The organism is Acidovorax sp. GW101-11A03 (genome assembly GCF_059424825.1).
In genome coordinates, this window is record NZ_JBWKZU010000044.1 from 1 (window position 1) to 46,002 (window position 46,002).

At 65.8% G+C, this 46,002-nt stretch carries 39 protein-coding genes and 1 pseudogene; 10 read left to right on the forward strand and 30 right to left on the reverse strand.

What is annotated here, in order from left to right; all coding sequences use genetic code 11:
* Positions 1-389 (reverse strand): tRNA-specific adenosine deaminase (locus AC07Z7_RS17510; protein WP_494767060.1); only part of this gene is annotated, 389 nt, incomplete at its 3' end.
* A 341-nt stretch (positions 390-730) separates the two neighbouring features.
* Between AC07Z7_RS17510 and AC07Z7_RS17515 the strand changes: the two genes are divergently transcribed.
* Positions 731-1,726, forward strand: a complete 996-nt coding sequence (locus AC07Z7_RS17515; protein ID WP_494767061.1) for an isopenicillin N synthase family dioxygenase — start codon at positions 731-733, stop codon at positions 1,724-1,726.
* Between the two features lie 42 nt (positions 1,727-1,768).
* Here AC07Z7_RS17515 and otnI read toward each other — a convergent pair whose 3' ends face one another.
* The 12 genes from otnI to AC07Z7_RS17575 all read right to left on the reverse strand — a co-directional run bounded on the left by otnI (position 1,769) and on the right by AC07Z7_RS17575 (position 13,730).
* The gene (otnI, locus tag AC07Z7_RS17520; RefSeq protein ID WP_494767062.1) at positions 1,769-2,566 is read right to left on the reverse strand and encodes a 2-oxo-tetronate isomerase; all 798 of its coding nucleotides are present in this window, start codon (positions 2,564-2,566) and stop codon (positions 1,769-1,771) included.
* Positions 2,567-2,590: 24 nt separating this feature from the next.
* Entirely contained in the window at positions 2,591-3,658 is a 1,068-nt protein-coding gene (locus AC07Z7_RS17525; protein ID WP_494767063.1) for an alpha/beta fold hydrolase, read from the reverse strand.
* A gap of 57 nt (positions 3,659-3,715) precedes the next feature.
* The gene (locus AC07Z7_RS17530; protein ID WP_494767086.1) at positions 3,716-4,405 is read right to left on the reverse strand and encodes a class II aldolase/adducin family protein; all 690 of its coding nucleotides are present in this window, start codon (positions 4,403-4,405) and stop codon (positions 3,716-3,718) included.
* Positions 4,406-4,422: 17 nt separating this feature from the next.
* On the reverse strand, positions 4,423-5,694 hold the full coding sequence (gene otnK / locus AC07Z7_RS17535) for a 3-oxo-tetronate kinase (protein ID WP_494767064.1): 1,272 nt from the start codon (positions 5,692-5,694) through the stop codon (positions 4,423-4,425).
* Positions 5,691-6,605 carry an L-threonate dehydrogenase gene (gene ltnD / locus AC07Z7_RS17540; RefSeq protein ID WP_494767065.1) on the reverse strand — a complete coding sequence of 305 codons (915 nt, stop codon included), beginning with the start codon at positions 6,603-6,605 and terminating at the stop codon, positions 5,691-5,693. The genes otnK and ltnD overlap by 4 nt, the downstream gene beginning before the upstream one ends.
* Before the next feature lie 36 nt (positions 6,606-6,641).
* Positions 6,642-8,009, reverse strand: coding sequence for a GntP family transporter (locus AC07Z7_RS17545; protein WP_494767066.1), 1,368 nt, complete (start codon positions 8,007-8,009; stop codon positions 6,642-6,644).
* Positions 8,010-8,342: 333 nt separating this feature from the next.
* Positions 8,343-9,122 (reverse strand): FadR/GntR family transcriptional regulator, encoded by a 780-nt coding sequence (locus AC07Z7_RS17550; protein WP_494767067.1) that lies wholly within the window; start codon positions 9,120-9,122, stop codon positions 8,343-8,345.
* Between the two features lie 117 nt (positions 9,123-9,239).
* A complete protein-coding gene (locus tag AC07Z7_RS17555) occupies positions 9,240-10,283 on the reverse strand; it encodes a patatin-like phospholipase family protein (protein WP_494767068.1) in 1,044 nt (347 codons plus the stop codon).
* Between the two features lie 130 nt (positions 10,284-10,413).
* Entirely contained in the window at positions 10,414-10,902 is a 489-nt protein-coding gene (locus tag AC07Z7_RS17560) for a nucleoside deaminase (protein WP_494767069.1), read from the reverse strand.
* On the reverse strand, positions 10,895-11,662 hold the full coding sequence (locus tag AC07Z7_RS17565; protein WP_094286831.1) for an ABC transporter permease: 768 nt from the start codon (positions 11,660-11,662) through the stop codon (positions 10,895-10,897). The genes AC07Z7_RS17560 and AC07Z7_RS17565 overlap by 8 nt, the downstream gene beginning before the upstream one ends.
* Before the next feature lie 24 nt (positions 11,663-11,686).
* Complete coding sequence (locus AC07Z7_RS17570; RefSeq protein WP_121943596.1) at positions 11,687-12,511, reverse strand: ABC transporter ATP-binding protein; 825 nt, start codon at positions 12,509-12,511, stop codon at positions 11,687-11,689.
* Positions 12,512-12,698: 187 nt separating this feature from the next.
* Complete coding sequence (locus tag AC07Z7_RS17575; RefSeq protein WP_094286835.1) at positions 12,699-13,730, reverse strand: ABC transporter substrate-binding protein; 1,032 nt, start codon at positions 13,728-13,730, stop codon at positions 12,699-12,701.
* Between the two features lie 456 nt (positions 13,731-14,186).
* On the opposite strand from AC07Z7_RS17575, the gene AC07Z7_RS17580 reads away from it, so the two are divergent.
* Complete coding sequence (locus AC07Z7_RS17580) at positions 14,187-15,005, forward strand: HDOD domain-containing protein (RefSeq protein WP_094286837.1); 819 nt, start codon at positions 14,187-14,189, stop codon at positions 15,003-15,005.
* 68 nt (positions 15,006-15,073) lie between these two features.
* Here the strand turns inward: AC07Z7_RS17580 and AC07Z7_RS17585 are convergent, their stop codons facing one another.
* From AC07Z7_RS17585 to AC07Z7_RS17600, 4 genes are all read right to left on the reverse strand, one after another.
* Positions 15,074-17,380 (reverse strand): NADP-dependent malic enzyme, encoded by a 2,307-nt coding sequence (locus AC07Z7_RS17585; RefSeq protein ID WP_252661906.1) that lies wholly within the window; start codon positions 17,378-17,380, stop codon positions 15,074-15,076.
* A 190-nt stretch (positions 17,381-17,570) separates the two neighbouring features.
* Positions 17,571-19,058 (reverse strand): nucleobase:cation symporter-2 family protein, encoded by a 1,488-nt coding sequence (locus AC07Z7_RS17590; protein ID WP_494767070.1) that lies wholly within the window; start codon positions 19,056-19,058, stop codon positions 17,571-17,573.
* 206 nt (positions 19,059-19,264) lie between these two features.
* Positions 19,265-19,951: a GntR family transcriptional regulator gene (locus AC07Z7_RS17595; protein WP_494767071.1), complete on the reverse strand. Its 687-nt coding sequence runs from the start codon at positions 19,949-19,951 to the stop codon at positions 19,265-19,267.
* Positions 19,948-21,279, reverse strand: coding sequence for a C4-dicarboxylate transporter DctA (locus AC07Z7_RS17600; RefSeq protein ID WP_494767072.1), 1,332 nt, complete (start codon positions 21,277-21,279; stop codon positions 19,948-19,950). Before AC07Z7_RS17600 ends, AC07Z7_RS17595 begins: the two co-directional genes overlap by 4 nt.
* Before the next feature lie 216 nt (positions 21,280-21,495).
* On the opposite strand from AC07Z7_RS17600, the gene AC07Z7_RS17605 reads away from it, so the two are divergent.
* Positions 21,496-22,836 carry a glycerate kinase type-2 family protein gene (locus AC07Z7_RS17605; RefSeq protein WP_494767073.1) on the forward strand — a complete coding sequence of 447 codons (1,341 nt, stop codon included), beginning with the start codon at positions 21,496-21,498 and terminating at the stop codon, positions 22,834-22,836.
* Positions 22,837-22,941: 105 nt separating this feature from the next.
* Here AC07Z7_RS17605 and AC07Z7_RS17610 read toward each other — a convergent pair whose 3' ends face one another.
* Positions 22,942-23,859, reverse strand: a complete 918-nt coding sequence (locus AC07Z7_RS17610) for a LysR family transcriptional regulator (protein WP_094286849.1) — start codon at positions 23,857-23,859, stop codon at positions 22,942-22,944.
* 166 nt (positions 23,860-24,025) lie between these two features.
* Here AC07Z7_RS17610 and gcl point away from each other — a divergent pair, with 166 nt between their 5' ends.
* Genes gcl through glxR form a run of 3 tightly spaced genes read left to right on the forward strand, consistent with a single transcriptional unit; the run spans position 24,026 to position 27,602 of the window.
* The gene (gene gcl, locus AC07Z7_RS17615; RefSeq protein WP_494767074.1) at positions 24,026-25,816 is read left to right on the forward strand and encodes a glyoxylate carboligase; all 1,791 of its coding nucleotides are present in this window, start codon (positions 24,026-24,028) and stop codon (positions 25,814-25,816) included.
* A gap of 41 nt (positions 25,817-25,857) precedes the next feature.
* Positions 25,858-26,637: a hydroxypyruvate isomerase gene (hyi, locus tag AC07Z7_RS17620; RefSeq protein ID WP_494767075.1), complete on the forward strand. Its 780-nt coding sequence runs from the start codon at positions 25,858-25,860 to the stop codon at positions 26,635-26,637.
* A 50-nt stretch (positions 26,638-26,687) separates the two neighbouring features.
* The gene (glxR, locus tag AC07Z7_RS17625; RefSeq protein WP_494767076.1) at positions 26,688-27,602 is read left to right on the forward strand and encodes a 2-hydroxy-3-oxopropionate reductase; all 915 of its coding nucleotides are present in this window, start codon (positions 26,688-26,690) and stop codon (positions 27,600-27,602) included.
* A gap of 109 nt (positions 27,603-27,711) precedes the next feature.
* Here glxR and ggt read toward each other — a convergent pair whose 3' ends face one another.
* Both ggt and AC07Z7_RS17635 read right to left on the reverse strand, forming a co-directional pair.
* A complete protein-coding gene (ggt, locus tag AC07Z7_RS17630; RefSeq protein WP_094286869.1) occupies positions 27,712-29,490 on the reverse strand; it encodes a gamma-glutamyltransferase in 1,779 nt (592 codons plus the stop codon).
* A gap of 194 nt (positions 29,491-29,684) precedes the next feature.
* Positions 29,685-30,392 (reverse strand): annotated as a pseudogene (locus AC07Z7_RS17635) (GNAT family N-acetyltransferase); the annotation flags it as partial.
* Positions 30,393-30,532: 140 nt separating this feature from the next.
* Between AC07Z7_RS17635 and pdxR the strand changes: the two are divergent.
* Positions 30,533-32,029, forward strand: coding sequence for a MocR-like pyridoxine biosynthesis transcription factor PdxR (pdxR, locus tag AC07Z7_RS17640; protein WP_494767077.1), 1,497 nt, complete (start codon positions 30,533-30,535; stop codon positions 32,027-32,029).
* Between the two features lie 13 nt (positions 32,030-32,042).
* On the opposite strand, the gene AC07Z7_RS17645 is transcribed toward pdxR, so the two are convergent.
* From AC07Z7_RS17645 to AC07Z7_RS17660, 4 genes are read right to left on the reverse strand one after another with little or no spacing between them, the layout of a single operon-like run.
* Positions 32,043-33,278, reverse strand: a complete 1,236-nt coding sequence (locus tag AC07Z7_RS17645) for a M20 family metallopeptidase (RefSeq protein ID WP_494767078.1) — start codon at positions 33,276-33,278, stop codon at positions 32,043-32,045.
* Positions 33,275-35,053, reverse strand: a complete 1,779-nt coding sequence (gene uraD, locus AC07Z7_RS17650; RefSeq protein WP_494767079.1) for a 2-oxo-4-hydroxy-4-carboxy-5-ureidoimidazoline decarboxylase — start codon at positions 35,051-35,053, stop codon at positions 33,275-33,277. Before uraD ends, AC07Z7_RS17645 begins: the two co-directional genes overlap by 4 nt.
* Positions 35,054-35,055: 2 nt before the next feature.
* On the reverse strand, positions 35,056-36,015 hold the full coding sequence (gene puuE / locus AC07Z7_RS17655; protein WP_252662167.1) for an allantoinase PuuE: 960 nt from the start codon (positions 36,013-36,015) through the stop codon (positions 35,056-35,058).
* A 24-nt stretch (positions 36,016-36,039) separates the two neighbouring features.
* Positions 36,040-36,708, reverse strand: coding sequence for a GntR family transcriptional regulator (locus AC07Z7_RS17660; RefSeq protein WP_063462488.1), 669 nt, complete (start codon positions 36,706-36,708; stop codon positions 36,040-36,042).
* Positions 36,709-36,816: 108 nt separating this feature from the next.
* Here AC07Z7_RS17660 and uraH point away from each other — a divergent pair, with 108 nt between their 5' ends.
* Complete coding sequence (uraH, locus tag AC07Z7_RS17665) at positions 36,817-37,167, forward strand: hydroxyisourate hydrolase (protein ID WP_252662169.1); 351 nt, start codon at positions 36,817-36,819, stop codon at positions 37,165-37,167.
* Between the two features lie 45 nt (positions 37,168-37,212).
* On the opposite strand, the gene AC07Z7_RS17670 is transcribed toward uraH, so the two are convergent.
* Positions 37,213-37,755: a hypothetical protein gene (locus AC07Z7_RS17670; protein WP_440113345.1), complete on the reverse strand. Its 543-nt coding sequence runs from the start codon at positions 37,753-37,755 to the stop codon at positions 37,213-37,215.
* A 61-nt stretch (positions 37,756-37,816) separates the two neighbouring features.
* Here AC07Z7_RS17670 and xdhC point away from each other — a divergent pair, with 61 nt between their 5' ends.
* Complete coding sequence (gene xdhC / locus AC07Z7_RS17675) at positions 37,817-38,635, forward strand: xanthine dehydrogenase accessory protein XdhC (protein WP_494767080.1); 819 nt, start codon at positions 37,817-37,819, stop codon at positions 38,633-38,635.
* Positions 38,636-38,901: 266 nt separating this feature from the next.
* Positions 38,902-40,173 (forward strand): urate hydroxylase PuuD, encoded by a 1,272-nt coding sequence (locus AC07Z7_RS17680; RefSeq protein WP_494767081.1) that lies wholly within the window; start codon positions 38,902-38,904, stop codon positions 40,171-40,173.
* Between the two features lie 662 nt (positions 40,174-40,835).
* Here AC07Z7_RS17680 and AC07Z7_RS17685 read toward each other — a convergent pair.
* The 5 genes from AC07Z7_RS17685 to AC07Z7_RS17705 form a co-directional block, all read right to left on the reverse strand.
* Positions 40,836-41,252: a RidA family protein gene (locus AC07Z7_RS17685; protein ID WP_494767082.1), complete on the reverse strand. Its 417-nt coding sequence runs from the start codon at positions 41,250-41,252 to the stop codon at positions 40,836-40,838.
* 104 nt (positions 41,253-41,356) lie between these two features.
* Positions 41,357-41,911, reverse strand: a complete 555-nt coding sequence (locus tag AC07Z7_RS17690; protein WP_263096509.1) for an AacA4 family aminoglycoside N(6')-acetyltransferase — start codon at positions 41,909-41,911, stop codon at positions 41,357-41,359.
* Between the two features lie 31 nt (positions 41,912-41,942).
* The gene (locus AC07Z7_RS17695; RefSeq protein ID WP_494767083.1) at positions 41,943-42,635 is read right to left on the reverse strand and encodes an ASCH domain-containing protein; all 693 of its coding nucleotides are present in this window, start codon (positions 42,633-42,635) and stop codon (positions 41,943-41,945) included.
* Positions 42,636-43,088: 453 nt separating this feature from the next.
* Positions 43,089-44,966 carry an EAL domain-containing protein gene (locus tag AC07Z7_RS17700; RefSeq protein WP_494767084.1) on the reverse strand — a complete coding sequence of 626 codons (1,878 nt, stop codon included), beginning with the start codon at positions 44,964-44,966 and terminating at the stop codon, positions 43,089-43,091.
* Between the two features lie 153 nt (positions 44,967-45,119).
* The coding region (locus AC07Z7_RS17705; RefSeq protein ID WP_494767085.1) for a porin at positions 45,120-46,002 on the reverse strand (883 nt) is incomplete at its 5' end.

Sequence of the window (46,002 nt, forward strand, 5' to 3'; positions counted from 1 at the left end):
GATGAATACAGCGTGGCCTTGGCCAAGGCATCGCGACCCACGCGCGGGCTCAGTTGGCGCACGGCATTGGTCTCGGCGTGGCCGGTGCAGTCGCCGGTCTCGGTGGTGTTGCAGTAGGCCTCGGCGAGCAGGCGCCCTTCGGCACTGATGACCACCGCACCAAACGGACGGTTGCCGCGTGCGCGGGCGGTGCACGACCAGGCAATGGCCTGGCGCAGGTAGGTGCCGTCGGTGTCGTTGATGGGGGTGGGGTCGTCAAAGCTGGCCGGGGGTGCAGACATGAGCGCGTGCATGGTGTAGGTGTCTCCGTCGATGGTGGGTGGTTGGCTGTCGTTGTGCAACGCCGGACTGTCTGCACGCCCGCCGTTGTGGTGCAGGGCGCTATGCATTTGGCATGCCAATCACAATCAGTGACATGTGTGCATGGCTTTGGACGCGCTGTGCACAAGCGCTCTGACTTTGCGCGGGCACACGCGCAAGGCGCTGTGGGCATTCTTCTTGCATCGCTATTGGCAAGAGTAGAAGCGTTCACTGCATCGCCCCATGCAACCCTGTACGAGGCGATGCCAGTCGGAAATTGCTCTTGAAGCCCGCTGTGCGCACAGCGGTGTGCGTTGGCACACCGTGGCTTCAAGGGTTGAACGGCCGGCCGCAGCAGGCGGTGCCAAACGCTCATGAAGCACTCAGCGGGAGGGCCTTTCTTCCTTCCACTTGTCTTCAGGAGAACTGCATGACCACCACTGCCACCTACGACCTCGCCGAGCTGCAAAAAGAAACGCGTATGGGCGCGATGGGCTCGGAAACCGCAAGCCGCGAGATCCGCCGCATCGACCTCAGCCACTTTGCGCAGCGCAAGACCGAGATTGCCGACCAGCTGTGGGACGCCGCCGTCGATGTCGGCTTTTTCCAGATCGTGAACCACGGCATTGACCTGGCCGAGGTGCACAACGCCTTCGCGATGACCGAGCGCTTCTTTGCGCTGCCCGACGCCGTGAAGGCGCAGTACCCGCTCAAGAAGGCGCTCAACGTGGGCTGGGAGAGTCGCGCGCAGGTGCGCCCCTCCACCGGCACACCGGACCAGAAGGAGTCGTACCAGATCACCCGCCCGCACATGGCGGGTCTGTGGCCCACCGACGAGGAGCTGGCGGGCTTTCAGGCCACCATGCTCGCCTTCGAAGGCCAGTGCTGGCAGGTGGCCATGCAGGTGCTGTCGTGCTTTGCGTGGAAGCTCGGGTTTGACGAGGCCTTCTTTGCCCGTGCGCACGACCCTGCGCAGGCCAGCTACCAAAGCACCTTGCGCCTGCTGCACTACTTTGCGACCCCGCCCGAGCAACAAGCCAGCCTGGGCCTGTGGCGCGCGGGGGCACATACCGACTTTGATTGCCTGACCCTGCTCTTTCAGCGCCAGGGCCAGGGCGGTTTGCAGGTGTGCCCAGGCAAGGAGATGGACACCCAGGCCTGGACCTCGGTGGAGCCCGACGAGCAGGCCATCACCTGCAACATCGGGGACATGCTGATGCGCTGGAGCGACGACCAGCTGCCCAGCAATTTCCACCGTGTGAAGAACCCTTTGCCGGGCGAGTACATGGGGCCGCGCTACAGCATCGCCTTCTTCGCCCAGGCCAACCGCGACGCCATCATCGAAGGGCCGGGCAAGAAGTACCCCGCGATTGCGGCAGGTGACTACCTGAACCAGCGGGTGGCGGCGAACTTCAAGGCGTATTGACGGTGTAGCGACGGCACGCTGGTTGCCAGGTCGCTGTGTGGCCTACAGCCAGGGCTTGAGCCAACCCAGCCCGTCGCTGGTGGCGTGCGCTGCCCCCCCGCGCGCGGGGCGGTATTCGCAGCCAATCCAGCCGTCGTAGCCTAGGCTGTCCAGTAGCTTGAACAAGTAGGTGTAGTTCAGCTCGCCCACATCAGGCTCGTGGCGCTCGGGCACACCGGCAATCTGGAAGTGGCCGACGTTGCCCGTGGGCAGGTATTGGCGCACCTTCATGGCCAGGTCGCCTTCCACGATCTGGCAGTGGTACAGGTCCATCTGCACCTTCACGTTGCTGGCACCGATCTCGGCAATCAGCGCATGGGCCTCGTCCTGGCGGCTCAGGAAGAAGCCGGGCATGTCGCGGCCGTTGATGGGCTCCAGCAGGATCTGGATGCCGTGCGGCGCAGCCTGTTCGGCGGCATAACGCACGTTAGCGATGTAGGTGGCGCGCACGGTGGCCGCGTCCGCACCCTGGGGCACCAGCCCGGCCATCACGTGGATGCGGGGGCATTGCAGGGCCTGGGCGTATTCGATGGCTTTGGCAATGCCTTCACGGAACTCGGCCTCGCGCCCGGGCAGGCAGGCCAGCCCGCGCTCGCCCGCGTCCCAGTTGCCGGGCGGGGCGTTGAACAGCACCTGCTGCAGGCCGTTGGCTTGCAGGCGTTGGGCCAACTCTTGGGCTGGGTAGGCGTAGGGAAAGAGGTATTCCACGGCCTTGAAGCCATCACGCGCAGCGGCGGCAAAACGGTCGAGAAAGTCCACGTCGTTGTAGAGCATGGACAGGTTGGCAGCGAAGCGGGGCATGAAAGATTCCTGAGAAAAAAGCGGTCAGCGGCGCGGTGCGCTGGTGAGCACCTGCGCCAGCCGGTCTTGGTAAAAGCGCGCCAGGCCTACCGTGCTGTGGCCGAGGGTGTCGGCGCTGGCAGGGATCACGTAGGCTTGGGCGTGCGGGATGCGGGCGATGGCTTTGTCCAGCACGCCCAGCTCGGGTGGGTTGCGCTCATCGTCTGCCGAGTTGATGGCCAGCACGCGCGCGGTGATGCGTTCCAGCCCGGGCTCGGGGTCGTAGTCGCGCGATGCTTCCCACTGGTAGATGTGGTCGTTGGCATCGCCACGGAAAGGGGCCTTGAGGCGTTGCTCCACCAGCGCATCGGCCGCAGCGCGGTTGGGGGCCAGCTTTTGCAAGCCTTGATTGCCCCCGTTCGTGCCGGTGCCAAAGAACACCGATGCAAACTGCAGGCTGCGGGGCTGGCGGGTGTAGTTGCCGCCTTGCCATTCGGGGTCGTTGCGGATGGCTTCGACCAGCAGGCGGCGCATCATCCAGTTGCGGCCCGACATGGTGGTGGGCAGCGAGGCCATGGGTACGGCAATGTCCATGAAGTTGGGGTAGCGCTGGGCCCATACCCAGGTGTGCATGCCGCCCATGGAGTTGCCAATGATGGCGCGCACATGGCGCAGGCCCAGGTGCTCGGTCAGAAGGCGGTATTGGGCCTGCACCATGTCGTCATAGTTGTAGGCTGGAAAGGCGGCGCGCAGGCCGTCTGAGGGTTTGCTGGAGCGGCCGGTGCCGATGGCGTCTGGCAGGATGATGAAGTGCTTGCGTGCATCCAGCAGTTGGCCGGGGCCAAACAGCGTGCCTGCAAAACCGGGGGTGAGCATGCTTTCTGCCGAGCCATTGGTGCCATGCAGCACCAGCACGGGCTCTCCAGTGGGCTCGCCCACGGTGGAGTAGGCCAGCTTGAGTTCGGGCAAGGTCTGGCCGGTGTGGAAGCGGAAGTCTTTGACAACCCATTCCCCATGCTTGGGGGCGGGGTAGTCCGCAGCCGATGCGCCGCCTGTGGCCAGCACGCCCAGCAGCACGGGGGCAAAGGCTTTGCGCCAGAAAGAAAGGGTCATGGTTTGTCTCCTTGTGTGTGTTCTTTCGTCCCCCGCGCCATGGGCGCAGCCCGCCCGTTACCAGTGGGCACCAAAGCTCTGGCGCAGCTCTTCAATCTGGGGCTCGGTCAGCGGCGTGGGGCGGGGCTGGCACAGCAGCCACAGGCGTGCGGTTTCTTCCAGCTCTTCCAGTACGGCCATGGCGGCGGCAGGTGTGTCGTGCCACACGTTGGGCCCCAGGCGCGCCAGCATCACCGCGCGCACAGGGCTGCCCTGTGTGGCATAGAGGGTGATGGTCTGCGCCACCAGCGTTGCCGCTGCGGCATCACCGGGGCGGTGGTAGGGGATGTGCGGCACGCGGCCCACCTTCATGACGAAGTAGGGCGTGATGGGCGGCAGCAATTGCGCATCCGGTGCCAGTTGCCCATCTGCAGCGGTGTCGGCCTGCAGCGAGCAGGCCACCAGATGCGTGCTGTGCGTATGGATCACGCAGCGCGCGGGGGCTGCTGTCGATGCCGACGCTTCGTAAATCTGCCGGTGCAGCGTTATGGTCTTGCTGGCCCGGTCGCCCGCCACCTGCTGGCCCAGGGCGTCCAGGTGCGCCAGCCGCTCGGGCTGCAGGGTGCCCAGGCAGGCATCGGTGGGGGTGATGAGGTAGCCGTCGGCCAGGCGCACACTGATGTTGCCGGCGGTGGCGTGCACATAGCCCCGCTCAAACAGGCTGCGGCCCACGCGGCAGATCTCGTCGCGGGCCTGGCTCTCGTCCATGAAGGCGGGGGTAGAGGTCATCCCTGCAATTGTGCAAAAGCCTTGGTGAAGAAGTCGGTGCTGCCAAAATTGCCCGACTTCAGCGTGATGTGCAGCCCGTCCTTGGCGTCGGGGGCCACCGCATGGCACCACGGCACGCCGGGGTCGATCTGCGCGCCAATGCGCATTTGCGTGATGCCCAGGGTCTGCACGCAGGCGCCGGATGTTTCACCGCCCGCCGTGATGAGCTGGCGCACACCGCGTTGCACCAGGCCACGGGCAATGGCTGCAATGGTGTCTTCCACCATGGCCCCAGCTTTCTCGGAACCCAGCTTGCCCTGAATGGCGCGTACGGCTGAGGGTTCGGCGGTGGAGTACACCAGCACCGGGCCTTGGCCGAGGTGGCCTTCGGCCCAGGCCAGCGCTTCGGCGGCTACGTCCACGCCTGCCGCAATGCGCAGTGGGTCGATGGCCAGGGCGGGCTTGCCTGCCTTGATGAAATCCATCACCTGCTGGTTGGTGGCTACCGAGCAACTGCCCGACACGATGGCCTGCAGCCCTTGCGCCGCAGGCAGGCGGGCGGCCTCGTTGCTGGGGGCCACGCCAAAGTTGCCCGGCAGGCCAATGGCCACGCCTGAGCCTGCAGTGACCAGTGGCATGCCCTTGAGGGCCGGGCCCAGGCGCAGCAGGTCGGCGTTCGACACTGCATCGACCACAGCCATGCGCACGCCATCGGCCTTGAGCTGGTCGATGCGCGCACGGATAGCGGCCTCGCCCTGCGCGACCACGCTGTGGTCAATCAGGCCCACGCGGCTTTCGGTCTGCGCCTGCAGCACGCGCACCAGATTGGGGTCGGTCATGGGTGTGAGCGGGTGGTTCTGCATGCCGCTCTCGCTGAGCAGCACATCGCCCACAAACAGGTAGCCCTTGAACACGGTGCGCTTGTTGTCGGGGAAGGCGGGCGTGGCGATGGTGAAGTCGGTGCCCAGGGCCTGCATCAGCGCATCGGTCACGGGGCCGATGTTGCCATCGGCCGTGCTGTCAAAGGTGGAGCAGTACTTGAAGTAGATCTGCTCGGCGCCTTGCGCTTTCAGCCATTGCAGCGCCTCAAGCGACTGGGCAATCGCTTCGTCTTTTGGAATGGTGCGCGACTTGAGCGCGACCACAATGGCGTCTGCCTCGGCGTCGAGCGGTGCGGTGGGCACGCCCATGGCCTGCACCACGCGCATGCCTGCGCGCACCAGGTTGTTGGCCAGGTCGGTCGCGCCGGTGAAGTCGTCGGCAATGCAGCCCAGCAGTGCGCGTGTCATGCCTTTTTCTCCTTGCCTTCGGGCAGGGTGATACCCGGGAAGATCTTGATCACGGCGCTGTCGTCTTCCTTGGCAAAGCCAGCGGTGGACGCTTGCATGAACATCTGGTGCGCGGTGGCAGCCAGCGGCAGAGGGAATTTGCTGGCGCGTGCGGTGTCCAGCACCAGGCCCAGGTCCTTCACGAAGATGTCCACTGCCGACAGCGGCGTGTAGTCGCCCGCTAGCACATGGGCCATGCGGTTTTCAAACATCCAGCTGTTGCCCGCGCTGTTCGTGATCACTTCATACAAGGCGCTGGCTTCCACGCCCTCGCGCAGGCCCAGTGCCATGGCTTCGGCGGCCACGGCAATATGCACACCCGCCAGCAGCTGGTTGATGATCTTGACCTTGCTGCCCGCGCCCGCCTTGTCGCCCAGGCGGTACACCTTTCCGGCCATGCCGTCGAGCACGGCGCCCGCAGCGGCATAGGCCTCGGGCTTGGCCGAGGTCATCATGGTCATCTGGCCTGAAGCAGCTTTGGCTGCGCCGCCGGAGATGGGCGCGTCCACATAGTGCAGGCCCAGGGCGTTGAGGCGCGCTTCCTGCGCCACCGACCAGTTGGGGTCCACGGTGGAGCACATCACAAAGGTGCTGCCGGGGCGCATGGTGCTGGCTGCACCGCCCTTGCCGTCGTCGCCAAACAGCACGCTCTCGGTCTGCGCGGCGTTGACCACCACCGACACCACTACATCACTCACCGCCGCCAATGCAGCGGTGGTGGCGTGGGCCGTGCCGCCGCCGGCCACAAAGGCATCGGCCACGCCGGGGCGCACGTCGCACACGTGGATGGTGAAACCGTTGTTGCGCAGGGTCTTGGCAATGCCGGCGCCCATGGCGCCCAGGCCGATGATGCCGACGGTGGGTTTTGTCATGTTGTCAGTCCTTCAATGAAATTCAAAAGAGGGCGCTCAGGCCACCAGCACCCAAAGCAAGGCCGTGAGTGCAAAACCCGCCAGGCCCAGTACCGTGGTCAGCACGGTCCAGGTGCGCAGGCCATCACCCACGCTCAGGCCCAGGTAGCGGGTCACGATCCAGAAGCCCGAATCGTTGACGTGCGACAGGCCCAGGCTGCCAAAGCCAATGGCAACCGTGAGCAGCGCCACTTGCAAGGGGGAATACCCGCCACCGGCCATCGCATCGGCCAGCAGGCCGCAGGTGGTGATGATGGCCACGGTGGCTGAACCCTGGGCGGCGCGCAGGGCCAGAGAGATGATGAACGCCAGCAGGATCAGGGGCAGGTGCGTGGCCGTGAGGCTCTGCGACAGCGCCGCACCAATGCCGCTGGCCGTGAGTACCTTGGCAAACACGCCGCCAGCACCCGTCACCAGGATCACGGTGGCGGCCGGGGGCAGGGCGGATTCCATAATGGCGTTGGTGCGTTCACGGTTCCAGCCCTGGTTGCGGCCCAGCAGAAACATCGCCAGGCCCACGGCCACCATCAGCGCAAAGATGGGCGAGCCGATGAAGCCCAGCACGTTGCGCAGGCTGTCGCCCTTGGGCAGTAGGGTGGCGCCGGTGGTGCCTGCCATGATGAGGGCCAGTGGGATCAGGATGAGCGCCATGATCGTGCCCACGCCCGGTGCGCTGCGGGCCTTGGACGCGGTGCTGTCTTCGCTGCTGCCAAAGGCCGCAAACTGCTCTGCCGTGGTGGGCAGCAGGGGGTAGCCCTTGCGGTTGAGCCAGCCTGCTACGACCTGCGACAACGCCGCCAGCGGGATGCAGATGGCCAGGCCAATGATGGTGATCCAGCCGATGTCACCCTTGACGATGGCTGCCCCGCCGACGATGCCGGGGTGCGGTGGCACCACCACGTGCGCGGCCAGCATGATGCCCGCCACGGGCAGGCCGAACTTGATGGGGTTGACACCCGCCGCCTTGCAAAAGCCGTAGACGATGGGCACCAGGATGATGAAGCCCACATCAAAAAACACCGGGATGGCCAGCACCAGCGCGGCGGCCGTGAGTGCCATGGGCACCCGTGTGGGGCCCAGCAGCTGCGTGAAGCGGTTGGCCAGGCTGGCCGCACCGCCCGAGACCTCGATCATGCGCCCCAGCATGGAGCCCAGCGCCACCAGGATGGCGACCGAACCCAGCGTGCCGCCCATGCCCGCAATCAGCGTGCTGATGATGTCGCCAATGGGCATGCCGGTGGCAAACGCCACCAGAAAGCTCACCAGCATCATCGCCACGAAGGCGTGGACCTGCCAGCGGATGATGAGCAACAGGAGCAGGGCAATGCTGCCGGCGCCGATGCCGAGAAGTGCGAGGGTGGACATGAACGGGGTATCTCCGGGATGGAAGGGGACAGGCCCAGGCAGCCCAAAAAAACCAGGCCCTGGGACGGCCTGGTTTTGGTGCCTGGTTGCACCTTGGTTGGTGTGTTTATATGGTTATCATACAAATTATTGCGCACCATTTTGGTTCGGGTTAACCCGCATGCACGGACTAGAGAGGCGGGTTGGGCGGCGCTATTTGAAGGTTTTTTGGCCCTCTGCGCGCAACTGGTAAGCGATGTAAGCTATCAATTTAATAGCTTTTTGCGGGGAAAAGCATCCTCTGATCCGCCTGCGCAACGGCCGTGTGCTGCGGGAGCCGGGTCTCCGCCGGGTTCAGAACACCAGCGGCGTGGATGCCGCCACCAGCGGCTGGGCCAGCCGCGCGCCGTCCTGGGCCCAGAACGACAGGTCGGCCTGCTCGATGCGGGCCAGTGCATTCTTCATGTGCTGCGCCGCAGCGGCGCGTGCGGCCACCGGGTCACCCGCCTCGATGGCGCGCACGATCTGCGTGTGTTCGTGGGTCACGGCGTCGGCAAAGTCCTCGCGCCGTGCCTCGTTGGCGCGGGTCACGCGGGTCGCGCCTTTCAGGAACTGGGCGAGGTAGTCCAGCGTGCTGATCATGAAAGGGTTGCCCGCTGCCTGCGCAATGGCGCGGTGGAACAGCACGTCTTCCTCCACCCCGTCGTGGCCCGCGCGCACGGCATCGGCAATGCGCTGCATGGCGGCGCGGATGGCGACAATGTCTTCATCGGTGCGGCGCAGGGCTGCCAGCTCGGCCACCTCAGCTTCGAGCGCTCGGCGCACTTCCACAATCTGCATCACCGCCTCGCGAGATGCCGCAAGGGGCACATCAAACTGCAGCGGTTCGATGCCCGGCGCCAGCACATACAAGCCGCTGCCCTGCCGCGAGTCCACCAGCCCCAACGACTTGAGGCGCGAGATCGCCTCGCGCACCACTGTGCGGCTGACCTGAAACTGCTGCGCCAGCACGGCCTCGGTAGGCAGCTTTTGCGCAGCCTGGATGCGGCCCGCGCGGATCTCTGCCTCCAGCGCACTGGCCACCTGGTCGGAGAGCTTGGCGCTGGGTTTGACGGCGGAGAACGGCGAAGACATGGAATGGGTGGGGCGGGCAGTGTGGGGCGTGAACGCGTTGTCGGGTGATGCGGGCAGGCTTTGGGCGCAGTGGACTTTACCCGAAGGGGGCTGTGTCGGAAGGGTTTGTTGGCTGCTCTACTTGGGTGCCAGGCAGGAGTCGTCCAGCTTGGCCAGGCCCGCCAGCTTTTGCAGCCGGCTGCGGTTGTCCAGGCAGGCCTGGTACTGCGCCTCGGCCGCTTTCTGCTGGGCCTGCGTCGCCGCCTTGGCGCGTTCGGCCTGCATCTGGGCCACGCGCTCGCGGATCTGCGGCATCACGGCCAGCGCGGCCTTTTCGCCTTCCACGATGGCATTGGCGCGCTGGCTGAAGTCGGCGGCACCAATGTCCAGCACCTGCGGGCGGACGATCACGTCGGCGCGCGCCAGCTCGGCCTGGCCCAGCTTCTGGCCCATGATGGCAATCGACTGGTTGAGCGCGCCCAGCATATTGCCCGGCGTCTGGCCCCGGGCCTTGTTGGAGATGTCCACGGCAATCACGATGTCGGCACCCAGCTGGCGTGCGGCATCCACCGGCACGGGGCTCACGATGCCGCCATCTACGAAGTGGTATTTGCCAATCGTGACGGGCTGGAACACGCCCGGCACGCTGCTCGATGCGCGCACGGCCTGACCGGTGTTGCCGCGTGCAAATACGGTGCGCTCACCGTCTTCCAGCCGCGTGGCGACGACCACAAAGGGCTTGGCCATCTGCTCCAGCGGTTTGCGGCGCACCTGCTCGTTCACATAGTCTTCCAGCTTCTGCCCCAGTACCAGGCCGCCGGACGAGAGCTGCAGGTCGCGGATCTTGGCTTCGTCCAGCGCCACGGCCTTTTCCTGCATCTCAAAGGCATTCATGCCGCTGGCATACAGCGCGCCGACCACGCTGCCTGCGCTGGTGCCCGAGACCACGGCGGGTGCCAGGCCATTGGCCTCCAGCATCTTGATCACACCGATGTGCGCAAACCCCTTGGCCGCACCGCCACCCAGGGCGATGCCAATGCGGATGGGGGGCGTGGTGGATGGGGTCGCTGCGACTGGTGTGGCGTCACCCGCCGCTGGCTGGGTGGGCGCGGTGCCGCCGCATGCGGCCAGACCTGCTGCGGCCCCAAGGGCCAGAAGGCGCAAAAGAATGGTCAAGCGCATGCCGGGTGATCCTGCTGTCGTCCAAACGGGGCGCGCAGTATAGCGGTAGGGTGCCTGCGGCCAACGTTGTGGGGGTGATTGTTCCTAAAAAAGGAGCGGTATGCGATTTGTGGGCGGGCGGTGGGGCCGTTTATTGCCAGAAATCGCGATGTAGGCCGGTTATCTCGTCCTGCAGTGCGGACACGGGGCCCATCACCTCGATGGGGCGCTGGCCGCTCGCAAACACCGTGCGGCAAGGCAGGGCCAGTGTGGGGTTGTCGGGGTGGTCGCCCGTCAGGGCGAGCAGGGCGGTTTCCTCGGCGCCATACAGCACACGGCCAATGCCCGCCCAGTAGATGGTGCCCGCACACATGGCGCAGGGCTCGAAGGTGGTGACCAGCGTGCACTGGGCCAGGTAGGCGCCGGGGTAGTTGGTCGCCGCCGTGCGCGCCAGCGTGCTCTCGGCATGGTTCACCGTGTCGATATTGCCCTGCTCGGCCAGCACCGTCTCGCCATCGGGCGCCACCAGCAGCGCGCCGAAGGGATGGCGGCCCATGTCCTTGGCGCGTTGGGCCACGGCGTTGGCGCGGCGCAGCAGTGTGGCTGCCTGGGCTTCGCTCAACGCCGTCGGGTTATTCACCTTGAGAACCCCGGTGCGCCCAGCCCGTGGTGCGTTTTTCGATCCAGCTGAACAGCTCGTACATCACCATGGCCATGGCGCCCACCACCATCAGGCCCGCAAACGCCAGGCCCATCTGCATCGATGAGCCCGCGCTGATCAGCAGGTAGCCGATGCCTTCGTTCGCAGCGGTCATCTCCGACACGGTGGTGCCCACAAAGGCCAGCGTGATGGCCACCTTGAGCGAGCCGTAGAAGTACGGCATGGAGCGGGGCAGGCCTACCTTGGTCAGCACGTCCCAGCGCTTGGCGCCCAGCACGCGCAGCACGTCTTCCAGCTCGGGCTCCAGCGTGGCAAGGCCGGTGGCGATGTTGACCATGATGGGGAAGAAGCTGATGAGGAACGCCGTGAGGATGGCCGGGCCCACGCCAATGCCGAACCACACCACCAGGATGGGCACGAAGGCGGCCTTGGGCAGCGCGTTGAAGGCCGTCATCAGCGGGTAGACCGCGGCATAGGCGATGCGCGAGCTGCCGATCACAAAACCGAGCAGCACACCCACCACGATGGCGATGCCAAAGCCCGCCATGGTGACCCAGAAGGTGCGCCAGGCATGGCCTGCGATGACGCCGCTGAACTCCACCAGCTGCACGCCGATGGCCCAGGGGCTGGGGAAGAGGTACTCGGGGATGCTGAAGGCCGAGCAGACGATTTGCCACAGCAGGATGGTGGCGACGAGCAAGATCCAGGGGGACCAGCGCTCCACGGTTTTCTTGTGCATGGGGATGAGGCGCTTTCTTTGTTCTTATTGCTGGATGGGCGCGCCCGCTTTGCGCAGGGCACCGATGTGGCCGCGCAGCTCGTGCACGATGTCGGTGAACTCCTTGGTGTAGGTCACCTCCAGGTCGCGCGGGCGGGGCAGCTCGATCTCTTTGCGCACCACAAACCGGCCGGGGCTCTTGCTCATCACATACACCGTGTCGGCCAGGAAGACCGATTCGCGCAGGTCATGCGTGACCAGGATCACGTTGAACTGCTGCTCGGTCCACAGGTCGCGCAGGATGCACCACAGCTCCTCGCGGGTGAAGGCGTCGAGTGCGCCGAAGGGCTCGTCGAGCAGCAGCATCTTGGGCTCGTGGATCAGCGCGCGGCAAATGCTGGCGCGCTGCTGCATGCCGCCCGACAGCTGCCAGGGGAACTTGTCTTCATAGCCCGCGAGGCCCACCTTTTGCAGCAGCTTGCGGGCGCGTTCTTCGTATTCCTTGCGTTTTTGCTTGAAGTTGCTGCGGTAGGGCTCGACGATTTCGAGCGGCAGCAGCACGTTGTCTACCGTGGTGCGCCAGGGCAGTAGTGACGGCGCCTGGAAGGCCATGCCCGACACCTTGAGCGGCCCGGTCACGGGTTGGCCGTCAATGAGGATCTTGCCCATCGAGGGCATCTTGAGGCCCGTGGCCAGCTTCATGAAGGTGGACTTGCCGCAGCCCGAAGGGCCGACGATGGCGATGAACTCGCCCTGGCGTACCTGCAGGTCGATGGCTTCGACCGCAAACTGGTTCTTGGCGCGCAGCTCGTCGTTGTACGCGAGCCAGACATCACGGAAGTCCACAAAGTAGGAATCAGCAGCCTGCATCAGAGGTCCGTAGTGAGTAGTGTTGGTGCACCGAGGTTGATGCTGGGTGCGGCCCAGGCCAGCGTCCCCGTGCAAGGGCCGCCATGCCGCGTAGGCGGCGCTTCGCTGGCGTGCACCGGGGGCGTCCCCCTCCCGACTCGCGCAGCGAGTCGAGAGAGGGGGAAGGCGCGAAGCGACTCAGGGGGTGTCACTTCTTCGGCAGAATGTTCAGCTCGGCTGTGCTGGGCAGGAAGCTGGGGTTCCACACATCGTCGGCGTTCACGCGGGTCTTGGTGTTGAACGCGTCAGACACCTGCGATGCCATCAGCGACAGGCGGCCGGGCACCACCTTGCCGAAGCCTTCGGCGCGCGCGTCGGGGCTGTTGATCACGGTGTCGATGGCCAGTTGCAGGCGGCGGGTTTCGAGCGGCACGTTCACGATGCCGTCGCGCGCCTTCACATGCTCGATGGCGGCGGCGGGGTTGGCGATCACTTCCTTGGCGCCCTTGGCAAATGCGGAGAGGAAAGCCTTGATGGCGGCCGGGTTCTCCTTGATGAGCTTGGGGCTGGCGATGATCACGTTGCCGTACAGCTTCACGCCGAAGTCGGCATAGGGCAGCACCACCACGTCGGCGGCCTTGGCGCCACGCGCTTCCAGGTTTAGCAGGCTCGTGAAGGTGAAGCCGGTGATGGCGTCCACATCGCCGCGCACCAGCATGGTTTCGCGCAGCGGGGGGTCCATGGCGGTCCAGGTCACGGCGCCAATGCCGTTGGCCTTCTGGAAGATGGGGAACGCGCGGCGGCCCGCGTCAAACACGGGGGCGCCCAGCTTCTTGCCGGCCAGGTCGGCGGGCTTGGCGATGCCGCTCTTCTTGAGCGCCATGACCGAGGCGGGCGTGTTGTTGTAGACCATCATCACCGCCACGGGCTTGTTCTGCGCGTCGGGGTTGTTGGCATGGAACTCCATCACGGCGGCCAGGTCGGCAAAACCCATGTCGTAGGTGCCCGAGGCGACGCGCTGCACCGCGCCGCCGGAGCCGTTGCCTGCGTCTACCGCCACATCCAGGCCCGCAGCCTTGAAGTAGCCCTTGGCCACGGGCTGCAGGAACAGGGCGGAGGGGCCCTCAAAGCGCCAGTCGAGCTGGAACTTGATGGGCGTGGTGGCTTGGGCCTGGGCCGTGCTGAAGGTGCTGGCGGTGGCGAGCAGAAGGGCTGCTTGCAGGAGGGTGCGTTTTTTCATGGATAGGTTCCTGTCAGAAGACGGCGGGAAAAGTGGGAGCAACAGACAGCGGGGGCACAGGCGAAAGCAAAAGCCGAAGCACGGGGCGCCCCAATGGTTCGTTACCACGCTATGGTGATCCAGTCAGCAAAAACGATGCCTGGTTTCACTGCGGCGGGGAGAGAGTGCGGGCTATTGTTCGCCAGTTTGGTGCATGCGGTTCTACAGGCTTTCCCGAAATGGTGCAAAGGGGTTTTGGCAGGTGGGCGGGGCGTTGGGCGATAGCGTCATGGGGGCTGTGGCCGTTGCCTGCAGTGGGCGCGGCAACGCCGCAGCCCATCGGTGCCGCGCCTAGGTGCAAACGCGCAGGTCAGGCCTGTGCGCCGGTGGTACAACAACTGCCCTGTACCCATTTTTTGGCGATCGATTCACCGGCATCCACATCCATATCCATACCAGCACTTGGGAGGGCTTCTCATGGCGGACATCCAGGCTTTTTTCGAGAACGTGCAACTACCCACCATCCCCGACGTGGCGCGCGAGCTGATCGCCACCATGAAGGACGATGACATCCCTTTCGAAAGGGTGCGGGCGGCGATCTCCAAAGACCCGGCCCTCACGGCCAAGCTGATCCGGCTGGCCAATAGCGCGCGTTTTGGCCTGCCCCGGCAGGTGGCGTCACTGGACGATGCCATCACCATGGTGGGGCTCAACCAGGTGCGCACGCTGGCGCTGGCGTCGTGCATGTCGGGCGTGTTCAAGGACGCGCCCGGGGTGGATGCCGATGCGTTCTGGAAGGAGAGCATGGCCATTGCGGGCTATTCGCAGTGGCTGGCCCGCACGCTGGGCTCCAACGTGCAGGAGTCGTGGCTCGCGGGTTTCCTGGTGCGGCTCGGTGAACTGATCATTGCCCAGAAGGCGCCCGAGCAGATTCCGGCCATCGAGCAGCTGCCCCACCATGCGGGCGGCCGCTGGGAGCGCGAACGCACGCTGCTGGGCTTCACCGAAGCCCAGGTGACGGCTGAGCTGGCGCGGCGCTGGCGCTTCCCCGACACCATCACCCGGGCGCTGGAGACGGCCGAAGACCCCGTGGCCGCCACCCCGTTCTGCCGCCTGGGCGGGATCTTGCATGTGGCCACGCTGCTGGCCGAGATCGGGCTGGAAGAGCCCATGTCGCCCGCCGACACCATTGCCAGCTTGCCCGCCGAGATCAAGAAGGCGCTGCAACTCGACTCCCACTGGCTGGCCGAGCACCTGCCGCCGGTGGCGGACTATGTGGACGTCTCTGTTCGTTAAAGCCGTCTCCCCCAAAAAGAAAGGCCCCGAGAGGCCTTTCTTTTTTGTATAGCGATCAACGCTATCCGTCAGCCCGCGCGTGCTGCAGCGCTGGCCACGGCCAGGGCCGTCATGTTGAACACCCGGCGCACGGTGGCCGCAGGGGTCAGGATGTACGCCGTGGCGGCGCCGCCCATGAGGATGGGGCCCACGGTCACGCCGCCGCTGGTGGTGGTCTTGAGCACGTTGTAGAGGATGTTGGCGGCATCCAGGTTGGGGCAGATCAGCAGGTTGGCCGAGTCGGTGAGCGTGGAGTCTGCCATGTAGGCGTTACGGATGTTGGGCTCCAGCGCGGCGTCGCCGTGCAGCTCGCCATCGCACTCGATCTCGGGGTGGGCTGCCACGAACAGGTCGCGTGCCTCGCGCATCTTGCGGGCCGAGGCGCGCTTGGACGAGCCGTAGCTGGAGTGCGACAGGAAGGCCACCTTGGGCGGCAGGCCAAAGCGCTGCACCTCCTGCACCGACATCCAGGCGATGTCGGCCAGTTGCTGCGCAGTTGGGTCTTCGTTCACATAGGTGTCGGCAATGAACAGCGTGCCCCGGTTGGTCATCAGCGCGTTGAGCGCTGCGTAGTCGCGAGCGCCCTCCTGGCGGCCGATGATGCTGTGGATGCGCTCCAGGTGCGTCTCATACGTGCCCACCAGGCCGCAGATCATTGCGTCGGCGTCGCCCAGCGTGACCATCAGCGAGGCGATGATGGTGTTGGAGCGGCGCACGGCGGCCTTGGCTACCTCAGGGGTGGCGCCATTGCGCTTCATGAGGCTGTGGTAGTGCTCCCAGTACTGGCGGAAGCGTGGATCGTCCTCGGGGTTGCACACTTCCACGTCCTTGCCCAGCTGCATGCGCAGGCCCGCCTTGGCAATGCGCGCGGCAATCACGGCGGGGCGGCCGATGAGGATGGGCTGGGCGATCTTGTCGTCGATTGCCATCTGCGCGGCGCGCAGCGCGCGCTCGTCTTCGCCGTCGGCATAGGCCACGCGCTTTTTCGCATCGGGCAGGGCCTTGGCCGCGTTGATCACGGGGCGCATCAGCATGCCGGTCTGGTAGACAAAGCGCGACAGAGTCTCCTTGTAGGCCTCCATGTCTTCGATGGGGCGCGTGGCCACGCCGGACTCGGCAGCGGCCTTGGCCACGGCGGGTGCGATCTTGAGGATCAGGCGCGAGTCGAACGGCGTGGGGATGAGGTAGTCGGGTCCGAAAGTCAGCTCTTTGCCCGCATAGGCGCTGGCCACTTCTTCGCTGATGTCGGCCTTGGCCAGGTCCGCAATCTGGCGCACGCAGGCCAGTTTCATGGCTTCGGTGATCTTGGTCGCGCCGCAGTCCAGCGCGCCGCGGAAGATGTAAGGGAAACACAGGACGTTGTTGACCTGGTTGGGGTAGTCCGAGCGGCCCGTGGCGATGATGCAGTCGGGGCGAATGGCCTTGGCCAGCTCGGGACGGATTTCAGGCTCGGGGTTGGCCAGCGCCAGGATGATGGGCTTGGGGCCCATGGTCTTGACCATCTCGGCCGTGAGCACGCCGGGGGCCGAGCAGCCCAGGAACACGTCGGCGCCGTTGACCGCATCGGCCAGCGTGCGGGCGTCGGTCTTCTGGGCATAGCGCGCCTTCGATTCGTCGTAGCCACCGGGGCGGCCCTCGTAGATCACGCCCTTGGAGTCGCACACGAAGATGTTCTCCACCTTCACGCCCAGGCCCACCATCACGTTCAGGCATGCAATGGCCGCAGCCCCTGCGCCCGACACCGCAATCTTGACCTGGTCGATCTGCTTGCCCACGAGTTCCAGGCCATTGAGCAGCGCTGCGCTGCTGATGATGGCCGTGCCATGCTGGTCGTCATGGAACACCGGGATGTTCATGCGCTTGGAGAGTTCGCGCTCAATGTAAAAGCACTCGGGCGCCTTGATGTCCTCGAGGTTGATGCCGCCCAGCGTGGGCTCCATGGCCGCGATGATCTCCACAAGCTTGTCCGGGTCGCGCTCGGCCAGTTCGATGTCGAACACGTCGACACCCGCAAACTTCTTGAACAGGCAGCCCTTGCCTTCCATCACCGGCTTGCCCGCCAGCGGGCCGATATCGCCCAGGCCCAGCACGGCCGTGCCATTGGTGATCACGCCCACCAGGTTGCCGCGCGAGGTGTAGTCGAATGCCTTGGACGGATCGGCCTGGATGTCCAGGCAGGGGTAGGCCACGCCGGGCGAGTAGGCCAGCGACAGGTCGCGCTGGTTGGATAAAGGTTTGGTGGGTGTCACCGCAATCTTGCCCCGGCCGGGGTTGCGGTGGTATTCGCGCGCAGCGTCGCGCAGCGATTCTTCGGCGGCGGAAAGTTTCTGGGTCATACGGAAATCCTGGAAGTCCTCGGCGGAATGCAAAACAAGCGTACCCGATGGTGGGGTGGGTGCGCATGCCGGTTTATGCGGATGCGGCATGAAGCCAAAACCCCCTGGCAGCCGGGGTGAGCCGGCATGCATGCAGGGGGCAGGGCCACGCAGGCGTGGCCGTTTCTCAAGGCAGCGGGCAGACGGGACGCTAGTGGGCGTCGGCCTGGCGTGCGGCGTTCACAGCGGCGGAGGTGTCGCGGCTGGCGCCATTGAAGAAAACGTTCAGGGCCACGGCCGTGATCGAGGCCAGCAGGATACCGGATTCGATCAGGGGGTGGATCGCATGCGGCATCCACTGGCGGAAATTGGGGGCGATCAGCGGGATCATACCCACGCCGATGGACACGGCCACGATCATCGCGTTGAAGCGGTTGTGCTTGAAGTCCACCCCGCCCAGGATGCGGATGCCGGTGGCGGCCACCATGCCGAACATCACCAGGCCTGCGCCGCCCAGCACCATGGTGGGCAGCGATTCGACCAGCGCCGCCATCTTGGGCAGCACACCGAGCACGATCAGGATCACGCCACCGGCCACGCACACGAAGCGGCTCTTGACGCCCGTGACGGCCACCAGGCCCACGTTCTGCGAAAAGCTGGTGTATGGGAATGTGTTGAAGATGCCGCCCAGCAGCGTGCCCAGGCCGTCGGTGCGCAGGCCGCGTGTGAGGTCGGCCTGCTCGATCTTGCGGTCGGTCATCTCGCCCAGGGCCAGGAACATGCCGGTGGATTCGATCATCACCACGATCATCACCAGCGTCAGGGTCGGGATCAGGATGGGGTCGAACACCGGGCCCGCGATCTCGAAGGGCAGCACCAGGTCAAACCACTGGGCCTTGGCCACTTTCTCGAACGACATCAGGCCCATGGCCACCGCAATCACGGCGCCAATCACGATGCCCAGCAGCACCGAGATGTTGGCGATGAAGCCCTTGGCAAACTTGGCGATCAGCAGGATGGACACCAGCACCACGGCCGAGATGCCCACGCCCGTGAGGTCGGCGTATTTGGGGTTGGGCACCGTGGGCACCACCGCAAAGCCCTTGGGCACGGGCGGCAGCGATGAGCCGGGTGCACCGGCGGCGGACTGCATCTCGCTGAGCCATTTCAGATGTTCGGGGTTCACCACGCTGGGTGCGGTTGGTCCCACCGGGTTGCCAAAGATCCAGTTGATGCCCACGCGCATCAGGCTGATGCCGATGACCGCAATGATGGTGCCGGTGACCACCGGCGGGAAGAACCGCAGCATGCGGCTGACCAGGGGCGCGATGAGGATGGAGATCACCCCCGCGCCAATCACCGAGCCAAAGATCAGCCCGGCCCCGGCCGTGCCCCCTGTGCTCTGCGCCATGGACACCATGGGCGCCACCGAGGCAAAGGTCACGCCCATCATCACCGGCAGGCGGATGCCGAACCACTGCGATGCCCCCAGCGCCTGGATCAGCGTGACCAGGCCGCACACAAACAGGTCGGCGGAGATCAGCTTGGCCACCTGGTCGGGCGTGAGGTTGAGCGCGCGCCCGACGATGAGCGGCACGGCCACCGCACCGGCATACATCACCAGCACATGCTGCAGGCCCAGCGCCGTGAGGCGCCCCAGGGGCAGGTGTTCGTCCACGGGATGCACGGGTGGGGTCATGGGAATTCCTTTTGTACGGGGCCTGAGGGATGAGTGGCAATCTGTGTGCAATGCGGTGCACAGCAGTCCATACAAAAATCGTATACAAAATATGCGAAACGCCTTATCCCGGTAAACCCTAGGTGCAGCAGCAGTGCCCTCCAGTGCGCCAGGCGGTGGAGGGGGAGATCAGGGGTGCTGGGGCCGACTCGGTGCCTGCGGGCGGGTCAGATGGAACCGCGCGGCGCCGCCAAAGGGGCCAGCGATTCGCGCAGGCGGTCGCGCACCAGCGGCTGGCCGGGGTTGAGTGCGGCTTCCACATGGCCGATGTGGGCCAGCAGGCGCTCGCGGGCCAGGGCCGCGTTGCCTGCCTCCAGCGCCTCGACGATGGACTCGTGCTCCGCGCACGACTGGCTGGCTTCGTGGCGCGACTGGTAAAGCGATGCTGCCAGCGTGGTACGCGCCGTGAGGTCGCGCAGGATGTCGCTCAGGCTGCGGTGGCCCATGGCCTCGGCCAGGCACACATGAAAGTCGGCCAGCAGGAAGGCGCGCGTGGCGGCATCAGCACCTTCGATGGCGCGTTGCTCGTCGGCAATGTGGGCGCGCAGCCGGGGGATGACCGCCTGCAGCGGGCGCCCGGCATCGGCCAGGATGCCCGACTCGATGATGCGCCGGGCCGAGAATGCATCGCGCGCATCGTCCACCGAGGGCTCCACCACATACCAGCCCCGGCGCGGGCGCACTTCGACAAACCCGCGCGCCTGCAGCTGCATCAGCGCCTCGCGCACCAGGGTGCGGCTCACGCCGAAGAGGTCGGCCAGTTCCTGCTCGCCCAACCGCTCGCCGGGTGAGAGCTTTTGCGCAAGGATGGATTCCACCACCTGCTGGGCGATCTGGGTCTGGTTGGTGCTCATGCGGCCGATTGTGGCGCGGGTTGTGGCTGCGCAGGCGATGGCTGCAGCGGGGGCTGCAAGGGGGGCAGGCTCTGCCCGTCCAGCACTGCATGGGCGCGGTCGCGATCGATGTCGCCCTCCCACGCGGCAATGGCCACGGTGGCCACGCAGTTGCCGATGAGGTTGCCCAGGGCGCGGGCAATGCCCATGAACCAGTCCACCGACAGCACCAGCACCAGCCCGATGGCGGGGATGGCCGGAATGGCGTGCAGCGTGGCGGCCAGCACCACGATGGCCGAGCCCGGCACGCCGTGCGCGCCCTTGGAGGTGACCAGCGAGATCGCCAGGATGGTGAGCAGGTCGGTCATGGTGATGGGCGTGTTGGTGGCCTGGGCGATGAACACGGCCGCCAGCGTGATGTAGATCGAGAACGCGTCCAGGTTGAACGAGTAGCCCGTGGGAATCACCAGGCCCACGGTTGAATCGCGGATGCCCATGTGCTTGAGCTTGGCCATGATCTGGGGCAGCACGCTGTCCGACGACGTGGTGGCGAACACCACGGCCAGCTCCTCGCGCAGGTAGCGCAGCAGCTTGAACAGGCTGAAGCCCGAGAACCGCATGATCAGGCCCAGCACCACCACCACGAAGATGACCACCGCCGCATAGAACAGCACCACCAGCATGCCCAGCTGCTTGAGCGAGCCGATGCCGTACTTGCCCACCGTGAACGCGATCGCACCCAGCACGCCCAGCGGCGCCAGCTTGATGATCAGGCCCATGGTCTTGAACAGCACATGCGACAGGTCTTCGATGAGGCCCGTGACCCGCGCCCCGCGCTCGCCCATCAGCGCCAGTGCGCAGCCGAACACGATGGAGAACAGCAGCACCTGCAGCACATCACCGTTGGCAAACGCGCTCACGGCCGTGGTGGGGATGAGCTTGAGCAAGAAGTCGCTGAAGCCGCCACCGGTGAGCTTGCTGGCGTTTTCGGCATAGGCGCCCATGGCCTTGGGGTCCAGCGCCCTGGGGTCCACGTTCATGCCCACGCCAGGCTCGAACCAGAACGCCAGCACCAGGCCCAGCACCAGCGCGATGGTGGTGACCACCTCGAAGTAGATCAGCGACTTGACCCCCACACGCCCCACACGCTGCAAGTCGCCCGTGCCCGCAATGCCATGCACCACCACGCAGAACACGATGAGCGGGATCAGCATCTTGATGAGCTTGATGAAACCATCGCCCAGCGGCTTGAGCTGCACGGCCGTGTCAGGCCAGAGCAGCCCGATGGCCACGCCGGCAATCAAGGCCAGGATCACCCGGCCGAAGAGGGAGTTGAAGAAGCGGAGCATGGGAACCCTTTGCTGAGAAAAAGGATGGAGGTGCGCTGCAATCAATCTTGCATACAAGAACTGTAGACAACTGTTGAAGGCCAGCACATGGGGTTATCCCGTGCTGTGCACCGCTCTGGCGTGTTGCCATCCCCTGCCTGGGTTGAAGTAGTTTTGACTTTGGCGCACTGCTGTGCGGGTGACCATGGCCCCACAATCGCCCGCGGAGACCATCCCATGAACATCACCGACGCCGTGCCCGACCCTGTTCGCCAGAGCGGGGATTTCCTCGAATACCTCTACCGCGTGGCCGTGCGGCGCGCACTGCCGCTGCACAACACGGCAGCCTTCTTGCCTGCCCCGCCCAGCCCCGAAAGCGGCGGCCGCACCCTGGTGTTGGGCGCAGGCAAGGCCGGTGGCGCCATGGCCCAGGCCGTGGAGGCGCTGTGGCCGGCCGATGCGCCGCTGTCGGGCCTGGTCGTCACGCGCTACCACCACACGCCGCCCCGGCCCGAGGGGCTGCACCAGCGCATCGAGGTGGTCGAGGCCGCGCACCCGGTGCCCGATGCGGCGGGGCTGGCGGCCGCAGAGCGCATCCTGGCGCTCACCGAGGGCCTCACCGAGAACGACCTCGTGCTGTGCCTGATCTCGGGCGGGGGCTCGGCCCTGCTCACGCTCCCGGCAGACGGGCTCACGCTCGAAGACAAGCAGCGCATCAACAAGGCTCTGCTGGAGAGCGGCGCTGCCATCGACGAAATGAACTGCGTGCGCAAGCACCTCTCGCGCATCAAGGGCGGGCGGCTGGCTGCGGCCTGTGCCCCTGCGCGCGTAGTCACGCTCACCATCAGTGACGTGCCGGGCGACGACCCCTCGGTGATCGCCAGTGGCCCCACCGTGCCCGATGCCACCACCTGCGCCGACGCGCTGGCCATCCTGGCGCGCTATGGCATCGACGTGCCCCCCGCAGTGCGCGCTGCACTGGAGGCAGGCACGCTGGAAACCCCCAAGCCCGGCGACGCCGTGTTTGCGAACCATGTGGTGCACATGACGGCCACACCCCAGCAGTCGCTGCAGGCCGCCGCCGAGGCCGCGCGTGCGGCCGGTGTGGCTGCGTACATCCTCTCCGACGAAATCGAAGGCGAGTCGCGCGAGGTGGGCAAGGTGCACGCCGCGCTGGCACGGGCCGTGGCGCGGCATGGACAGCCGTTTGCGCGCCCCTGCGTGATCCTCTCGGGCGGCGAGACCACCGTCACCATCCGCCCGCGCGCACCCGGCGCTGCCAAGGGCCGGGGCGGCCGGGCGGGCGAGTTCTGCATGGGGCTCGCGCAGGCGCTGCAAGGTCAGGCGGACGTGTGGGCGCTGGCGGCCGATACCGACGGCATCGACGGCGTGGAAGACAACGCCGGTGCCCGCGTGGCACCCGACACCCTGGCGCGTGCTGCGGCGCAGGGCTTGTCCATCGCGGACCACCTGGACCGCAACGATGCCTATGGCTACTTCGATGCGCTGGGCGACCTGGTCATCACCGGACCCACGCACACCAACGTCAATGACTTTCGTGCACTACTGATTTTGTAGCTGTAAAACCATAATGGATGAGCGGTAAGGCCTGTTTTTATTGAGATTTTTCTTCTGTAGCACCAGGCGCGCCGCTGGGGCGGGCCACGCCCGGTGGTGCCTGGCTCAGGGCGATGGCCGCTTCTCCTCCCACCAGTCCTTGGCAAACCGCCCCTGCAGAAACGCGACGAACGCCTGCACCTTCTGCGGCACCAGGCGGGGCGAGGGGTACACGGCGTGGATCTCCTGCTCGGGCAGGCGGCAGGTCTTGAGCACCTCCACCACGCGCCCGGCCGCCAGCGAATCCACCGCCACATAGTGCGGCAGCGCCGCGATGCCCATGTGGGCGCGCGCCGCCGCCAGCAGCGCAGAGAGGTTGTTGGACCGCAGCCGCCCCGTGACGGGCACCGACACCGCCTCGCCGCTCGCATTGCGCAGCCGCCACAGGTCGTTGCCCTGCACGCTGCTGTAGATCAGCGCTGAATGGTCCTTCAGGTCCGACGGCCTGCGCGGTGTGCCGTGGCGGCGCAGGTAGGTGGGTGAGGCCACCAGCACCCAGGGGTTCATGCCCAGCGTGCGCGCGCCCAGGGCCGAGTCGGCCAGCTTGCCCAGGCGGATCGCCACGTCGATGCCATTGGCCACCAGGTCGGTGTAGCGGTCCTCGAAGCTCAGGTCCAGCTGCACCTGCGGGTTCTGCGCCATGAACTCCAGCGCCAGCGGCACCACCACGCGCCGCCCGAAGGCCACCGAGCTGCCCACGCGCAGCTGCCCGTGCACCTGCGTCTGGCGCACGCGCACCACGCTCTCGGCCTCGGCCACGTCGGTCACGATGGCCTTGCACTTCTCGTAGTACAGCGCGCCGGGCTCGGTCAGGCTCACGCCGCGCGTGTTGCGGTTGAGCAGCCGCACCTTCAGGCGTGCCTCCATCGCTGCCACCTGCTTGGTCACCGTGGGCTGCGTGGTGGCGAACTCCTGCGCCACCTTGGTGAAGCTGCCGGTCTCCACCACACGCACAAACATCTCCATGGCATCGAGCCGGTCCATCGTGGTTGTCTCCTGTGTTGTGCATGGTGGCGCGGGCGTGCGCCGTGGCTTATTCCTGTGTGGAATAAATTTTATGGTCTGCCGCCGCCTTCCGCCGCAGAGGGTGCTTGCCTAGAGTTGCCCCATCCAACCGATTCAACCGACCGCAAACCGAAGGAGATGTGCAATGGCAAGAATGAAGGCCATCGAGGCCGCCGTGAAGGTGATGGAGAAAGAGGGCGTGAGCGTCGCGTTCGGCGTGCCCGGCGCGGCCATCAACCCGCTGTATGCGGCGCTCAAGGCGCACGGCGGCATCGGCCACATCCTGGCCCGCCATGTGGAGGGCGCCAGCCACATGGCCGAGGGCTACACGCGTGCTGTGGCTGGCAACATCGGTGTGTGCATCGGCACCAGCGGCCCCGCAGGCACCGACATGATCACTGGCCTGTACTCGGCCAGTGCGGACTCCATTCCCATTCTGTGCATCACCGGCCAGGCGCCGCGCGCCCGCCTGCACAAGGAAGACTTCCAGGCCGTGGACATTGCCAGCATCGCCAAGAGCGTGACCAAGTGGGCCACCACCGTGCTGGAGCCCGCGCAGGTGCCGCAGGCGTTCCAGCAGGCGTTTCACCTCATGCGCTCTGGCCGGCCCGGGCCGGTGCTCATCGACCTGCCCATCGACGTGCAGCTGGCCGAGATCGAGTTTGACCCCGACACCTATGAACCGCTGGTGCCCTACAAGCCCGCCGCCACGCGTGCGCAGATCGAGAAGGCACTGAGCATGCTCAATGCCGCCGAGCGACCGCTCATCGTGGCGGGGGGCGGCATCATCAACGCCGATGCGTCGGACCTGCTGGTGCAGTTTGCCGAGGTGCTGGGCGTGCCGGTGATCCCCACACTCATGGGCTGGGGCAGCATCCCGGACGACCACCCGCTCATGGTCGGCATGTGTGGCCTGCAGACCAGCCAGCGCTATGGAAATGCCACCCTGCTGGCCAGCGACTTCGTGCTGGGTATCGGCAACCGCTGGGCCAACCGGCACACGGGCTCGGTCGATGTCTACACCAAGGGTCGCAAGTTCGTGCACGTGGACATCGAACCCACGCAGATCGGCCGCGTGTTTGCGCCCGACTTCGGCATCGTCTCCGACGCGGGCGCTGCGCTCAAGCTCTTTGTGGAGGTGGCGCGTGAATGGAAGGCCGTGGGCCAGCTGCGCGACCGCAGCGCCTGGGCGGCCGAGTGCCAGGGCCGCAAGAACAGCGTGGACTATCTGCGCAAGACCCACTTCGACAGCGTGCCCATGAAGCCGCAGCGTGTGTACCAGTGCATGAACCGCGCATTGGGCAAGGACGTGTGCTACGTCTCCACCATCGGCCTGTCGCAGATCGCGGGCGCGCAGTTTCTGCATGTGTACCAGCCGCGCCACTGGATCAACTGCGGCCAGGCTGGCCCGCTGGGCTGGACGGTGCCCGCCGCCCTGGGCGTGCGCGTGGCCGACCCGACGCGCAAGATCGTGGCACTGTCGGGCGACTACGACTTCCAGTTCATGATCGAAGAGCTGGCCGTGGGCGCGCAGTTCAAGCTGCCCTACATCCACGTGCTGGTCAACAACAGCTACCTGGGCCTGATCCGCCAGGCGCAGCGTAGCTTCAGCATCGACTACTGCGTGCAGCTCGCGTTCGACAACGTGAACATGGCCGAAGGCGAGGTGGCGCGTGGCTACGGCGTGGACCACGTGAAGGTGGTCGAGGGCCTGGGCTGCAAGGCCATCCGTGTGCACCGCCCCGAAGAGTTCGCACCCGCCCTCGCCCAGGCCGAGGCCTGGATGGCCGAGCACCGCACCCCCGTGGTCATCGAGGTGATCCTGGAGCGGGTGACCAACATTGCCATGGGCACCGAGATCGACAACATCGTCGAGTTTGAGGAGTTGGCCACGCAGCCCACCGACGCACCCACTGCCCTGGCCCTGCTGGACTGAGGCGAGCCGCATTTTTTCCCTCGTGTTACCGGAGACTTTTCATGCCCCGTTTTGCCGCCAACCTCAGCATGCTGTTCACCGAGGTTCCCTTTCTCGACCGCTTTGAGCGCGCCGCGCGCACCGGCTTCGAGGCCGTGGAGTTCCTTTTTCCTTACGAATTTCCCGCAGAAGAAATCCGCGCGCACATCGACAAACACCAGCTGCAGATCGTGCTGCACAACCTGCCCGCAGGCGACTGGGCCGCTGGCGAGCGTGGCATTGCTTGCGACCCGGCACGCATTGTGGAGTTTCGCGCCGGTGTGGCCCAGGCCATCACCTACGCCCAGGCGCTGGGCGTGCCGCGGCTCAACTGCCTGGCGGGCAAGGCGCCTGCGGGGGTGGATGCTGCGGTGCTGCGCCGCACACTGGTCGAGAACCTGCGCTTCGCGGCCACGGAGTTGAGGGCGGCCGGGCTGCGCCTGCTGATCGAGCCCATCAACCCCTTCGATATCCCGGGCTTCTACCTGACCCGCACGGACCAGGCGCTGGACATCCTGGACGAAGTGGATGCCAGCAACGCCTATGTGCAGTACGACATCTACCACGCGCAGCGCACCGAAGGCGAAATCGCGGCCACGCTGCAAAAGCACCTGGAACGCATCGGCCACGTGCAGCTGGCCGACAACCCCGGCCGCAACGAGCCGGGTACGGGCGAGATCAACTACCGCTACCTGTTCGCGCACCTGGACCGCATCGGATACGACGGCTGGGTGGGTTGCGAGTACCGGCCCGTGCGCACAACCGAGATCGGCCTTGGTTGGCGCACGGCGCTCACGGCATGACCCAAAACAAACCCATGGATGAATCACCACAACAAAAGGAGAACAAGAACATGACAGGCACCCCCCTCAAACTCGGTTTCATCGGCCTGGGCATCATGGGCGCGCCCATGTGCGGCCACCTCATCGCTGCGGGCCACCAGCTGTATGTGCACACCCGGGGCCGCGTGGCGCCACAGATCGCAGAGAGCAGTGCCACGCAGTGCACCACCGCGCGCGGCGTGGCCGAGCGGGCCGACATTGTCTTTCTGATGCTGCCCGACACGCCCGATGTGGAGAAGGTGCTGTTCGGCGCCGATGGCGTGGCGCAAGGCTTGAAAGGCAGCGTGGGCAAGGTGGTGGTGGACATGAGCTCCATCTCGCCCGTGGCTACCAAGGATTTCGCGCGCCGCATCGAAGCCGCTGGCGCGCAGTACCTGGACGCCCCCGTTTCGGGCGGCGAGCTGGGCGCCAAGAACGCCACGCTGTCCATCATGGTCGGTGGCCCCGAGGCGGTGTTCGAGCGCATCAGGCCCTTGTTCGAACGCCTGGGCAAGAACATCACCCTGGTGGGCGGCAACGGCGACGGCCAGACCGCCAAGGTGGCCAACCAGATCATCGTGGCGCTGAACATCGAGGCCGTGGCCGAGGCGCTGCTCTTTGCCGCCCGCGCGGGCGCCGACCCGGCGCGTGTGCGCCAGGCGCTGCTGGGCGGTTTCGCCTCGTCCAAGATCCTGGAGGTGCATGCCGAGCGCATGATCCAACGCAAATTCGAGCCGGGCTTTCGCATCGGGCTGCACCAGAAGGACCTGAACCTTGCGTTGTCGAGCGCGCGGGCACTGGGCGTGCCGCTGCCCAACACGGCGATGGCGCAGGAGCTGTTCAATGCCTGCGTCGCCCATGGCGGGCAGGGCTGGGACCACTCGGCGATGGTGCGGGCGCTGGAGAAGATGGCGAATTTTGAGATGGGGCAGGCATTGCCAGCCTGACCAGGCCGCCATGAAAAATCCCGCTGGCCTTTCGGCGAGCGGGATTCTCGGTTTGAATGGCCGCTACCGCGCGTTCATCAAGCGGTGGTAGCTATTAACTTGATAGCAATCAATACCCCAGCGTTTTCCCATCCGGATTGCGCGGGTCCGAGTAGCCATACAGCGCGCCGCCCCGGATCTGGATGGTCTGCGTGCGGCCCATCGAGGGCTTCACGGCGATGTTGTGGCCGCGCTGCTTGAGCAGAGCCAGGGTGTCGGGCGAGAGACCCTTTTCCACGCGCAGCTCGTCCGGCGTCCATTGGTGGTGCACACGCGGCGCGGCTGCGGCTTCCGCAGGGTTCATGCCGAAGTCGATGGTGTTGACCACCGTCTGAAGCACCGTGGTGATGATGCGGGCGCCACCGGGGCTGCCGGTCACCAGGGTGGGCTTGCCGTCCTTCAGCACCAGGGTGGGCGTCATGGACGACAGGGGGCGCTTCTTGGCGGCCACGGCGTTGGCGTCGCCACCGACCAGGCCGTAGGCGTTGGCCACGCCGGGCTTGGCCGAGAAGTCGTCCATCTCGTTGTTGAGCAGAATGCCCGTGCCCTTGGCGACGATGCCGCTGCCGAAGTTGGTGTTCAGTGTGTAGGTCACGGCCACGGCGTTGCCGGCCTTGTCCACCACCGAGTAATGGGTGGTCTGATCGCTTTCATACGGCTGGGGCTGGCCGGGCTTGATCTCCTTGGCAGGGCGTGCGCGGTTGGCGTCGATGCCCTTGGCCAGAGATTCTGCATAGCGCTTGGAGGTCAGACCTTTGAGCGGAATCTTCACGAAGTCCGGGTCGCCCAAGTATTCGGAGCGGTCGGCGTAGGCCAGCTTGCTGCTCTCGGCCATGTAGTGGATGGTCTGTGCGCTGTTGGGGCCCCATTGGGCCAGCGGCAGGGGCTCCAGCATGTTCAGGATCTGCACCAGGTGCGGGCCGCCGGAAGAGGGTGGCGGCATGGTCACGATCTCGTAGCCGCGGTAGGTGCCACGCGTGGGCACACGCTCGGCCACCTTGTATTCACGCAGGTCCTGCAGGCTGATGGCGCCCGCGTGGGGGGCCATCTCGGCGGCGATCTTCTGGGCGATTTCGCCTTCGTAGAACGCCTTGGCGCCCTGCTGGGCGATCAGGCGCATGGACTGGGCCAGGTCTTTCTGCACCAGCGGGTCGCCCACCTTCAAGGGCTCGCCGTTCTTCCAGAAGATGGCCTGGGTGGCAGGCCACTTGCCCATGTTTTTCTTCTCTTGTTGCAGGATCTTGGCGAGTGTTTCGCTCACCGGGAATCCCTTGTCCGCCAACTCGATGGCGGGGGCAATCACGCGCGACAGGGGCAGGGTGCCCCAGGTCTTGAGCGCATGCTCCATGCCGGCCACGGTGCCAGGTACGCCCACGGCGTAGTGGGTGTAGAGCGACTTGCCGTCCACCACATTGCCTTTGGCGTCCAGGTACATGTCGCGCGTGGCCTTCGATGGAGCCACTTCGCGGAAGTCGAGCGCCACGCTCTTGCCGCTCTTGGCATCGTGCACCACCATGAACCCGCCACCACCCAGGTTGCCCGCATTGGGCAGGGCCACGGCCAGCGCAAAGCCGATGCCCACGGCTGCATCCACCGCGTTGCCACCGGCCTTGAGGATGTCGAGGCCGATCTGCGAGGCCAACTCCTGCTCGGTGGCGACCATGCCATTGCGCGCCACCACGGGGTGGAACACGTCCATGCTGAAGTCGTAGGCTGCGCTGGCGGCCTGCGCGGCGGCCGTCTGCTGAACGGCGGGCGCGGCTGCCGTGGTGGGGGCGCTGCCGCAGGCCGTGAGGCTGGCCAGGGCCAGCGCCAGGCTGGAGGCCAGCAGCGTGTGTCGGATGTTCATGGAAGCAGCTCCTTGGTTTTTTGCTTGGAAGGAAAAGAAAGGGAATGCCGCCCCGCTGGGGGGCCGCAGCAAGTGTAGGGGGCGCTTGCCCCATTGCAGACGGCAGTGCTGCCATTGCGTATTCAGCCCATGCGCGTGTGTCATCGCTGCGCGGCGTGCACAGGCCCGGGCATACGCCCTGCTCAACGTGGCAGGGATTCGCGCACCTGCGTCAGCGAGCGTCGCTGGCGCCCCTGGGAGTCGTGGTTGTCGTCCGACAGCCAGGCTTCGAACGCCTGCCGCAGCAGCGGCCATTCGGTGTCGATGATGGAGAACCAGGCGGTGTCGCGGTTGCGGCCCTTGTAGACCACGGCCTGGCGAAAGATGCCCTCGAACTGGAAACCCAGGCGCGCGGCGGTGCGCCGCGAGGGGACGTTGAGGCTGTCGCATTTCCACTCATAGCGGCGGTAGCCCAGCGTGTCGAATACATAGGCCATGAGCAGGAACTGCGCCTCGGTGGACGCGGGGGTCTGCTGCAGCAGGGGCGAGAACATCACGTTGCCCACCTCGATCACGCCGTGGGTGGGGTCGATGCGCATCAGTGCCAGCGTGCCCACGGCCTTGCCGGTGCTGCGGTTCACCACCGCGAAGTGGCGCGGGTCGGTGCTCTGCGCCGCGCCTTGGGCGTAGCGCAGGTAGTCCTGCGGCGTGTCGAACGGACCGGTGAACATGTAGGTCCAGGCGCGCGGGTCGGGCGCGAGCCGGTAGGCGGCGTCCAGGTCGGCCGCGTGCCGCTCGGCCTGCAGGGGCTCCAGCAGGCAGTGGCGGCCCGCCAGGGTCACGCCGGTGGGTTGGGGGCGGGGCGTCCAGCCGGGCACGGGGGCGCCGATGGGCTGGGCGAAATCGTTGATCAAGGTGGTCATGGATCGTGCAGTCGAAGCGGAAAAAAGAGAAATGGAGTGTGTGACTTTAGGGAGCTTGTGGATCATCAAAAAGATCCACCGTGGCACAATCTGATGGTGCCACTGAGTTTGCCAACCAGCGGCCTTTTTGCAGGTACCCCATGACACCATCCACCCCTGTCACCGACCCTGTCCGCCATGTCCTGCTGGAGGCCCCGATGGTGCGGGGGCGGAAGGGCGATTCGCTGCAGCGCCAGCTCCTGGCCCGCATCCGCGACGCCATCCTGGATGGGCGTTTCCCCTCGGGCTGCCGCCTGCCCGGGTCGCGGGATCTGGCGGCGGACCTGGGGGTGTCGCGCAACAGCGTGACGGCGGTGTACGAGCAGCTGGGGGCCGAGGGCTATATCGAGCTGAACCGCCGGGGCACCAAGGTGGCCGCGCTGGGCCGCAGCCGCGCCCGGGGCCGTGCGGACGCGGCCCGCGCGGCGCCGCCGCGCCTGTCCGAGCGCAGTGCGCAGGTGGCCAGCCGCTTTGCCGATGCCGCCGACACCCTGGCCTTCAAACCGGGCGTGCCTGCGCTGGCGCGGTTTCCGGTGAGTGCGTGGAAGCGCTGTTTCGACCGCGCTTTCAAAACGGCGGGCGTGTCGGCCCTGGGCTACGGCCACCCTGCGGGTGAAGCTGCCTTGCGCGGCGCCATCCTGCGGCATCTGGCGGTGGCACGGGGTGTGCGATGCGAGGCGGAGCAGGTGGTCATCACCGAAGGTGCGCAGGAGGCGCTGAACCTGTGCGTGCGGCTGGTGACCAACCCGGGCGACACCGCCTGGGTGGAAGACCCGGGCTATCGGGGCGCACACACGGCCTTCCAGTGTGGGGACCTGCGCGTGGAACCCATGCGGGTTGATGATGCGGGCCTGCTGGTGCCCGCCCAGGCCTGGGCGGCAATGCCCCCCCGGCTCATCTACGCCACGCCGTCCCACCAGTACCCCACGGGCGCCGTGCTGCCGGTGGCGCGCAGGCTGGCGCTGATCCGCCAGGCCCAGGCCTGCGGTGCCTGGATCATCGAGGACGACTACGACAGCGAATTCCGCCACGCGGGCGAGCTGATCGGCGCCATGCAGGGCCTGGTGCCTGAAGCGCCGGTGATGTATGTGGGCACGTTCAGCAAGACGCTGTTCCCGTCGTTGCGGCTCGGGTTTGTGGTGCTGCCGCAGGCCCTGGCGGCCGTGGCCGCGCCGCTGCTCAAGGAGACCCTGCGCGGTGGGCACCGCCATGAGCAGCTGGCGCTGGCAGAGTTCATCGAGAGTGGTCAATTCAGCCGGCACCTGGGGCGCATGCGGCGCCTGTACCGCAGCCGACAGGCGCTGCTGCGCGATGCATTGGCGAAGCACCTGGCCCTGCCCCACACAGTGCTGGGGGGCGACAGCGGCATGCACCTCACGGTGCGCCTGCCGCCCGCATACCCCGACCAGGCCATTGCCGAGGCGGCCCGCGCCTACGACATGGCGCCCGCGCCCCTGTCACGCTTTGCCTTGCGCGCACAGCCCGAAGACAACGGCCTGGTGCTGGGCTACGGCAATACGTCCGAGTCGCAGTACCCGGCCCTGGTGCAGCGGCTTGCGCGGCTGGCGCAGGCGCAGCGGGCACACCGCAGCGCCTGAGCACAAAACCGCGTCAGGCGAGCAGGTCGCTGAGCGAGCGCGCGATCACTTTGGTGGCGCGGCGCAGGTCTTCCAGCTGCAGGCGCTCGTCGGCGCGCTTGGCGTGCGACTCAAGCACGGTGCGCGGGCCCGCACCGTAGATCACGCCGGGAATACCGCGCTCCACATACAGACGCACGTCGGTGTACAGCGGCGTGCCCACGGCGGGCACGGGTTCACCGATCACGGACTGTGCGTGTTTCTGGATCGCATCGACCAGCGGTTTGTTGCCTGGCAGTGGGGTCATTGCGTTGGCCAGCAGCAGGCGCTTGATCTCCACGCGGATGCCGTCGCGCTCACCCGCTGCCTGCTCGATGATGCGGCGGATGGCGGCTTCGACTTCGACCGGGTTCTCTTCGGGGATCATGCGGCGATCGAGCTTGAACATGACCTTGCCGGGCACGACGTTGGTGTTGGTGCCGCCTTCGATGCGGCCGACGTTCAGGTACGGGTGCTTGATGCCCGCCACGTTGGACGTGACCTTCTTGTACTCATCGTTCTGCGCATACAGCGCGTTCAGGATGTGCACCGCGCCCTGCAGCGCATCCACGCCCGTGTGGGGCACGGCGGCATGGGCCATCTTGCCGTGCACGGTCACTTCCATCTGCAGGCAGCCGTTGTGGGCGGTGACCACTTCGTAGCTGAAGCCGGCGGCAATCATCAGGTCGGGTTTCGTCAACCCCTTTTGCAGCAGCCAGCCGGGGCCCAGTTCGCCGCCGAATTCCTCGTCGTAGGTGAAGTGCAGTTCCACCGCGCCCTGGGCGGGCTTGGCCACGGCTTCCAGCGCGCGCACTGCAAAGGTGAAACTCGCAAAGTCGCTCTTGCTCACGGCAGTGGCGCGGCCGTACATGGCGCCGTCCACAATCTCTGCGCCATAGGGGTCGTGCGTCCAGCCTTCGCCGGGCGGCACCACATCGCCGTGGGCGTTCAGGGCAATGGTTTTGCCGCCGTTGCCGTAGGGTCTGCGCACGATGAGGTTGGTGATGGATTCCATGCCGTAGGCCAACACGTCGGCGGCGGGCACGGCATGTTTCTCGGCCTCGTAGCCAAAGTCCTTCAGCAGCTCGGCCGTGCGTTCGGCGTGGGGGGCGTTGTTGCCGGGTGGCGTATCAGTGGGCACGCGCACCAGGGCCTGCAAAAAGCGCACTTCCTCGTCAAAGTGCTGGTCGATCCAGGCGTCCAGCGCGGCGTATTGGTTAGGGGTGGTCATGGTTGTTGTTCCTCTGCAAGTTGGCGCAGCACCTGGGTGAAGGCGTCCACGGCCAGCTGCATGTCGTTGTTGGTGGTGGATTCGAGCGGGTTGTGGCTGATGCCGGAGTTCAGCCCGCGCACAAAGAGCATGGCCTGCGGCATGATTTCGTGCAGCTTCATCGCATCGTGTCCTGCCCCGCTGGGCATGCGGAACACGGGCACGCCCAGCGTGTCCACAGCACGCTCCCAGTGGTGTTGCCAGGCGGGCGCGCTGGGCGCAGCGGCGGCACGCATGGATTCTTCCAGCGTGTAGCGCAGGCCGCGCCGGGCGGCGATTTTGGCGAGCTGCTCCTTCACGTCGCTCACCAATGCATCGCGCTGTGCATCGGTGGGCGCGCGCAAGTCCAGGCTGAATTGGCAGCGGCCGGGCACCACGTTGATGGAGCCTGCGGGCACCTGCAGCTGGCCGATGGTGCCCACCGAGTCGCCGTCCTGCGCGGCGCGCTGCTCCACATACAGCGCCAGCTCGGCCACGGCCACGGCCGCGTCGCGGCGGCGGTCCATGGGGGTGGTGCCCGCGTGGCTGGCGGTGCCGATCATCTCGCACAGAAAACGCACACTGCCATTGATGGAGGTGACCACGCCCAGGGGCAGGTCCAGCTCGTTGAGCACCGGGCCCTGTTCGATGTGCACTTCGATGAAACCCAGGTACTGCGCGGGGTCACGCTGCAGTTTGGGAATGTCGTCGATGCACAGGCCCGCGTGCTGCATGGCCGCGCGCATGGTTATGCCGTCCACGTCCTTCTGGTCAAGCCAGGCGGGGTTGAAGTCGCCAATGAGCGCGCCCGAGCCCAGGAAGGTGGCCTTGTAGCGCTGGCCTTCTTCTTCGGCAAAACCCACCACCTCGATGCCGAAAGGCAGACGTTTGCCGGCGCGGTGCAGCTCGCGCACGCAGGCCATGGGCACGAAGATGCCCAGGCGGCCGTCGTACTTGCCGCCGTTGCGCACGGTGTCGTAGTGGCTGCCGGTAATGAGGTATCGCGCGCCTTCCGTGGCGGGGTGGTAGCGCCCCACCACATTGCCCACGGCGTCGATCTCCACCTCGTCAAAGCCGCAGTCGCGCATCCAGTGGCTGATGCGCTGGGCGCATGCGCGGTGCGCGTCGGTGAGGTAGGTGACGGTGAGCTGGCCTTTTTCGGCAAAGCCGGGGTCGGAGTGCTCGGCAAGCTTTTCCTGCCAGTCCCACACGTCGTTGCCCAGCACGGGCTCGGCGCCGAACTTGTCGTTCAGGCGGATCTCGGCGATGCGGTGGACATTGCGCAGGGCCTCGGCCAGCTCGAACTCGGGGTGGTTGTCCAGGCGGCGCGCAAAGGTGTCGATGATTTCCTGCTTGGGCAGGCCCGTGCCGCGCGGCCCGCGCACCGCCAGGATGAACGGAAAGCCGAAGCGCTCGTTGTACGCGGCGTTGAGCTGCTGGATGCGCGCGAACTCATCGGGCGTGCACTGCGTGAGGCCCGCCTTGCTCTGCTCATTGGTGGATTCGGCCGTGAGATTCTTGGCCACCATGGCCTTGCCCGCCAGTTCGGGGTGGGCGCGGATCAGCGCGAGCTGCGCGTCATGCCCCGCCGTGCGCACCACCTGGGCCAGCGCATGCTGCAGGTGGGCCTGCGAGCGGAAGGGGCGCTGGGCCAGCGCCTGCTCGGCGATCCAGGGCGAGTGTTCGTACAGGCCGTCCAGCAGCTGCAATGCCTCGGCAGCGCTGGCGGCGTTGAGTTGTTCCAGGGTCAGTGCCATGCTCAGCCTGCTTTCTGCGTAGGGTAGGGGTGCGTCTGTTTCCAGTGGCGCGCGATGTCGATGCGGCGGCACACCCACACGTCGCTGTGCTGCTGGATGTGGTCCAGAAAGCGCTGCAGCGCCGTGATGCGGCCAGGGCGCCCGAGCAGGCGGCAGTGCATGCCGATGCTCATCATCTTGGGCGCGTTGTCGCCCGCCGGGTCGCCCTCGGCGTACAGCGCGTCGAAGGTGTCCTTCATGTACTGGAAGAATGGGTCGGCGTGCGAATAGCCCTGCGGCAGCGCAAAGCGCATGTCGTTGCAGTCGAGCGTGTAGGGCACGATGAGCTGGGGCACGGTGGCGCCGTTACTCTTCTTCACGTCCATCCAGAACGGCAGGTCGTCGCCGTAGTAGTCGCTGTCGTATTCAAAGCCGCCGAAGTCGGCCACCAGGCGGCGGGTGTTGGGGCTGTCACGGCCGGTGTACCAGCCCAGCGCACGGTGCCCCGTCATGCGCTCAATGATTTCCATGGCCTCGGCCATGTGGGCGCGCTCGACTTCCTCGGGGATGTGCTGGTAGTGGATCCATTTCAGGCCGTGGCAGGCGATCTCGTGGCCCAGCTGCACGAAGGCCTGCGTCAGCTCGGGGTGGCGCTGCAGCGCGCTCGACACGCCGAACACGGTCAGGGGCAACTGGCGCTTTTCGAACTCGCGCAGGATGCGCCACACGCCAGCGCGCGAGCCGTATTCGTAGATGCCCTCCATGCTCATGTGCCGCTCTGGGTAGCTCGCGGGGTTGAACATTTCGGACAGGAACTGCTCGCTGCCGGCGTCGCCATGCAGCACGGCGTTCTCGCCGCCTTCTTCATAGTTCAGCACGAACTGCACGGCAATGCGCGCGCCGCCCGGCCACTGCGCGTGGGGCGGGTTCTTGCCGTAGCCGATGAGGTCGCGGGGGTAATGCTGGGTGGAGTCGTAGATCATGGGTGTCGGTGATTCATCAAGGGGTCACGGCATGAGCGCGGCGGCCAGGTCGCTGGCCGGGCGTTTGCGGTCAAACGTCAGGCTGGCCTCCACATGTTCGAGGTGCGACTGCATGAGCGAGACGGCCAGCGCCTCGTCACGCGCGGCCAGCGCCGCCACGATGTCGCCATGCTCTTCATGCGAGTGCTCGGCGGCGCTGGCGGACTGGTACATCAGCGTGATCAGCGCGCAGCGCGAGATCAGGTCGCCCAACATCTGCGCCAGCACCTCGTTGCCCATCAGCTCGGCCATGCGCACATGGAAGTCGCCCAGCAGCTCGGTGCGGCTGCTCGCGTCGGCCGTGCCCATGGCGGCCTTCTCACTGGCCACATGGGCGCGCAGGGCCTTGATCTTGGCGGGGGTCACAGTTTGTACAAAGGCGCGCGTCATCTCGGTTTCGAGCATGCGGCGCACGGCAAACACCTGGCGGGCTTCTTCGACGGAAGGCGTGGAGACAAAAGCGCCGCGCGCGGGCTCCAGCGTGACGAGGCGGTTCTGCGCGAGCTGGAACAGCGCCTGGCGCACCAGCGTGCGCGACACGCCGAAGTGGTCTGCCAGTTTCTGCTCGGCCAATTTGGTGCCTGGCTGCAGGCGGTGCTCCACGATGGCGCGGGTCAGCGCCTCGACAATCGCACTGGTGGATGAAGATTCCATGGTGGCATGATACGTTGGATGGCGAAAAGTGTATACACTTTTGGTCTACACGCTGCGATCTGGCAATCCTCGCCGATCGGCCGTGGTCCCCACTTCAGGAGATTCCCTATGGGATTGAGCACCCACGTTCTTGACACCATGAACGGCTGCCCCGCCGCTGGCATGGAGGTCGCCCTGTATGCCACCGATGGCGACAACGCCACCCTCATCAAGCGCCTGGTGCTGAACCACGATGGCCGCACCGATGCGCCGCTGTTCGACAACGCCAGCCTCCGCACCGGCACCTACCGGCTGCGTTTTGATGTGGCGGGCTACTTCAAGGCCCGGGGTGTGCAGTTGCCCGAACCCAACTTTTTGAACCAGGTGAGCCTGGACTTCGGCATTGCGCATGCCGACCAGCACTACCACGTGCCCCTGCTGGTGAGCCCGTGGAGCTATTCGACCTACCGAGGTTCGTAGGCATCGCGGCCGCGCCGAGCGGCGAAGCCGCTCGGAGGGATGTACTTACAACTGTCCTTCAGTCAGGGTATCCAGCTGAAAGTGCCCGCCCTTGTCCCATAGCCAGGTGTCGGTGTAGGTGACCTTGCCCATGCGCGTGGGCGCAGGAAAGGGCGCCGCAGCGCGCACGGTGCGCTCGATCTCGGCCACCACCTCGGGCGCGTGGCGCGGGGCGCGCATCCAGTGCAGGCGGGTGACCTTGCCGCTGCGGTCGATGTCTACCTGCAGCACGCCGATGGCGTACAACTGGGCGGGCAGCTTGCCTTTGAAGATGCGTTCGCGGTTCAGCCCATAAAGGTGCGTGGCCGCATCCTGCCGGTAGGCCTGGGGCGTGGCGGCGGCCGAGGGGCGTGCCGACCCGGCGGCAGCGGGGACCGGGCCCTTCACGCCACCGGGCTCCGCACTGGTGGACGGCACGCTGTCAGGCGCCGGGGCGGGTTCAGGTGGCGATTTGCAGGCGGACACCAGGGCGGCGCCAAGGGCCATGATGCCTGCCAGCAGCCAGTGGCTGCGCGGGCCGGGGGAGCGGTGGGGGGGCGTGTCGGGCATGGTGTGGGTGTGGCAGGGGCCGCCAGCGGTGCCAGCGGCCAGGGGCGTTAACGACAAAGGAATGGCGGTGACAAATTTGCGTTTGCTGTTGGACGGTTTGACCGCCGGGCCAGCATGCCTGGTAACCGTAGAGTCTACCCAAGGGTCGGTGCCCCGCGAGGCCGGGGCCTGGATGGCCGTGTTTGCCGACCGCCTGGTGGGCACCATCGGCGGGGGGCACCTGGAGCTGCAGGCCATTGCAGAAGCGCGCCTGCGGCTGGCAGGCACGGCTGTCAACAACCCCGCGCCCGTGCGGTACGCACTAGGCCCTGCGCTGGGTCAATGCTGTGGCGGTGTGGTGCACCTGGGATTTGCGCTGCTCACGGCGGCCGATGTCCCGGGCCTGGCCGCCCGCCTGGCGCCCCGCCTGCACCCCGTGGCGCTCTTTGGCGGCGGCCATGTGGGCCACGCGCTGGCCCGTGTGCTGGCGCCGCTGCCCTTTGCACTGACCTGGATCGACAGCCGCGATGGCATCTTCCCTGAGCCACCGCCCGATGGCGCGGTCTGCGAGCATTCCGACCCTGTGCAGGGGGCCGTGCCAGGCCTGGCATCGGGCAGCCGCGTGCTGATCATGAGCTTCAGCCACGCCGAGGACCTGGACGTGGTGGCCGCCTGCCTGCAGCGCCAGCGGCAGCAGCGGGACCTGCCCTTCATCGGCCTGATCGGCAGCCAGACCAAGTGGGCCACCTTTGGCAGCCGCCTGCGCAGCCGGGGATTCAGCCAGGACGAGCTGGCGCAGGTGACCTGCCCCATCGGCATCCCCGGTATTGGGGGCAAGGAGCCCGAGGTGATTGCCGTGGCCGTGGCGGCGCAGCTGTTGCTCAGCCTGAAGGCAGCCTGAGCGACGGTGGCTGGAACGATTCATGCACCTGCCGTCACAACAGCTTGAATGCGGGTAATTCCCGCCCCGCAGGCACCAGACTGGGGCTGGAAGCGGGAACAATTTCTGCATACACTTTGATTCACCGGTCGCAGCGGTGCCCAGCAGATGCTTTTCTGCCCAGGTGCGCGACCCCCTTCTTCTGCTCAGAGCGCCCGCAGTGGTGAGCAGGTTGTACAAGCGGCTTGCGCGGCACATTCGCCCGCTCGCCGCCAAGGTTGAGAACTATGGAAAGTTACCTTCTCGACTGGGCCAACCTGCTCTTGCGCTGGGTCCACGTCATCACCGCCATCGCCTGGATTGGCTCGTCGTTCTACTTCGTCTTCCTTGACAGCAGCCTCACGCCGCCCGAGGACGACGACCTCAAGAAACAGGGCGTGAGCGGCGAACTGTGGGCCGTGCATGGCGGCGGTTTCTACCACCCCGTCAAGTTCGCCGTGTCACCACCCAAGCTGCCGGGGCACCTGCACTGGTTCTTCTGGGAGAGCTACAGCACCTGGATCAGCGGCTTTGCGCTGTTCACGGTGTCCTACCTCTACAGCGCCAGCACCTACCTCATCGACAAGTCGCGCATGGACTGGGCGCCCGCCACAGCCATCGTCGTGGCGCTCGCGTTCTTTGTGGTGTTCTGGCTGCTGTACGACGCCATCTGCCGCATCTTTGGCCAGCGCAAGAACGGCGACGCCATCGTGGGCGCGCTGGTGCTGGTGCTGGTGTGCATCGCCTCGTGGCTGGCCTGCCACTGGTTTGCGGGCCGCGCGGCCTTCTTGCTGGTGGGCGCGATGATCGCCACGGCCATGAGCGCCAACGTGTTCTTCTGGATCATCCCCGGCCAGCGCACCGTCATCGCCCAGATCAAGGCGGGCGAGCCCGTGGACCCGATCCACGGCAAACGTGGCAAGCAGCGCAGCGTGCACAACACCTACTTCACGCTCCCGGTGCTGTTTGCCATGCTCAGCAACCACTACAGCTTTACCTGGAGCCACCCGCAGAACTGGCTGGTGCTGATCCTGATGATGTTTGCGGGCGCGGCCATCCGCCAGTTCTTCGTGATGCGCCACGGCTACAAGCTGGGCCGCAACGGCAACCCGCTACCCTATGCGCTGGTGGGCGTGGTGGTGATTGTGGGCGCCATCGCCTGGATGCGCCCGGCACCCGTCGCCGCTGTGGCTGCCGTGGCCACCCCCGCGCCAACTGCCGGTGTTGCTCCTGTTTCAGGAGCTACCGGGGCAGGCGCAACGGGCGCAGGCGGCCCAATTGACTTCAAATCGGTGCAGGCCGTGCTGGAGCAGCGCTGCTACATGTGCCACGGCGAGCAGGTGCAGATGAAGAACCTGCGGCTCGATTCGCCCGCGCTGGCCCAGCAGCATGCCCAGGCCGTCTACCAGCAGGTGGTGGTGCAAAAGCTCATGCCCATGAACAACGCCACGGGCATGACGGATGCCGAGCGTGCGCTGGTCAAGCGCTGGTTCGAGGCAGGGGCGCCCACGGGGCCTTAAGGGTGATGACTATTACGGTTGGTACTGCGCAAGATGGCCCAAGTGGGCATTCGATTGCATTGCAAAAGGTCGGTGCAGCACTGCTACGTACTTTAGGGGCGGCCGCCAATGCTCCCGCTTTCGGTGCCAATTCTCCAACCCAATCGCACCTGTCTCGCTCGGAGTCGTGGCTCGTCTGCTCCAACGGGTAGCAAGTGGGCTAGGCTCATCGCTGTGGTTGCCTTTGCAGGGAAAGCACACCTCGGATCTCTAGATATCTGACGAAGGGAAAGGCAACTAAGGCCGTCAATGAAAATGCTAGTGCCATGACGAAGGGTGCCAAGATGAGCATTGCCGCGTCAAGCCAGCCGAAATTCAAAAGAGGGCTGTCAATTCCTACGGACCAAGCCTCGTATGCATATGCGAAGGGTGTGAGTACCACCGTCCCCACCAGGCCAGCCCAGAAGTTCGCTTTCAAGAAAGTTGTGAGGTCCATTGCTTCTCCAATAGCAACTAGCGATTGAGCGACGATCAAACGCGTTCTTGTGCAGCAAGTGTGTGCGCTGAGTTTGACTGAGTATTCGACTCCCCAGTTGCTGCGATTGTTAGGGAGTTATACATCTCAGTTAGGGGGAGGCCTGTTAGGCGATTTTGTCAGGCGCGTATGGCGCTTTGGTGCGGCGTCACTCTGCGCTCAAGCGAAGCCGTTCAGATCCCTCTCCCTTGACGACGGTGGCGTCGATCTCCACCACCTGCCCCGGGTATCCAAGGCGGGCGACACCCAGGAGCGTTGCCGGAGGCACTTGCCCGCCAAAGTGCTCGGTCACGGCGCCCCAGGCCGCTGAAAGGTCGGCCTGTTCGCCGACGACGTAGACAACAAGGCGGCGAATGTCTGGCGCGGCAAACCCGTGAACCGCCAGCACCTTGCTCAGATTCGCCAGGCACTGCGATGCCTGGGCGCTCGGATCTCCAGGTGCCACGATCGAGCCATCGGCGGCCTGCGGCACCTGGCCTGCAAGGAAGAGCTGGCTCCCCACGCGCTGCGCGTACTGATAGTTCGGTGTGCTTGGCAGGCCTGAGGCGATTTCGGCTTCGTTCATGGGTGGTGGAGCGTGAGATGTGGCGGGAGTTCTTTTGTGGCGCCTAGCGTTTGACATGTGAGGCATGACCCCGCTTGCCGGGGCATGTCCTCTCGATGGAAGGGCTAGACAGCACCGCGCGCCAGCTCGAATGCCCGCCGTGTTTGAACCATGTACACAGCTGGCCCATCGGGGGTGTTTATCGTCCGTTGCGGCACGAACCCCGCCTTCTCGTAGCAGCGGATGGCTCGCAGGTTGTCCGGAGACGGGTCGGTCTGAATCTTGGTTACCTCAGGGTCGTTGAACAGCATCTCAACAAGCGCCCGAACCAGCTTGGTTCCAAGGCCTTTCCCCAACTGCGATGGATCTGCCAGGGATTGGTCTATTCCACGGACTCCAGGATCGGTTTCTTCTTCCCACCACCCGCTACCACTTCCAAGTGCGACATATGACTGCGCGTACCCCATCGGTTCGTTGTCCAGCATGGCGATGTATGGCGTGACAGACTCTTTCGCCAGAGCGTTTGGCAGGTACTCCTGCTGCACTTCAGCGAGTGTCGGCCGTGCTTCTTCTCCGCCCCACCACTCCACGATGTGAGGCCGGTTCAGCCAGTCATGGAGCATGGGAAGGTCCTGCTCGGTCATGAGGCGCAGTGTGACTGAGCCATGGTTGGTACTCATGAAAACGGACTCCGTGTTGCCCAACGACGGGCTAGGCCGTGCGGGGCTGAGGTTGATAGATGACTTTGAATTTCTCACAGGCGAGCAACATCCTCTCGTCAAACTGTCGCCCGGCTCTGGCGCACTCCTGCTCGAAGTACCGTCGATGGCCCTCAAGCCAGTAGGCGAGAGACCCGTCGCCTTCACCTTCGACGGCCGCAAACTCTGCGGTGACTTCGTTGTAGGGCACAACATCGACGGCTTGCGTCTCGATGACGCAGAGCGGCTGGCCTGACCAGGCTGTGACGATGCTGAGGTCTCCCGGCTTCGGGGGCCGTATTCCCTGGTCTTCGTAGGACCACAACGAGCCAGCGGTTGCACGCTTGACGCCGCGCAGCACCAGGTCGGCCAGTTCGTCGGCAAGCTTCTCGCTGTCGCCAAAGATGCAGACGTCGTAGTAGCGGCCATGATCGGCGGTCCCTGTGGCGAGCAGGAACTCGTTCCAGAACGGAAGAAGCTGTGGGGGGACGGGCATAGGTTGGTTTACGGCCTGATGTGGAAGTGAGGAGCAGCTGGCGCGAAGGGGTGGGGACCACAAGCTCAGCTGGTGGCTGTCCCGCTCGACTGCAGGGTCAGACGCTTTCTTCACGACGGATTTCCGAAGTAACACGCTGAATCGAATACGGCTCCAATCGCGCAGGCCAGAAACCAGGGGGACCACAGCCACCGTGATGATGGAACTCACGGGATGCGATGGGCATGGTGTTTTTGGTTTGAGCTATTCCCTGCACTCGGGCCCGTTTTCCCATCCAACGCTCAAGAGCAGCTAGGTGGGGCTGGATGCTGCCATTCTCGAAGGCTAGCCAACCGCTGGATCGATAGATGGCGCCTTCAATTTCATCATCACCTCTGCGTTCAGATTTGGGGTCGTGGAGGAGCTCGTAGCCTTCGGGCTTTGCGTTCAAAAATTCTGCGAAACACGCTTGCCCCAGCCGTACAAACTATAGCTTGCGAAGTTGAAAGGCAAGGTAATCACACCTCCAATTCGAGCCGCGCACAGAACCGATGAACAGATGGGACGGTGCTCCTAGGCGCTCCCAGGCGCTCCTCGGTGCGCCTGGGACCGAGGCGAACTGGCTTGCAGCGTGAATCGCACGGCCCCTGTACCTGACTGAACCTGCGCTGCTCCCTCCACCCCCTACGCCGCCAGCACATCCTGCAGCGCCCGCGTGGCGGCCAGCGCGCCCAGGCTGGATTCGGTGAAGCCGCCGTGCAGCACCACACCGGTGGCGGCCAGCTTGGCCTCGTGTTTGGCCACGGCGGCCAGGTTGGCCACCTCTTCGGCGTGCCGGAAGCGCCCGGGGGTGATGCGCACCGCTCCGATGGCCAGCGTGGTGCACGGGAAGAACCGCCGCACGCCATGCCGGTCTTCTGCGTGGATGCCGCCCGCCAGCCGGGCGCCGTCGTCGAACAGCGTGACGGCCTCGCGCGCAAATTCGTCCACGATGTTCTTGCAGCGCTGCAGCCAGTTGCTGCTCTGAAAGATCAGCATGAAATCGTCCCCGCCCACATGGCCCACGAAGTCGCGGCGCGCGTCGCAGTGGGCCGTGGCCAGGCGCGCCACCAGGCGGATCATCTGGTCGCCGCGCCAGTAGCCGTAGTGGTCGTTGAAGGGCTTGAAGTTGTTCAGGTCGGCGTAGCAGGCCACAAACTCGGTGCCGCTCTCCAGCAGGCGCTGCATGTGCAGGCTGATGGGAATGTTGCCGGGCAGAAAGGTCAGCGGGTTGGCGTGCCGCGCGGCCTCGATGCGGGTCTCGGTCACGGCGCGCACCAGCTGGTCGCCCGTGCCCAGGCCCAGGTAGCGGCCGTTGTCGGTCACGATGTAGCCGTCGCTCAGGTAGCGCTGGTCCTGCGAGGTGAGGATGCCCACCAGCTGGTCCACGTCGCAGTCCAGCTCCACTACCCGCGGCGCCTGGTTGGCGAAGGCCAGGCAGGATTTGCGGCCATGCACTTCGCGGAAGTACAGCGTGGCGTAGTGGTTCATGAACTGCTGGCGGTTGATGAGCGCCACGGGGCGGGTGCCATCCACCACGGCCAGCGCATGCAGGTCGGTGTGCTGGTGGAAGATCGCGGCCACCGCATCGTTGCTGGTGGCGGGCGATGCGGTGGGGGCTTGCACCACCAGCAGGCTGCGCAGGATGCCCGGGCGTGCGGTCTGGCCCAGGTGTGGCAGCACGGCCACGCGGCGGTCCTGCATCACTTCCAGCGCCGGGCCCTCCACCGTGTCGCGTGGCTCGCGTGCCGGGCGGCCCAGCAGCCAGCCCTGGCCGAAGGGGATGTCCAGGTCGCGCAGCGCGCGCAGGTCGTCGCGGGTTTCGATGCCTTCGGCAATCAGCTTGGTGCCAAACACATCGGCAATGCCCTTGATGGCCTGCAGCATCTGCAGGTTCTCGGGGTGGTCGCTGATGTCGTGGATGAAGTATTTGTCGATCTTCACGAAGTCGGGCTTGACCTCGGACCACAGCCGCAGGCTGGAGCGGCCGTCGCCAAAATCGTCCAGCGCCACGCGCGCACCGCAGGCGTGCACGGCCTTGATGGCCTGGCGCAACACGGGCATATCGCTCACGCGCTCGTGTTCGGTGATCTCCAGCACCAGCATGCGGGCGCTCAGGCCAAAGCTGCGCACGGTCTCGCCCAGCATCTCGGCGCCCACCAGCGCCACGCCGTGCACCAGTGCATCGGCGCTGATGTTGACGAACAGGCGGCCCGGCGCTTCGTGCTGGCCCCATTGGGCGAGTGCGGTGAACACGCACAGCAGCTCGAAGTCCTGCAGGATGCCCTCCTGCCGCGCCAGGCTCAGCAGCACGTCGGGGGTGTGGAGGGGTGAGTCCTGGGGGCCCCGGATCAGGGCCTCATGGGCATGGATGTTGCCCTCGCGCAGATCGGCCAGGGGCTGGAAGACGCAGTGCAGCCCACCCGCCTGCATCAGCCGGGCCAGCGGGCCGGTGCCATGGCGTGCAGCGGGCGACAGCAGCGCCATCATCGCCTCCAGCCGGCTCCATTGGGTGTTCTGCATCGCGTTGTGGTCCCTGAGCAAGGACGCAAAGATACCCAGCCGCCGTGACGGTTTGGTTACAGAATCCAGGTCGCTATATTTTTAATAGCTTGCATGGCATGTCTGTAGAGCGGAGAGGGCCTTTTTTGTTCAAAAATGGCCCTCTCAAGAGCCTCAGAAACGGTGGCGGACGCCCACGCCCACGCTGCTGCCCTTGGCCTGGTTGGTGATGCGGTCGGCCATGGCCATCACGTACAGGTCGGTGCGCTTGGACAGGAAATGGTCGTAGCCTACGGTGAAGGTCTTGCGCGAGATGTCGGTGGCGCTCAGCGTGGTCTGTGCCCACGATGCCAGCACCTTGCCGGTGGCGCCCACGGGCACCGACACGCCCAGCTGCGTGGTCTTGGCCTTGTTGGTGGTGTTGTCGGCCTTGGCCTGGCCATAGCTGGCAAAGGCCTTGACCACCGTGAAGTCGTAGGCGCCGCCCAGCATCCAGTCGGTCTTGGTGCTGCCCAGGTAGGTGCTGGGCACGGCGGGGTTGCTCATCTGGTCGCGCTCGTAAAAGCCGGTGAGCGTGATGGGGCCGCTGAAGTACATCGCGTTGATGCCCACGTTCTTCTTGCCGCTGTCGCCCGCGATCTCGCCAAACTGGTAGTGCAGGTTGGCCGAGAGCCCGCCAAAGTTGGGCGTGCTGTAGATGATCTCGTTGGCCCAGCCTGTGTCCGACGGCGTGGTGGAACCCCAGCCGGTGCCGTTGAACAGCGGCACGTTCATGTGCAGGATCACGGGCGCAAAGGTGAATGAGTCGCCCAGCGGGTTCGACAGGATGGAAGGCAGGAAGTTGGGCGCCAGGCCCCGGCCCACAGTGACGCTGCCGAAGCCGCCCGACAGGCCCACGTTGGCGTCGCGCGAGAAGAAGGTGTCGTTGGCGAAGCGGCCCTGGATGCCGCTGTCCACCTTGATGAAGGAGGTGAGCGCGAAGTTGGCCTTGAGCCCACCGCCCAGGTCCTCCGTGCCCTTGACGCCAAACCACGACGTAGTCATGCCGCCGCTGCCC

Coding starts and splice junctions, on each gene's coding strand:
- AC07Z7_RS17515 (WP_494767061.1), top strand. CDS start 731: ATGACCACCACTGCCACCTACGACCTCGCCGAGCTGCAAAAAGAAACG.
- otnI (WP_494767062.1), bottom strand. CDS start 2,566: ATGCCCCGCTTCGCTGCCAACCTGTCCATGCTCTACAACGACGTGGAC.
- AC07Z7_RS17525 (WP_494767063.1), bottom strand. CDS start 3,658: ATGACCCTTTCTTTCTGGCGCAAAGCCTTTGCCCCCGTGCTGCTGGGC.
- AC07Z7_RS17530 (WP_494767086.1), bottom strand. CDS start 4,405: ATGGACGAGAGCCAGGCCCGCGACGAGATCTGCCGCGTGGGCCGCAGC.
- otnK (WP_494767064.1), bottom strand. CDS start 5,694: ATGACACGCGCACTGCTGGGCTGCATTGCCGACGACTTCACCGGCGCG.
- ltnD (WP_494767065.1), bottom strand. CDS start 6,605: ATGACAAAACCCACCGTCGGCATCATCGGCCTGGGCGCCATGGGCGCC.
- AC07Z7_RS17545 (WP_494767066.1), bottom strand. CDS start 8,009: ATGTCCACCCTCGCACTTCTCGGCATCGGCGCCGGCAGCATTGCCCTG.
- AC07Z7_RS17550 (WP_494767067.1), bottom strand. CDS start 9,122: ATGTCTTCGCCGTTCTCCGCCGTCAAACCCAGCGCCAAGCTCTCCGAC.
- AC07Z7_RS17555 (WP_494767068.1), bottom strand. CDS start 10,283: ATGCGCTTGACCATTCTTTTGCGCCTTCTGGCCCTTGGGGCCGCAGCA.
- AC07Z7_RS17565 (WP_094286831.1), bottom strand. CDS start 11,662: ATGCACAAGAAAACCGTGGAGCGCTGGTCCCCCTGGATCTTGCTCGTC.
- AC07Z7_RS17570 (WP_121943596.1), bottom strand. CDS start 12,511: ATGCAGGCTGCTGATTCCTACTTTGTGGACTTCCGTGATGTCTGGCTC.
- AC07Z7_RS17575 (WP_094286835.1), bottom strand. CDS start 13,730: ATGAAAAAACGCACCCTCCTGCAAGCAGCCCTTCTGCTCGCCACCGCC.
- AC07Z7_RS17580 (WP_094286837.1), top strand. CDS start 14,187: ATGGCGGACATCCAGGCTTTTTTCGAGAACGTGCAACTACCCACCATC.
- AC07Z7_RS17585 (WP_252661906.1), bottom strand. CDS start 17,380: ATGACCCAGAAACTTTCCGCCGCCGAAGAATCGCTGCGCGACGCTGCG.
- AC07Z7_RS17590 (WP_494767070.1), bottom strand. CDS start 19,058: ATGACCCCACCCGTGCATCCCGTGGACGAACACCTGCCCCTGGGGCGC.
- AC07Z7_RS17595 (WP_494767071.1), bottom strand. CDS start 19,951: ATGAGCACCAACCAGACCCAGATCGCCCAGCAGGTGGTGGAATCCATC.
- AC07Z7_RS17600 (WP_494767072.1), bottom strand. CDS start 21,279: ATGCTCCGCTTCTTCAACTCCCTCTTCGGCCGGGTGATCCTGGCCTTG.
- AC07Z7_RS17605 (WP_494767073.1), top strand. CDS start 21,496: ATGAACATCACCGACGCCGTGCCCGACCCTGTTCGCCAGAGCGGGGAT.
- AC07Z7_RS17610 (WP_094286849.1), bottom strand. CDS start 23,859: ATGGACCGGCTCGATGCCATGGAGATGTTTGTGCGTGTGGTGGAGACC.
- gcl (WP_494767074.1), top strand. CDS start 24,026: ATGGCAAGAATGAAGGCCATCGAGGCCGCCGTGAAGGTGATGGAGAAA.
- hyi (WP_494767075.1), top strand. CDS start 25,858: ATGCCCCGTTTTGCCGCCAACCTCAGCATGCTGTTCACCGAGGTTCCC.
- glxR (WP_494767076.1), top strand. CDS start 26,688: ATGACAGGCACCCCCCTCAAACTCGGTTTCATCGGCCTGGGCATCATG.
- ggt (WP_094286869.1), bottom strand. CDS start 29,490: ATGAACATCCGACACACGCTGCTGGCCTCCAGCCTGGCGCTGGCCCTG.
- pdxR (WP_494767077.1), top strand. CDS start 30,533: ATGACACCATCCACCCCTGTCACCGACCCTGTCCGCCATGTCCTGCTG.
- AC07Z7_RS17645 (WP_494767078.1), bottom strand. CDS start 33,278: ATGACCACCCCTAACCAATACGCCGCGCTGGACGCCTGGATCGACCAG.
- uraD (WP_494767079.1), bottom strand. CDS start 35,053: ATGGCACTGACCCTGGAACAACTCAACGCCGCCAGCGCTGCCGAGGCA.
- puuE (WP_252662167.1), bottom strand. CDS start 36,015: ATGATCTACGACTCCACCCAGCATTACCCCCGCGACCTCATCGGCTAC.
- AC07Z7_RS17660 (WP_063462488.1), bottom strand. CDS start 36,708: ATGGAATCTTCATCCACCAGTGCGATTGTCGAGGCGCTGACCCGCGCC.
- uraH (WP_252662169.1), top strand. CDS start 36,817: ATGGGATTGAGCACCCACGTTCTTGACACCATGAACGGCTGCCCCGCC.
- AC07Z7_RS17670 (WP_440113345.1), bottom strand. CDS start 37,755: ATGCCCGACACGCCCCCCCACCGCTCCCCCGGCCCGCGCAGCCACTGG.
- xdhC (WP_494767080.1), top strand. CDS start 37,817: ATGGCGGTGACAAATTTGCGTTTGCTGTTGGACGGTTTGACCGCCGGG.
- AC07Z7_RS17680 (WP_494767081.1), top strand. CDS start 38,902: ATGGAAAGTTACCTTCTCGACTGGGCCAACCTGCTCTTGCGCTGGGTC.
- AC07Z7_RS17685 (WP_494767082.1), bottom strand. CDS start 41,252: ATGAACGAAGCCGAAATCGCCTCAGGCCTGCCAAGCACACCGAACTAT.
- AC07Z7_RS17690 (WP_263096509.1), bottom strand. CDS start 41,911: ATGAGTACCAACCATGGCTCAGTCACACTGCGCCTCATGACCGAGCAG.
- AC07Z7_RS17700 (WP_494767084.1), bottom strand. CDS start 44,966: ATGCAGAACACCCAATGGAGCCGGCTGGAGGCGATGATGGCGCTGCTG.